The following is a 56,674-nucleotide window of genomic DNA, read 5'->3' on the forward strand; positions in this document are numbered from 1 at the left end:
TCTTGTTGGATGACTTCGCCTTTTTCGCTAAATAGAACGGCTTTCGTACTTGTGGTTCCGATATCTATACCCAACATATAGTTAGTCATTTTGTTGCACGACTCCTTTAGATAGCATTTGTTGTGACATCCATAGGTCTTCTACTTTACCTTGAACATCATCAAAGTTTTCATGTAAAGACTTGATCATGAGGTCTCTATCTTTTACTTTGATTGCTTCAATATAAAGTTCGTGATTGTTTATAATCCGTGTAAAATCTTCATACTTTTCAGTGAAACGCATACGCATCGACAAAATAATGAGACTTTCCATAACAGGCTTTAAATTATTCCAGATCATCAGAATATGTGAATGATTGACAGCACGAATAATCGTTTCATGGAACAAGACATCTTGATATGAAAACTCATCAGCATCACTATATTTGACGGCGACTTTCATCATTTCGAGAATTTTACTAAGTTCCTTCGCCAAATCATTAGTGTCCATCTTTACAAGACGTTCAAATACGAAGGATTCTATGAGCAGACGGACATCATAAATTTCTTCTATTTCTTTTTCTGATAAACCAATAACAACGGCTCCCATTCTTTCTAATCGAATGATATTTTCGGATGCCAGTATTTTTAACGCTTCACGAATGGGTGAGCGACTTACAGTGAAATCAGCAGCTAGTTTATTTTCAGATAATATGGTACCGCTTTCAATCCCGCCAGAAATAATGCGCATTCTAAGCTCGGATGTTACGCGATCACCAGCAGAGGCTTTTAAAAGCCATTTGGAGGGATATAGGAATTCTGATTCGACCATCATTTCACCTTCTCAATTAATCAAGTATACTTGTATACAGGTATTATAATCTGAAATTTTAAATTTGCAAGCGTATACATTAAATTTGTTTTGTAACGCCACTATACATAAAATGAAAATGGCATATTAAGACATAGATCTGTTCGGATTTTTTGTTCAAATGCACAATCAATTTCGTCTGTTCTTCAATATTTTTAACGTGCGGCAATCGATATAATGAAAGCGTAATCAAAAATTGCCCGGGGGGTTAGACAGATGGAAGGATTGACGATCAGTTGGATAGGAGCTCTGGCAGGGCTGGCTATTGCAATTATTCTGATATTAAGAAAGCTGAATCCGGTTTACGCTTTATTTTTGGGAGCTATTGTAGGCGCTTTATTGGGCGGAGCCAATTTGGAACAGACGATCAGCGTGTTAATAAGCGGTACGCAAAGTGTGATGGGGACGGTCATTCGTGTGCTTGCCGCAGGTGTATTGGCAGGTGTAATGATGGAATCCGGGGCAGCGGAGACGATTGCGCAGGCTATTGTAAAGAAGTTCGGCGGCAGTAAAGCGATACTCGCACTAGCCTTGGCGACGATGATTATTACGGCGGTAGGTGTATTTATTCCCGTTGCCGTGCTGATTGTGGCACCTATTGCATTGTCGGTCGGTAACAAAATGGGGATTTCCAAGCTGGCGCTCCTGTTGGCTTTGTCTGGAGGCGGAAAAGCGGGGAACATCATCTCTCCCAATCCTAATACGATTGCAGCGGCGCGCGGATTTAATCTGGATTTAAGCCACGTGATGTTGGCAGGAGTGGTTCCTGCGATATGCGGTTTAATCATGACTGTTTTGGTGGCATCTATGTTGAAAACCAAAGGTGTGAAGGTGTCCGACCAGGATATCATGGACAGTGATGTCGATACATCGAAATACCCGCCGTTGGGACGGGCGATTGTAGCCCCGCTGGTAGCTGTTATTTTGCTGATGATTAACCCGATTGGTTCCATCTCTGGTATTGAAGCACTTTCGAATTTCAAGGTGGATGCGATGTACATTTTGCCGATCGCTGGGATTGTGGGTATGCTGGCCATGGGACAAGGGCGCAATATCCTGAAGTATTCGGCCTCCGGTTTGAATAAAATGACGGCGACCGTGCTGATTTTGATCGGTGCAGGTGGGATTGCGGGTCTGATCTCTGCCTCCAACTTGTCTGCTCAGGTGGTTGGCCTGATTGAAGCTTCGGGAGTTTCCGGTACATTTTTGGCACCGCTTGCAGGTATTCTGATGGCAGCTGCTACGGCGTCCACCTCGACTGGCGTTATTTTGGCGACAGGCTCGTTTGGGGAAGCCATTCTGAACATGGGAACGGCCCCGCTTGCTGCAGCTGTGATGGTGCATACAGGAGCTACAGTCATTGATTCCTTGCCGCAGGGCAACTATTTTCACGTCACGGCAGACAGCATGAAAATGAGCATTAAACAACGGATGGGATTGATTCCTTACGAAGCTATTGTGGGTGGAACGATGGCAATTGTAGCGACAATCATGTATGGATTTTTACTTTAATATTCACGATGGGGTGAGAAGATGAGAGAGAAAACATTTGTGCTGGCACCAGATTCTTTTAAAGAAAGCATGACGGCTAAAGAAGTGTGTATCGCGATGGAGAAAGGACTGCGCAAGGTCTATCCGGCGGCGAATTATGTCCACGTACCGATGGCGGACGGCGGTGAAGGAACGGTGCAGTCACTGGTGGATGCGACAGGCGGGCAGATTCGTTATATCGAGGTGACAGGGCCGCTTGGAGAACCTGTAACTGCTGCATACGGCCTGCTGGGAGACGGCACCACAGCGGCAATCGAGATGGCATCCGCCAGTGGAATCCATCTGGTTAACAAGGATAACAAAAACCCGTTAAAGACAACAACCTACGGCACAGGGGAGTTAATCCGTGAATGTCTGAACCAGGGAATTCGAAAAATTATCATCGGCATTGGTGGAAGCGCAACGAATGATGGCGGTACAGGAATGGCGGAAGCGCTGGGCGTCAGATTTTTGGATGCAACAGGCAATACTCTTCCGCGCGGCGGCGGTAGTCTGGGCGAGCTGGCCAGCGTTGATATTTCATCACTGGATGACCGCTTGTCGCAGGTACAACTGATTGTAGCCTGTGATGTGACAAATCCGCTGTGCGGAGAGCATGGGGCATCTCAAGTATTCGGGCCACAAAAAGGGGCAACCCCGGAGATGGTGCAGCAATTGGATGCCAATCTTGCTCATTACGCCGATGTGGTGAAGCAGCAGCTGGGCAAGGATGTGCGCGATCTTCCAGGCGCAGGCGCAGCAGGTGGATTGGGTGCGGGCTTATTAATTTTCACTCAGGCAGCGCTGCAAAAAGGCATTGAAATTGTGATTGAATACACCGGTTTAAAACAAAAGCTCGCCACTGCCGATATCGTTTTGACGGGGGAAGGCGGTATTGATTTTCAGACCAAATTCGGTAAAACTCCTTATGGAGTAGCTCAGGCGGCAAAACAGTCTGGTAAAAAGGTCATTGCGGTCGCAGGTTATATCGGGGAAGGGATCGACACGTTGTACAAGGAAGGGATAGATGCGGTGTTTGGCATCGTGCCGGGAGCCTCGGAGCTCGGTAAGCTGCTGGCCGAAGGGCCGCAAAACGTAGAGCGTACGTGCGAGAATATCGCAAGAGTACTTCAGTTCAGCGAGAAATGAACAGATGGAGAAGTGGGTTATAAACATAAAACGGCATCATACAAATACGATATAATACGAGCGCTCGCCTGTAATCCCGAACTTAGCCAAAGCCGGATTGACTGAGAAATTGGGGAGTGACGGCGAGCGGAAATAGGATATTACTGGCGCATGGTCTGGCGTGAAACAGCAGTTCATTGATACAGTGCCAATAAGCCATGCGTAAGCTCAAAAAGCTGAAGGAGGTTCCGGGGATCTTTACCGGTTAAGGTATGGATGCGCTTCAGGCGGTATTGCAGCGTATTTCGGTGAATATTTAATTCATCTGCGGTAAAGGAGACACTGCCGTTATGGTTAATAAAGCTTCGCAGGGTATCCAGCAAATCCACAGTATCTTCCAACTTGCTAACCAGATAGATCGTGTTCGTCAGGTTCGTTTGACTCAATTTGACCAGAAACTCGACTTCCGCAAAAGAAATTTTTTGCACAGGCGGGCGCAAAGCCAGTAAAACATTCATAGCTGACTTGGCTTGCATATAAACATCCGCAATGTTGTGCTCCTGTCTGCTGACCGTAATCAGCACATCGGGATGGCTACGCACAAGTGGCTCTAGCAGTTTGTCTGTCGGCTCCTGATTTTGTATCAGGATGAGATAGCAGTCTTCCTCCATACGAAAGGACGGATGCTGCATGAATATATTGGACAACTCGCCTAAATGAGCTGGATCAGCAGGCAGATACTTTACATATACAGCCGAAGTTTTTAGAAGCAAATCAATGTGATATTGAGCGGCTTCTTTTTTTATTTTTTGCGTGTAGGCTCCCTGATGATTTAACAACATTTCCAGCACAGATTTTTTGCGGTTGGCTTCGTGAACCAGATGCTCCAGCGAGATGCGCTGTTCAATCAGGAGAGACACCGTAGTTTTAACAATATTGCAAAAAGGACGCACTTCATCGGGATTGCCTGAAATACCAATGACACCAACTAACTCATGATGAATGACAATCGGTTCATTGGTTCCTTTTTTCTCATAGTGGCCGTCCTGCCACACTTCAACCATTTTCCCAGTTTCGAGCGCCTGAACAGCTCCTTGGTGAATGGTTCCGATTCGTTCACTCTCGCCGCTGCCAATGATGATGCCTCGTTCATTCATAATATTGATATTGTATGGAATATCCTTCATCATTTTGTCTACGATGTCTTGAGCTTGTTTTTCGGAGAGCTGAAACAAAATCCGGATTCCTCCTTTATCTATAGTGATATAGCGTATTTTAATGGACCACCTTAATGAAAGGGTTTTCAATTCATTGTGCATCTGAACAATATGATAAGGCGGATTACCGAACATGTCAGTCAATTTTATCATAGATGTGAAATTGCAGCGTATTATGATAATCCATTAGACGATATTATATATTTTTGTATTCAGTGTAATCTAAGGAAGAGTATAGTTGTACGCAAAAAAACAGGGCTCATAGGAGCACCTGCTTTTTGTGTCTATCCTTTTTATTGCCAGCCACGCTGTCTAATGACGAACCTCGCGGAAGCTATAGGTAATGTCGTGTAGTTCTTTCTTTAAACGGGCATCTTTAGACGCTGGTGTATATCCAAGCACCTGGTAGTAATACCTTTCGGTCTCAATAATCGCTACATGGGTAACATATTTGTCCACATCTTTCTTGCCTTTAATCACGAACTCAAGGGCAGGATATCCATAAATGGTTGTGTTAGAGACAGGTCCTACACTGGACAGGTTCCACTCTTTGGTTAAGTTATTTTCAGCTTTCTTACCGTACTGTTGAAGAGTTATATTGCCCAATTGCTTTTTTGAGTGGGATAGTACCACAACGGACTTTTGGATGTACGGATTGAATATTGCAATCTCTGCCTTTCCTTCACGGTCCGGGTCTGTTGACCAGTCCAGCGGGGCCGTGATTTGAAATCGTCCATCTTTACTTACATAGCTTTGCTCTTTCTTGCTCACCGGAACTTCAGGAGGTACGTAACTGTCTGCAAGTATAAAAATAGCATTTACAAACGAGGCTCCTAAGATCACCATTGCGGTAAAAAATATAAAGAGCGAACGTTTCATTGTCTTTTTGCTAATCGGCTCTAAATCCCGTACCTTTACAACATATGTACCTGCAGCTAAATCACCAATTCGTTGTCTTGATGCAGTTACTAACACACTGATACCAGCGGGTATCCCACCCATTAGCAATGGATTGGTATCGATTAGCCTGAGCAGCGTACGAATGAGTGATTTAAGAAAACCAGGAGGCTTTCCTTCCCCGTTAACCACCTTAATACGAAAAACGAACTTACCCAGCGTATAGCCTGTGTAACCATCCAAAAGTAAATAATAGCTGAAGAAAGCAATAAGCAGAATACAACGGGTTGCAATCGCTAAAGGCAAAAACCATCTGTCCGTTATTTGAATGACAGAAATAAAAAAACAAATATACCCGATTACAAAAAATATACAATCAAAAACTGTTGCTCCCCACCGTCTAAACAGAGTAGAATTCCCGTATGTTTTTGATAACGCCGCCATCCTGTTTGGATCTACCCCATAATTTTGACCATGCTGAATGTACGTCTGTCTTGAAGTTTCCTGCGGAATGTGTGATATGTTTGGAAGAAGAAAGTAACGATAAGCGAATATTGAACTCAGGAGGCATGGGTATGCAAGAAGAACTGGCAAAAGCGAATAAGGCAACAAGAGGTGAGAATGTGAAAGGTGAGTTTCCGGTTATAACGACTGAACGTCTCATATTACGAAAAATGGTAGCGACGGACAGCAAGGACATGTTGGAATACTTTTCAGATGAGCAGGTTATGAAGTTTTATGGACTGAGCCCGTTTGAGTCTGAACAGGATGCGCTGGATGAGATTAGTTGGTATGATCAGATTTTTGAGACAGATCAGGGAATCCGCTGGGCTATTCAAACAAATGAAGGTAAAATCATCGGTTCTTGCGGATTTCATAACTGGGATCAACGTCATCACCGGGCAGAAATGGGCTATGAATTGTCCAGAGTCTATTGGGGCCAAGGGCTAATGTCGGAGGTACTTGCAGCTGTAATCGACTATGGGTTTAACACCCTCTCATTGAACCGCATTCAGGCGCTAGTAGAGCCAGAGAATGCACAATCCTTGCGGTTGCTTGAAAAAGCAGGCTTTCGGCAAGAAGGGCTCCTCTCCCAATATGAATTTACGTTAGGAAAATATGATGATCTTTATATGTGCGCATTGGTCAAATCAGTGTATATCAATCGTTCTCAGAAATGATAGATGTAGGTGAATCAAGCAGGGGAGCATGGATAGGAAGAAGGTTGATCATTGTACAACATGATCGACCTTCAGCGGCATACCCATTTCATATTGCTCAATGGGGTCTTTCAAGAGACCTATTTTTTGGATAAAGCCTTCAAGAGAATCATTGTCAGACAGACAGATGTTCACCTTCTCAATCTTTTTGGATCTCTGCTGCTCTATGAAGGAGGGCGCATCCTAATCCTTGGTTGCGATGCTTAGGATCGACCCAAAGAAAGTTGATTTTACCCTTAGCACTCATGCTCACCATGCCGAGGCACGTTTGATTTACTTCGTAGATGCCGAGAAAAGCTTCCTGTGTACTGGTGGCGTAATAAGGTGTGTCACTTTGCCAATGGATGTGGCAGTCGATAAGGGTCTTTCGAAAAGCTGCGATGTCATCAAATGTAACTTCCTTAAGAATATACGAAGATGAGAGGGCAGCGGGTGGCGCGGAGGGCAGAGTGCCGTTGTAGTATTTCAGCGTATAGCGTGGCTGATAGCCTTGCTTTTCATATAATTTGACGGCCCGATGATTATCCTTGATGACTTCGAGCCATAGCTGCTGGCAACCCGCGGAGATGGCTGTTTGTTTATGTAATTCCAGCAACTTGTTGCTAATCCCCTGACCGCGGTAAGCCGGAGCGATGCATAGCGTGCCGCAACGCATGGTCTTGTACCCGTCGAACTGCCGGACACCGCCGAGAATTAAGCCGATCGGTTGATCCTCATCCATGGCAAGGAAAGAGTGATTCCGTGTATTACCCTCTGGACCAAAAAAACGTGCTGCGAAATCGTCCTGATCCGTGGTCAGGCGAATGGAATAATCCGAGAACCCAAGCGAAAATGCTTGGAAAATGTGTTCCATGCTGACGTCGTTGCATCTCATATAGGTGATCATCGTTATTCCCCCTAGAAATTCATGCTATATTTGGATTATAGGGAATTAAGGGAGCTCCATCAATCTCCCGCTGGAAATAAAAAAACCCCTTAAAAAAGGGGATTGGTGCTGGGTGTTATAGGGTTGCAATTCGTATCGCTAAGATCAGGATTGGTAGAGAGGTCACGATAGTGATTGAGCTTATATTCAATAATTTTTTGAGTTTCCATCAGTCTGGAAATTTCTTGTTGAATCTTCTGATTATGTTTTTCAAGTAAGGAGTATCTGTCAGGAAGGGTAATGTTACCTTGCTCCGAAAGTTCTCGATAATGCTTCATTTCCTCTATAGTCATTCCAGTGGCTTTTAATCGGGTTAAAAAGATAATCCCCAGAATCTGATCTCTACTGTAGAACCTGTGGCCGTTAGCCTTTCGTTCCGCATAAGGCAGCAAGCCAATTCGCTCATAATAGCGTATGGTATCTTCTGTTAAACCTGTTAGTTCTGCGGCTTGGCTAATAGAGGTTATCGTCTCCGGAATTTCTTGCAAAGTATTCAGCTCCTTAGTAGCAGTTACCAAGGTACTTCTCCGTTGGCGTCGAAAAATCCTCCTGTCGGCCCGTCATTATTTAAAGTGGCTAAACGAACAACGACAGCAGCAGCTTGCTGTACCGAGCCCGGTCCTGTAAAGCCATTTAAGTCAGTGGCGGTAAAGCCAGGGTCAGCCGAATTAATTTTGAGAGGTGAGTCTTTGAATTCTTTGGCAAGGGTGACGGTGAACATATTAACCGCTGCTTTGCTGCTATTGTAGGCAAGCAAATTAAATTGGGCATGCTCATGCTCAGGATCGCTATTATAGGTTAACGAACCAAGACCACTCGACAAGTTAACGATTCTACCGCATGGAGATTCTTGCAATAAAGGTAGCATGGCTTGCGTTACGGCGACCAAACCGAACAAGTTTGTTTCATACGTTTCTCTTAAATCGTCCAAAGAGAACTGACTTGGAGGAGTGGCTCCTCCCCGAGATACGCCGGCATTGTTGATGAGTACATCAAGGGAACCGAATTCTTGTTTGATCTGTTGGACTGCGGAATCAATCGTACTTTGATTCGTCACGTCTAACAAAATCAATCGGGCTTCTACTCCCTCATTAGCCAACTTAGCCACCGCTTCCCGGCCGCTCTGCTCATTTCGTGAGCCAATCAGGATTGTAAGACCCATCCCCCCCAATTGTCTGGCTGTTTCATACCCGATGCCTTTGTTGGCCCCAGTAATAAGAGCTGTTTTTCCAATAGTCATAAGCGATTCCTCTTTTCATTATTCTTGAATTTGGCGGCCACCATGCTTTAAATGTACTACTTGGAGTATACTTAAAGTCAACACAAAACCAGCAAAAATATAGCTCGAAATGCCCTGGACATTCTTTATTTTGGAAGATGGGAGAATGGAATGAATAAAAGGCAAATGGAAATTTTACGCATGTTGTTAACTGAACCGGACCGGTTGTGGTTAGCGCAGGATCTGGCGGATCTGACCGACTGCTCTGAAAAGACGATCCGCAACGATCTGAAAGTAATTGAAGATTATATCATCAAGCATTCTGATGCCAATCTGGTGAGAAGGCCGGGACGCGGCATTTATCTGGAGATGGGTGAAGCGGATCAGAATGAATTGTTCCATCGACTGTATGCGGACGAGAGTACAGCCCAACATGAGTCGGATGAGGAAAGGGTGCTTCATCTCGCCTATCGGCTCTTGATGAATGCCAAGCCTGTGACCGTCCAGGATCTAGCTTCACAGTATTATGTGAACAAGACGGTGATTCGTAGAGATATGGAGAAGATCGATGGCTGGTTGCACAGCTTTGACCTAGCCTTGATTACCAAGCAGCGCGTAGGCTTGACCATTCTAGGCTCTGAGAAAAATAAGCGCATCGCTTTGGCGCGGATGAACCAGCTGATTGACAGTCCTGAGTTAACAGGACAGATGATGCGCAAACAGTTTGAATCGCACGAGATTACAACCATAAATCATGAATTAAAAGCATTTCAAAAACGCCATGAGCTCAGCTTTACTGACGAAGCTTTCGAAGCTCTAATGCTGCATATCCTCTTAATGGTCAAACGAACCAAGATGGGACAACCCATTTCCCTCTCCAAGCAGGACATTGCCTTTTTGCAGGAGAGACGCGAATTTACATGGGCTACGTCTTTTTTGCAGCAGTTGCAAAAGTTGTTTGCTGTGCCTTTTTCCAAGGAAGAGACGGCGTATTTAACTCTGCACCTGCTTAGTGGGAAGTTCCGTTACCAGCAGGAGGGAAGAACAGGAAAACAAGGTGAGCTGGCAGATAGCCACCCGCTTTTGCCTGAGTTGATTGAGCAGTTAGTTCGGCGGATGTCCGAGCTGAATATGATTGCCTTTTCTAAAGACAAGATGTTACTGAAAGGGTTGAATGTCCATTTATATACGACCCTGAACCGTCTTCAATATGGATTGACCGTGTCCAACCCTATGCTGGCCGAGATCAAGAAGATGTACCCCTACATGTTCGACCGAGTTATTATTACACTGGAAGAGGTGGGGAAATGGACCCGGCTATCCTTCCCCGAGGAGGAAGCGGCGTATTTAACGCTGCATTTTCAGGCTTCTGTGGAGCGATTGCACCAGAAAGAGAGTCATCCCCAGAGAGCCATCATCGTGTGTCACATGGGCATCGGTATGTCCCAACTGCTACGCACCAAGGTGGAACGTAAATTTCCGGCTGTACATGTGGAGACAACCCTTTCCAAAGCAGAAGTCCAGGACTATCTGGCAGCCCAGGAGGTGGATCTCGTCATTACCACTGTAGATCTCCCAGAGATGAACATTCCGCACATTCTCGTCTCTCCCTTGCTGGATGCCAAGGACGAACGTCGACTGGAGCAAGTGATCCGACGACTGGATGAGCCGGAACATAGGGCAGCAGAAGAATCGGTGTTTTTTAAATATACAACACCTTTTTTGGTCTTTCCCCAGCAGGAAGTGCAGCATCCGGAACAATTGATCTCCAAGCTGGCGCAAATACTGGAGGACAAAGGATATGTGGAGCCTGGTTATGTGGACAGCGTACTAGCGCGAGAAAAAATGTCGGCCACGACGATTGGGGGAGGCATAGCCATCCCGCATGGCGGTTCTGAGTGGATAAGGCAGTCCTCCATTGTAATCGCTACCTTGAAGCAGCCGCTTACCTGGGGAACCGAGAAAGTAGAGCTTGTGTTCTTGCTTGCGGTCAAACAGGATGGGCGGGAAGAAATGCGCCAGTTATTTAAGGAATTGTCCCTGATCAGTGAGCAGCCTGCTTTGGTTCATGCCTTATCTAAGGAGACCGATGCGATGAGATTATTAGGGAGAATGAAGGGATAAACTAAAAAGCTGTGCTCTGGAACAGGACTTATAGATAAGTCCTCAGGCTGTCGAGAAACCCCCTGTTTTTTTGCAGGGGGTTTAAAACTGTCTTAGTGGTCTAAAAACTAGGGTCCTCAGATCGTTTTAAATCGATTTTTGTTTTAAAAGATGCGTCTCCCCATATAAAAATAGAATTGTCGAAAAGTCCTCTGGACTTTCTCGACACTCTGAGGACTTATAGATAAGTCCTGTTTTTTGCCGGTATAATTCCTTTTTTCCGAAAGTTCCGGTAAAAAGTTCGTCCGATAACAGCAAGATAGGCGTTTATACTATCAATGTAAGCGGAAACAACAGAGAGAAGGGGAATGACTATGAAGATATTGGCGATTACCTCATGTCCTAACGGAATTGCACATACGTATATGGCAGCTGAGAATCTGCAAAAGGCAGCAGCAAAGCTGGGCGTCGAGATGAAGGTCGAGACACAAGGCTCCATTGGAGTCGAAAATCAACTGACCGAGCAGGAGATCCGTGAGGCAGACGGCATTATTATTGCAGCGGATAAAACGGTGGTTAAAGACCGCTTCGTCGGTAAGAAACTGCTGGTCGTTGGCGTACAGGATGGCATTCGCCGTCCAGAAGAATTGATCCAGCGGGTGATGAAGGGTAATGTACCTGTGTACCAAGCAGAGTCACGTTCTGCCGAAGGTAGCTCACAGGAGAACAAACCGAAACAAAATCCCATCTACCGCCACTTGATGAACGGTGTATCCTATATGGTACCCTTCATCGTCATTGGGGGATTGCTCATTGCCATTGCGTTGACGATTGGCGGTGAGAAGACACCAGGCGGTCTGGTTATACCGGACGGTTCATTCTGGAAGACGGTTCAGGATATCGGTTCGGCTTCGTTTACCTTTATGATACCGATCCTCGCCGGATTTATCGCGATGAGCATTGCAGATAGACCGGGGCTTGCACCGGGTATGATTGGCGGATTCATTGCTGCGAACGGCAGCTTTTATGGAAGTGAGGCGGGGGCTGGATTTATCGGCGGCATTATCGCTGGTTTCCTGGCCGGTTATGTTGCACTTGGGATTCGAAAAATCAAGGTTGGCCGAGCATTACAGCCGATCATGCCTATAATTATTATCCCTGTATTGGCATCTTTAATTGTTGGATTAATCTTTGTCTTTGTGATTGGTGCTCCAGTCGCACAATTGTTTGAAGCTTTGACAGGTTGGCTTGCAGGTATGCAAGGTACAAGTTCAATTCTACTGGCATTGATTCTAGGTGCGATGATCTCCTTTGATATGGGCGGCCCTGTGAACAAAGTTGCTTTCTTATTCGGTTCGGCCATGATCGGCGAAGGGAATTATGAAATTATGGGGCCAATCGCCGTTGCGATTTGTATTCCGCCGATTGGGATGGGACTTGCAGCGATGATCAACAAACGTAAATTTGCACCTGCGGAACGCGAGGCTGGGAAGGCAACATTCACAATGGGCTTGTTCGGTATTACCGAAGGTGCAATTCCATTCGCGGCGCAAGATCCACTACGTGTTATTCCTAGTATCATGGTAGGATCCATGGTCGGTTCAGTCATTGCGATGTTGGGGAATGTAGGTGACAAGGTAGCTCACGGTGGACCGATTGTAGCTGTACTTGGTGCAGTAGATCATGTGCTTATGTTCTTTATCGCCGTTATTGTCGGCGTAGCTGTATCGGTTGTCCTGGTGAGCTTGCTAAAAAAAGATATTGCAGCAACTGTAACTCCAGATGTTGCTGGGGAAGCTGGACAATCTGCGATTACTACAACGGCCGCTACGGAGTCATCTGCTTCAACAACTGTTACAAATAATGGGCCAGCCGTTTCTCCACAAGCCATTCACATTGAGAAACTGACGGATATTGTAACGATGGATCTGATTAATTTGGATCTGGAAGGAACGACACGAGATGCTGTGGTTGATGAAATGATCGGAGTACTTGAGAGAACTGGAGCCGTAAGTTCTGCCAGTGATTTCAAACAGGCGATATTAGCCAGAGAGGAAGAAGGCTCCACAGGCATTGGAATGAATATTGCCATTCCTCATGGCAAATCGGAAGCTGTCCTGAAGCCAAGCGTGGTCTTCGGCATCAAGCAGGGCGGTGTTGACTGGAATAGTGCAGACGGAAGTGAAGCAAAACTGATCTTCATGATTGCCGTACCGCGCAACAGCAAGGAAAATGCGCATCTGAAAGTACTGCAAATGTTATCGCGTAAGCTGATGGATGATCATTTCAGAGAAGCGCTCCTGGCGGTTAAAACGAAGGAAGAAGCATATAAATTGCTGGATCAGGTGCATTAATTCAATGCGATAAGAACTTGAATTAAAGAAGAGAGGCTCCCGAAGTTTCAGCCGGGAGCCTCTCTTTCCTAAAGCATGTATTCTTACGAGGATTGTGCCATGCGTACTAGCATATGGGCAAGCGCATGTTGTTGCTCTTTGTCTCCCGCTTTCCACAGCTCCTGGAGGAGCTTCTCCTCGCTGTTTCGAGGTTCTTCTTTGGCTGCCAGATATCCAGCTATCTTCTCAGCTGCTTTTGCGATCAATTCTTCATTCAAACCAATATTTTGAGCCATTTCAATCTTGTCGCTCAAATAACTTTTGAATGAGTCAAAGTTGTTCAGAATGTCATCCTTTTTGCTGTCGTCTATCCGATTTAATACGTCATCTACCTTGTTCAAGGCCACTTCGCCTTCCTTATTCACAACATGATTGTGCTCTGCCATTTCTAACGCCTCCTCAAGATCGTTTTCTAGGATAAGGACTGCTTACGATACGGTAGTACTTACCCCGGCTAACCAAAATGAAACCGATGAGAAGCGGAGTATTGCGGAGGTAATCGCTACATAAAGTCAAAAAAATAACGAATTACGTGGAAAAAGACGGGCGAGGTGTAGGTCAAACTATCCACCCGGCTTAAGTAGCTTTTTTTCAAAGCATCGAACTTATCATCATCGCCGATTAATAAATCCCGCTTCAGCACGGAAACCGTTAAGCTGCCGAAGAAACCGCTCAAGCTGATCAGCATGCCAAAAATAATTCCAAATTTCAGGTCAAACGGCGTCAGGTAGGGATAGATGAAATAGGAGGCCGCTATAGTTACGGGAAAAGCGAATGCAAAGCCTTCCCAAGTTATATTGGGATTGGATGTCGGGACGATTTTCCGCTTTCCGAAATAGAGTGATGCTAGATAGTGTACGACATCATTGAGCTGCGTCAGTACCACTAGAAAAAGTACAAGTTTCGCTCCGTATTGCGGCGTAGCAAACTGGAAATAGGCCAGATGACTCAACCCGAAAACCATCAGCATGAGCCCCCATTGGGTCGAGCTGACACTGCGCAAAAAACCAACCGTTCCTTTGTTGATCAATCGCGGGAGCGGTAGCAGCAAGAATACATAGATAGGGATAAAGACAATAAACATTCCGTACCACCCGATATAAATCCAATAAAATTGTACGGGAATCGCCAAGTATGCCCATAGAAACAATCTGCGATCAGCTTTTCTGGATCTAATCATGGAAAAGTATTCTTTTAGCGCAAAAAAGGTGAGTGCCATCAAGGAAAGCAGTGACACGATCGGATTGAAAAGAGTTGCCAAGCAAAAGATAAAGAACATGCCCCACCATGTCTTGATGCGAAGCCCAATAGCTGCATAGTCTTTGTCTGGCTGTGTTTTGACTACTACTATGTAAATCAGATGGATGACCAATAAGGCTGTAAAAATAAGGATTAACGTTAATAGCGAACTATCCATTACCACTCACCAACTTATCGCGAAATAGGGTTCCATTAGGGTTCCTATGTTATTATGAAGGAATAATTCAAACTTGATAAGGGGAAATTTCGTAAATGGTAGCAGATCAATCTGTCTTTATCTTGCTTACGAATACGGGAACGTTTCTTACGAGAGTCATTAAAAGCTATACGAGAGCGCCATACAATCACGCCTCCATTTCCTTCAACCGGGAACTTTCGGAGTTATACAGCTTCGGGAGAAAGACCCCGAATAACCCTCTGGATGGTGGTTTCGTGAAAGAGGATATTAAGACAGGTACATACAGCAGATTTCCGAATACGACATGCGTTATCTACGAGCTTCAAGTAACCGACCGTGAAGTTGAAAAAATGAAGCGAGTTTTACATGTATTTATCCGAAGTCGTCAAAAATATATGTATAACTTACTGGGTTTGATTGGTATTGCACTCAAAGAACCAGTCGAGTTCAGCAATTCCTATTTTTGTTCCCAATTCGTCGCGGAAATTTTACAGCGATCCGGCATAAAAATATGGAACAAACTGCCCGCTCTTGTTACGCCAGATGATTTTCGTCAAAGTGATCGATTCCATTTGATCTACGAGGGGAAATTGAGCGAGTATGATCCTCAAGCTTGAGGACCAGCACCGCATCACTTAAACGTCTTCCGGCACAATTACCTCGATATGACGCGGTAAAATACCAAGCTCGATAGGCAAAGACGGCCCTTCCTCACCATCTACATTCGTACTGACCGGTTCTGCGGAGCTGACACTTACATGCTTTGCGGTAAAGTAAACGATATCACTATGATCCTTCAGGTTGCCTAAAAATAAGGATATGCTGGCCGTCACGGTGTTCAATATATTGAGGTTTTTGAAAATAAAGCAGTGAAGTAGACCATCATCAACAGCCGCATCGGGTGCCAGTTTCTCGAATCCGCCAACTGAATTGGTTAAAGTGGCCAAAAAGAGTGGAGATTTTCCTTCCCAGGTCTTGTCACCATAGCGGACGATAAGTGAGTGGGCAGGATGGCTGATAAGCTCTTTCATGCCTTCTTTGAAGTAGGCAAACGTGCCAAACATGGATTTATCGTCTGATGATACAGCTGATAGCGATTCAGCAAGCGAACCTGTGGCAACCACATTGGCAAACATTCGGCCGTTTAAGAGGCCCATATCTACGTTTTTCACGCGGGTAGAAGTCAGTGTACGGATTGCCAGCTCAGGACTTAGCGGAATTTGTAGGGCACGGGCAAAATCATTGACTGTCCCAAGGGGGATGACACCCAGTCGTGGACGATGGTCTTGATCAATGAAGCCGTTGATGGTTTCGTGAAGTGTGCCATCCCCACCGATGGAAACGACTAGGTCACAAGCTTCCTCACACGCATTAACGCAAAAACGGGTGGCGTCCAGTTCCTTTGCCGTCTCTTTAACCGTAACAACGTATCCTTGATCACGTAGAATTTCTTCTACGCTTCTGACATGTTGGAGGGATTCCTCTTTGCCAGAAGAGGGATTTACAATGATCATAGCTTTCTTCATATACAGGTTCCTTTCTCTGGGGAAAGTTTGGGTTACCCACTCTTACCCGAAAAGCAGACCTTTAGACTCTAGATTAGACATGTGTTATATTTTTAGTTACTATATAAAAGTAAATAAAATCTGAATGGAGGATTTCATATGAAAATCGCATTAACAGGAGCAACGGGGCAACTGGGTTCCATCGTGGTAGATACGTTGCTTACATTTGTCTCCGCAAACGATCTTATTGTTAGCGTGAGAAATCCAGAAAAAGCAGAGAACTTAAGGTCTCGTGGCGTCGACGTTCGTCATGGCGACTTTGATAAACCGGAGACGCTGGATCAGGCGTTTGCTGGAGTAGACCGGTTGCTGATTATATCCGCAGACGGGGATAATGATACTAGAATCCGTCAGCATAAAGCGGCTGTTGATGCTGCTGTACGTGCTGGAGTAGGCTTCATCGCCTATACTAGCGCTGCCAATGCCGCTGACAGCACTCTATTCCTTGCACCCGTACATCGCATCACGGAGGAGTTCATTCGTGAGTCAGGCATTCCTTACTCCTTCCTGCGTAATAATTGGTATCTGGAAAATGAGGCAGGCACGATCCAATCCGTACTCGCGGGGGCTCCTTGGCTAACCTCGGCAGGGTCCGGTAAAGTAGGTTGGGCTACCCGCGCAGATTATGCGCAAGCAGCTGCAACCGTTTTGTCTGGCGAAGGGCATGAGAATACAATATACGAGCTCTCCGGTAAGCCGATTACCCAAGAAGAGTTTGTAGCGATACTGGCTGAGGTTCTGGGCAAAGACGTTCCTGTACAGCAGGTGGATGATGCTACGTATGCCGAGGTTATGCTCGGTGCGGGAGTCCCGGAAGGTGCAATCCCTATTGTGGTCGGTATTCAACAAGCGATTCGTGAAGGAGCCCTGGATGTCGTAAGCAACGATTTCGAGAAGCTGTTGAAACGCCCCCTTACGCCGCTTAGCCAAGGAATGAGTGAACTGATCAAGCAAACCCAAGCATAATAAACGTGCCATAGAGTACAATTTCAACATATGATACTGCTTATGTCTAAAACGGATGCTGCCTAGAGAGGCCAGCATCCGTTTTAGTTACATGTTCACCCTCTGGGTATTTTCAGAGGCAGGGCGCTTACGTATCGGTACAAAACTCAAATTAATTTCATCCATGAGTGGAATCGTGACTGTTTATCCAATATACTTGTAGGGAACTCCAAGGGAGACTTGGAGCAGGCTTGGTCTATCCAGGAAGCTTAGCATAGCAGTAGAATTTGAAAATGAATGGAGTACATAATACCATGTCTAATTTACCAAATTGTCCTGAATGTAATTCAGAGTACACTTATGAGGATCGCAGTCTTTTCATTTGCCCGGAATGCGCTCATGACTGGTCTACCGAGTCAGAAGCAAGCAGTGAAGACGTAAAGGTCGTCAAAGATGCGAATGGTAACATCCTGCAGGATGGTGACTCTGTAACGGTCATTAAAGACCTTAAAGTGAAGGGAAGCTCATCCGTCTTGAAAATCGGGACCAAAGTAAAAAACATCCGTCTGGTGGATGGCGATCATGATATTGACTGCAAAATTGATGGTTTTGGAGCAATGAAGCTAAAATCGGAGTTTGTAAAAAAGAATTAAAATGTAAGAAAGGAGAAGCCGGGGCTTCTCCTTTCTTATGTTTATAATGGTGCTAACCATACGGTTCCTGTTCCCCTGTACACATTTACCAGCCCTTCGCCGGAAGCAGCCGAGCCCATTTTGGTTTTCCCGGATTTTTCGACGGTGAACTGTAAGGTATTGGACCACATGAGGGCGAAGTTACCATCCACCTTCAGCACATCATTTTGCAATTCTATAACGACCGCTTCTTCGGAAGGGATCGGCGCTTGAAGTGCCAGCACTCCTTTTCCGCGGGCGCTTAAATTAAATAACCCTTCTCCGCCCAGTGCAGCAGAGGAAAGATTACTACGTGCAACGACGGATATGTCTAGCGTCGTGTCACAAGCCAAAAACAAGCCGTCTTCGATGGCAATATCATCATTGTCCACATCAATAAGCCAAATATATTGGTAGGTAGGCTCCAGCATGATGGTACCCGTGCCTTTATAGTGTGGTTTAATGGCACCTGTCCCGGTTACAGCACCGGACACCAAGTTTCGCATTAAGCCTCCAACGCCTTTTACACCGGTAGTCATTTCCATGCTACCCACAGTATATTGCATGGCTCCCGCCTTCATCATAATCTCACTATTATTGATTTCGATCATGAGTTGTTTGCGGCGCATGTTACTTTTGCTCATATAGTAATTGTTTTTTGCAGCCTCCACCGAGGTGGAACTCAAATCTGTTATGTATTCCAGTACCGTAAATCCGCCTAATTGGTCAGTGATGGCAACATTGCTGTTATCCTTTAAATTGTTAATGACAAAAGCCATAAATGTATGTGCCTCCTTGTTGTATTCATGTTGTGGGATGGGAATCTTCTTTATTCCATACAATATTCGACAAAGAGACTTCTTTTCCTGCGGCGAATCTAGACACTTCCCTTGACTGGTTTTCAGACTCAGAAAAAGAGAGCTTGAAAAAGATGCGAAAAAGGTTCAATATAAAGATATCGGTTTTTAAAATGATTGGCTTTGAAAGCAGCCGTATGAGAATAGGGCATGAAAATAGGGGGTAGAACAAGTGGAGATAGGGATAAGCACGTTTGTAGAAACAACGCCGGATCCCCAAACGGGTGAGGTCATCAGTCATGCACAACGAATACGTGAAGTTGTCGAGGAGATTGTGCTTGCAGATCAGGTAGGGCTGGATGTGTACGGCGTGGGGGAGCATCATCGTAAAGATTATGCAGCATCTGCTCCGGCTGTTATCCTCGCTGCTGCTGCTGCGCAGACCCAACGAATTCGGTTAACCAGTGCAGTTACGGTGCTTTCATCGGATGATCCTGTACGTGTGTTTCAGGATTTTGCTACACTGGACAGCATTTCGAATGGACGAGCTGAGATTATGGCAGGCCGGGGTTCTTTTATCGAATCGTTCCCGTTATTTGGGTATGATTTGGATAACTACGATGAGTTATTCGATGAAAAGCTGGAGCTGTTATTGAAAATACGGGAATCCGAGAAAGTTACCTGGAAAGGCGGACATCGGCCGGCAATCAACAATTTGGGCGTGTATCCGCGTCCAGTTCAAAATCCGTTGCCCGTATGGATTGGGAGTGGGGGTAATCAGGAATCTGTGGTTCGTGCAGGCTTGCTCGGATTGCCGTTAGTCCTGGCGATTATTGGGGGTAGTCCTGTACAGTTTGCCCCGTTGGTGGAACTGTATAAAAAAGCCGCTAGGCATGCCGGTCATGATGCATCGCTGCTTCCGGTTGCATCACACTCACATGGTTTTATCGCAGAGACGACTGAGCTGGCAGCGGATAAGTTCTTCCCTTCCACCCAGCAGAGCATGAATGTGCTTGGGCGTGAACGGGGTTGGGGTCCTTACACTCGCTCCAGCTTCGATGCCGCACGCAGCTTTGAAGGAGCGTTGTATGTAGGCGATTCCGACACGGTTGCCAAGAAAATCATCCATCTGCGTAAACAGGTAGGCATTACACGTTTTCTGCTCCACGTACCCGTCGGGACGATGCCGCATGATGATGTCATGAGAGCTATTGAGCTATTGGGAACAGAGGTAGCACCACGGGTGCGTGAAGAGATATCCAAGTGGGAATCCGAGAGTAAATAAGCGGGTTACCTCATAGATAAAAGAGAAAGGAGCAGGCCATGGGGGTGAGGTCGCTCCTTTTAATAAAAAATATGACTGCTTTAGATCTCATGCAATGTTGCGAATTAGGAATTCTACATCAATTCTTTCTCAGTCTTGTAGGTACTGCAACACGGTTGGATGACAGAGGTTTTCCCTGTTTCAATTTTTTAGCCGTTCTAGGTATTCTTACGACTAAGGATCCTTCTGTGCTTTGTTTGGAAGGCAAGGCTATGCGGATATTCCCGGATTGAGGTGCGCTTTGGCTAGCGCTGCTAACCAGGTTGATGGTGTAACTTGCGTAGATTGGACTGACAGGAATCCGCCGCATACCTAAATTCCTACAGGTCGTACATCCTACGTTCCAACACCAATGGAAGGCCTGGCTAGGGAGCTGGGTAAAATAAGAACCTGACCATGTGCGTCCAAAGCTACTTTCGGCATAGTAATAGAACGTATTGCCTCCGGCATATCCACTCCAAACTTCTCTTGTCTGCCCAGGATCTACACGATACCAGCCAATCTTGGCATAGTTGATAGGACTACAGTTGAAGTTCGGATAAGCGTAAGCAATATAGATAGCCGCATTAGTACTGTTGCGAAAATTGAGACCCATTGTCGTCACTTCTTTCCTCATATATTAATCCTACAGAATATTCTATGAGAGTTTTGAAGGAAGGGAACGGACAGGAGTCTCTTAATCACTAAAATTAAACCATTTGCTGATGTCTATTTTGTGATGTTCATTCATAGATTGCCACTCGTTTGATTCTGGTTGATAGGTATAATCTTTTTGCCAGGTCGTGATGTTTTCCACGATTGCCCGTATGGAAGAGGCGATATAGGAGACTTCCTGATTCGTCATCATGGGATGGAGCGACAGACGCACCCAGCCGGGTTTTCGAGATAAGTCTCCCGCATGGATCAGGTCTGTCATTTGTTTAGATGTTTGTGGGTCGATGCCCAGCAAATAATGTCCGTAGGGGCCTGCACAAGAGCAACCGCCCCGGACCTGAATGCCAAACCGATCATTCAATAGTTTTACAATCAGGTTATAGTGAATAGGGCCGACAACGAAAGAAACGATTCCCATTCGTTCTTGGCTGCTTCCTCCTAAAATGTGTAGCCCTGGTATGGTACTCAAGCTCTTTAGTAATAATGATGTCAGTTCCTTTTTGCGCTCCAACAAGCGCTTCTGTCCCATTTGTTCCTTCAGCCGAATGCAGAGCGCGGTTCGAACGGCCTGTAGAAAGGCAGGCGTCCCTCCATCCTCACGGGCCTCAATATTATCTTTATACTCGTATCCACCCCAAGGATTGGTCCAGCTAACTGTGCCCCCTCCGGGCTGATCTGGAGCACAATGGAGGCACAGCCTCGAATCCATAATTAAAACGCCGCTTGTACCGGGACCCCCAAGAAATTTGTGGGGTGAAAATACAATCCCGTCCAGTTTCTCAAGCGGATCTGTGGGGTGCATGTTGATCTCGGCGTAAGGTGCGCTTGCCGAAAAATCAATAAAACAAACGCCACCATGTTCGTGCATTTTGCGGGCTAGCTGGTAAATCGGCACTTCGAACCCTGTAACATTGGAGCAAGCGGTAAAGGCGCCGATTTTGATAGGGCGATGCCGGAATTGAAGCAGCAGTCGTTCGAGATGAGTTGGATCGACCATTCCGCCGGGACCCGGAGGAAGACACACAACGTCTCCAATGGTTTCCGCCCAGGAAATATGATTGGAATGATGCTCCATATGTGTAACGAAAATAATAGGGCGTTCTTTTTCGGCGATGGGGTAGAGGGGCTTTAATTTTTCATGTATTTTCAATCCTAACAGTCGCTGAAGCTTATTCACTGCACCTGTCATACCAGACCCGGCGAACAGGATGATATCATGTTCATTGGCATGAACGTGGTTTTTAATGATTTGTTTCGCTTCTTCATAGGCTTGGGTCATCAGAGTTCCTGTCAAATTAGACTCCGTATGCGTGTTCGCCACGAAAGGGCCTAATTCATTTGCTATTTTCGACTCGATGGGTCCATACAGACGGCCGCTGGCTGCCCAATCCGCATAAATCAGCTTTTTTTGCCCGTATGGAGATTCAAAGGTCTGGTGATATCCGATTGTACTTTCACGATACCTTTGGAAATAAGCCTCGTTAGAAGGCTGATACCTACAATTACTGCTTCCAATTCGAGCCATGAGCATACGGCGCCTCCAAGTCGTTCTGTCTTCTTAGGGTACGTAGGTAGGCCCGAATGGGTTAAAAAAAATAGGCGAGTGTCATCATTTAGTCACAATAAAAGCCTCATCCAAAAGCGGGATAAGGCAGTAGGTCTATCTTATATAAACAACTGCATATCGGATTCGAGCGCATCTTTTAGATACGTTTTGGCCTCGATAATTTCTAGTTCAGGTATAAATTCTTCCGGTTTAAAACCCATAATATCGACCGATAGCTTACAGGCATAAAATTTTACATTTTTCTTTCGGGCTCCTTTCAGAAAATGAATGAGCTTCGGGGCTTCGTTATCTTCGATCATTTCTGTCAGCATCAGCTTGCCAAGGCCACTAAAATTCATTTTGGACAATGGCAGCTCTTCAGGTCCTTTTGGAGTCATCCAGCCCATGATTTTTTCATAAATGGTCTTGTCCTCAAACGTCATCTTATCAGGGTCACGAACCAGAAATAGTCCCCAGAACGCAAAAAACATCGTCACATCCACATCCAGCTCCCGAGCTGTATTTGCCAGAATCAGTCCAGCCATTGCCTTATCATAATCGCCGCTGAACATAAGCAGATTCATCCTTTTATCCACAATTCCCGCCTCCATTACCAACAGATATATTCAGTATGGATTTGGGAATGAGAAGTATGCCCAGTTCACATATTGATCACAATTACAGGACATAAGTTGCAAACATGTGGTAATTACACAAGAAACATTCTAGTTGCTAACTAACTAGCGTTAATGTGTCCAACTCTCGTCAACAGGCGGATGATCTGCGGGAAGAATGAGAATAATTTAGAGGCAACATCATTTTAAAACCTAAATGACTATAAAGGCTTTATTCAATATACAGTCCAACTTTAAAAAAAACAAAAAAAATCATTTCCTTAAGTCCGAATTTCGATTAAAATATAGGTATTCTTCATACCTATGAATCGGAGCGATGGATATGGATAAATTCAAATTTAATTCCGAACACAACAAAATGATTGTTGATGCTATCGTAGATGGATATCGCGATTATATTGAGCATCGTAAAGATCGAAAAGCAAAAATGAAGATCAGTTCAGCTTTTGCCTGGACCAAGGGTAACTTTATCGAAAGTAAGATCGCAGAAGAATGCGTTGATTACGGTTTTACATATAAAAAATCGAAAGCTGGATTAACGTGGGACTATCTTCAATTTATCCATGGAGACTCTAAAATTCTTTTTCTTATTAAGAACGCGGCTTATTTCAATGAGAAATGTTTTTCACAGGCAAAGCTACCTAGTAATTACGGTGGGAAAGGTTCACGTCGTACCTATCTTCATGAGCTTTCAAAAATTAACAAAGATTTATTATTTTCTCCTAGTCAGCAATCCTCGAAAATAGGGGGAGTACCTGAACAACTTTCTTTTCTAATTTTAGAGAGTCAGGTAAAAGATGAACTCGAAAGCTTTAAATCATCCTATAGTGAGTTCCATATACTCACATATGCACTTGATGAGGCATATCAGATATCTGAAATAATGCATTATTTGCCTAATCCCGATGATAATATTGCTTACCTAATAGAAGACCTCACAAGTCTTATTTCTGGAGCTGATTTAACGGAAGAAGATCGCGAAGTAGTCGCACCAGAAATGAATGAGGATATTATGGATCCAGCAGCTTTCGATATTGGGATCTTGGAAGAGGAGCAACACAACTAGACAAAAAAGACAGGCTAGTCAAATAAGGAGGGAGCAGCATGTTCATAGGTGAAAATTTGACCAATCTACGGATCATGCATGGATATTCAAGAAAACAGCTCTCCGAAATGTTAGGTGTTACAGAACAAGCAGTTTGGCAGTACGAGAATGCTTATACATCTCCTAAAATGCAAATCGTGAATGAGTTAAAGCGGATTTTTAACGTGAAAAGTAAATACTTTTATACTAAAGACATGCTTGCACGGAATATGACACCTGCCAACGTAAACGTAATGAACATTGCTTATCGTTCAAAAGTTTTGAATGTTATCTCGAAGACGCAGGCGGAAGCGAAGCATGTTGAATATTTAGATGCTTTTATTAACTATATCACAGCTAGAGTTAGCCTTCCTACCCTCAAAATTATCAGTTTAAGGGATGAAGTTATCGAATATCTGAACCATTCAGATGACGATAGATCAACTCAAATCGATAAAGTTGCTCATTTGGCACGAAAAAGACTGGATCTAGCGCAAGATACAAACGACGATCTTATGTTTCTAGTCGAAAAAAGTGGAGTATTCGCCTTTGAGAAGGCAATGGGTGAGGAGATTGATGCTTATAGTCTCTGGACTCGAGACGATCGACCTTATATCATATTAGGGAATATGAAGCGATCAGCCGTTCGGAGAAACTTTGATATAGCACATGAACTGGGGCATCTACTGCTTCATTATCGCCTTGAATTTGCTAATTTAGATCGAAAAGAACACAAAATTATTGAGAATGAAGCGAACATGTTTGCGGGAGCATTCTTATTACCTGAAGACGAATTTACACTTGACATGAAAAATGTGGTCCATATCACAAATCCAGATAATTACTTGGATTTGAAAAAGAAATGGAAAACTTCGCTGCAAGTATTGGGATACAGGGCGGCTCATTTGGGAAATCTTAAACCAAAAGATCATCGGAACTTCTATGCAGCTTTACATCGAAAAGGTTATTTGAAAATTGAACCACTCGATGAATTAATTCCAATTCAGAAACCAACCAAAATCAAAACAATTATCGACCTTGTTTCTAAAAAGGGCCTCGTGAACATTCATCAAATGGTTGAGAATGATTGGAAAACTGAAGTATCCTTCTTTTATCATATGACCGGAATTGTTCCTGACTTTTTTAATAAATATTTGGCGAAAAGTCTCGATTTCGGTCTGCAAAATGTCACGGATATATCCAAGCGTATCTCTGATGTAGCTAAGCAAGTGTAACTATAACTTTTTAACACATATTTTTAAGGCTTTAAGACTGTCGAGAAACCTATCTACTTAGATGCAGGTTTCTTTTTGTTTTAATTCAAATTTTCGAAATTCCATTTTCTCCGTTACCAATGTCATATCTACAAACCGCTCCTATTCTGTATAATCTCAAGGGAATTCAAGACTTAAGCCTGAGATTGGGAGGATCATGAGAAAGTGAGTATAGACAACAAATATAAAGCACTTGAACTGGAAAAGCCGGGCATCTACGAGCTGGAGGGACTGGAAGTCGGGGTTACCTCCAATTGCAACTTCAAGTGTGATTACTGCTGTGCGTATCAGCGGAACGACGGGCAATGCATCAGCAGCAAAGAAGTCATTGATATTATTGATGACATTCCAACGTTAAAACGTGTGCGACTGTCCGGGGGAGAAGTGACCTTGAAATATGAGGATTGTCTGGACATCGTGAATCACTGTTCAAGCAAGGGCATCGCAACCCAACTTAATACCAATGCCAGCTTGCTCAGCCCTGAACGAATTGAGAAACTGCGTGATGCAGGACTTTCCAATATTCATATCTCCTTCAACTTCACGGATGCCGATAAGTATGCAGCCTATTATCATGTACATCCTCGCATGTATGAGAAAATTGTACAGAATATTCGGTTATGTACCGAAGCCAAGCTAGAAACGGTGCTGGAGACGTTGCTGTTTGCAGAGACGCAGAACAACATGCCAGCCATTAGTGAAAAGGTATATGAACTCGGTGTGCGCATCCATGAAATCCAAAACAGTATCGTGATGGATCATACGAACTGGAACGCTATTTCTACCAAGGAAGCGCTCGTTCGTTCCGTTCATGACCTGATTGCACATAAAAAGGACGATACTGTGTTGTATTTCACCTGTATGGACCGTTTTGCAGAAGCACTGGGCTTCAAGGAACAGCCGGGTGTCTATTTCTCCAACTGCGTTGATGGTAAAAAACAACTCCATCTTCACGGGAACGGGGACATCCTGATCTGTGAGCTATGCCACCCTGTGGTCATCGGCAATATTTATAATGGAACTTCCCTAAAGGATATTTACAAAAATAAACCGAAGCAGCTTCAGGAGTTTCTCGATAAACTGCCTTGTCCTGCATATGATGCGCTTTTTCCTGTAGGAAGCAAGTAGACATGATTTGAGATTGTGAGGCTATGAGCATCTACCATCCAAATAGGTTGGATGGTAGATGTCCTTCATGTAACTCCATGAATCCTTTATTATTTCAGGATTTTGCAAAATCCTCATTTGTTTTAATGAAAGGGTTTACATGTTAAAATATAAAAATATGATCTTCTTATGAAAGAAGGAGTAGATATGAAATATAGAAACGTGGGCAACAGTGGTCTTAAAATTAGTGAAATCGGTCTAGGGAGCTGGTTGACGTACGGTACAGCCGCCGAGCAGGAAGCCGCTCATACCTGTATTGCCAAAGCCTTTGAACTCGGGATTAATTTCTTTGATACCGCGAACGCGTATAACCGGGGAGAAGGCGAGAAGGCTATGGGAGCTGCCCTGAAGCCTTATCGAAGAGAGAGCTATGTGTTATCTACCAAGGTGTACTTCCCTATGGACTCCGGTCCCAATGACAGGGGACTGTCACGCAAGCACATTATGGAGCAATGTGAAGCGAGTCTGAAGCGTCTTGGTACGGATTATATCGACATGTACTTCTGTCATCGTTATGATTCGGATACTCCTTTGGAAGAGACGCTGCGAGCGCTCGATGACCTTCAGGCTCAGGGGAAGATTCTGTACGCTGCTGTCAGTGAATGGAGTGCTGCCCAGCTCACGGATGCCTATGGGATTGGAAAAAGGCTTAATTTGCGCCCGCTGATTGCCAATCAGCCAATCTATAATATGTTCGAACGTTATATCGAACATGAGGTACTTCCTGTATCCGGGCAGATAGGTATCGGCCAAATTGTATTTTCGCCTCTGGCCCAAGGTATCCTCACGGGTAAATACAAGCCTGGACAACCTTTACCGACGGGTAGCCGCGGGGCTGATGCCTCGGTCAATAATGTCATCAGCAGTTACATGAACGATACCGTTCTAAACTGTGTCCAAGAGCTGGAAAAGCTGGCGAAGGATCTGGATATCACCCTGTCACAGCTCGCGCTTGCCTGGATTCTGAGAGAACCGGGTATCAGCGCTGCACTCATTGGGGCTACTAAACCGTCACAAATTGAAGAGAATGTGAAAGCAGTCGAAGTGACGCTACAACCGGAGACATGCGTGGAAATTGAGCGAATTCTGAAGCAAGCAGAGGGTTTTGAACCTTTGCGTTAAGCATTTTTAACTTGCTTCAAGCATGGCATAAATACCTGAACCCACACTAAATACAATCCCGCTCACTAAAACAAGGATTTGCTTTTTACTGAGATCCAGCGGATCAAAAAAGATGGGCAACAGCCATTTTAGGCTGATGACAGCCCATAAACCCTCCAGTAATCCTAGCATCAACACCTTTTGTCCCCAGTGAAACTTCATTTGCGGTGTTAGCGGACCTTCAAGAAACAGGTCACCTGAAGTATGGAGGTTCCAAGAAACGATAACTACGAATATAAGAAGAGTTAATAGGGTTGACATAATATAGGTGATATCTTTTTTAGCCTCTTTCGTAAGTCTCGGCGATTTTTTAAACTCAGGCAAGCCAATCAGGAAAAAGACGATTCCTACGATAATAGCCACGCCTACAGAGGAACCGAGTATGATATTGGCTACGATGCCGATGCCATTGATGATTAATAATAAAATAAGCTCTCCCCCTTTGGGGTTACGATGATAGTTATTTTATTGTACATGTAGGAACGAAAATGCTCAAATATTTGAAAAAGCCCCAGCACTTTCGCCTGGGACTTTTTTGCTTTTTACCAATTACAATGCTGATTTAATGACCTTTTTATAATACAGGATGGATAGTATCCCAAAAATGGAATATAAGGCGGTGTACAGCACCATAACGATGATCATAGGCATCCAAATTTCAGTTCCAAACAAGAACCAGCCGGATTGGACGGCGAAATAGCTATGTGAAAGGCCAATCACTAATGGGATGCCGAAGTTAAAGAGTTGTTTTATTTTAATGCCTCTAAGCAGGTCACTTTGAGTGAACCCTAACTTTCTTAACACGGTGTAATTGGCTTTTTCGTCTTCGCTCTCATCCATTTGCTTAAAATAAAGGATACAGCCTGATGTAATGAGAAAGGTGAGTCCTAAAAATCCAACTACAAACATGATCACTCCCATGTTCCGCTTCTGATTGCTGCTCATTTCAAGGCGTGATGTTTGTTGATCATTAAAATCCGCAGCTGCAAAGAGACGATTGGCTTCTTCAATCTGTTCTGCATTTATCATATCAATTCCAATATATAAGGATGATTTCTTTTGAATCTCAGGATTTACATCTTTCTTTAACCGCTCAAATATGGTTTCGTCTACAATGGCAGTGGGTACCCCCCCGGCTGTAAAATAGTAGGGAATCACATACTCCTTTTTTAGACCCAAATATTGTTGATGTATGACTTCTTTTTTTCCCTTCAAATCCAATGGACCAAAGTTTTTCAAGGACATAAATTTCTGTAACAGATCATTATAGCCCATTAAAATTGCTTGACCTGGAGATACATCCGTACCCTCCACAGATTGATCGCTTATGACAGGCAACGTCATGGAATTCGCACCGATATTTAATCCTTCCAGAGGAGTCTCCATGATTTGCACTGTGTCCACACTGACTTGAATAACTTCAATTTTCTTCTCACGATACTTTATGTCATGCTCTTGAAGTAACGTTTTGAATTTCTCAGCATCCGGTTCATTCGTCATTGCAAAATGGGAAGGTACATTGTCCTCAGCTGATTGATCCGCAGAATAATAGGCGATATAGCTTAAGGAAAGTAAACCGATGGCAAGTGCCGATACTGTTGTAATAATGGTCAACAACAAAGCATTGGATTTCATGCGGAACATAATGGATGAGAGAGATAGCACCTCATTAATGTTCAAATAGCCGCCTTTACTTTTTCTGATGATATTGGAAATAAAGCGGATAGATCCTTTATAAAAAAGTAGTGTTCCGATGATGACAGTGCCCAAAATAAACACCATAGCCATAAACAATTCATTCATGGATGTAAAGTCTCCGCCAAATAATTTGGAGGAAACATAGTAACCTAAAGCGATGAGAGAGATGCCAATGATCCCGATGATCATCTCATAGATCGTTATTTTCTTGATTTTCCCTTCGGTGGTTGAGTTCACTCTGAACAAAGACAAAATACTTTGTCTCTTGATAAAGGAATAATTCATGAGCATGATCAACAGGTAGATGATACAAAAAACGATGAGTGTTTGAATCAGTGCTTGGTTAGAGAAATATAGAGTGGCAATGGCTTCGACGCCTGTCGTCTTAAATAAGATCATGATCACTAATTTGGAAAAGGAAAATCCAACTCCGATTCCAATAAATAGGGAACTGAAGTATAGAATTAAGTTTTCAGCACTCAGGATGCGAAAAATTTTGTTTTTGGTCATTCCGATCAATTGAAATAGGCCAATTTCTTTGCTGCGTCTTTTTATAAAGATATTATTAGCATATAAAAGGAAGATGCAGACAATGGCGACCAGTAAAACGGAAGCTGCCCGTATGGAAGCTGCACCTTTAACAGAACCTTTCACTTCGTCCATGGAAGGATCGTATTGTAATGTGACGAAAGCGAAATAGAGCGCAACACTAAAAATGAGAGCAAAAACATACAGGTAATAATTTTTCAGGTTTTTTTTCAAATTCTTTAGAATGAGCAGATTAATGTTCATATTGGACCCCGCCTAAGACCCCTTGGGTTTTCATGATATCCTGGAAGAAGCTTTGTCTTTCCTGCTCGCCTTTATGAAGCTGCGTATACATCTGCCCATCCTTAATAAAAATGACCCGACTGCAATGGCTGGCTGCGACAGGATCATGCGTGACCATAATAATGGTCGCCTTGCGTTTTTGGTTCAACTGGCCCAGCTTATTTAATAAATCGGAGGCCGACTTGGAATCCAGCGCACCCGTAGGTTCATCGGCAAAAATAATACTGGGCTCATGAATAAATGCTCTGGCCGCAGATGTTCGCTGTTTCTGTCCACCCGAGATTTCATTGGGGTATTTGTCCTTGAGCTCATAAATTCCCAGCTCTGTAGCTACTTCCTGAAATTTTTGGTTGGCTTCTTTTTTAGGCGTTTTGGTGATGGATAACGGTAAGAGAATGTTCTCCTTCACGGTTAGCGTATCCAGCAGATTATACTCTTGAAAAATAAAGCCTAAATGCTGTTTGCGAAATTCAGCCAGTTGCTTTTCTTTCATTTTCGTCATTTCGATATCATTGATTTTAATGGAACCTTGGCTCACTTTATCAATAGAGGAAAGAACATTCAGCAGTGTGGTTTTACCTGAGCCGGAGGCTCCCATAATACTGACAAATTCCCCTTCTTCAATGACGATATCTATTCCCTTCAAAACCTCCTGCATATTTAACTTATTACCGTAGCTTTTATGAATTTTATGGGCTTCTAAAATATTCACTTCGATGCACTCCTTATTGTTCTTGTAGCCTTATTATAAAAATAGAGCCGATGTTTTTCCTTTGATTGGGCGAACAATACATAAAAGCATGTGACATCTCTGTCACATGCTCACCATGCTCACGAAATCATTTCGTTTGGGAAAAATTAAAGTGAAGGTTGTACCCACGTTCGGTTTGGAGTGCACATCTATATGTATGAGCAAGGACTGGGCTGCCTTTTTCGTTAAATATAACCCCATGCCCGTTGAAGTATGATCAGAATGTTGGGTTGTGGAGGTAAAACCTTTCTCGAAAATACGGGGTATATCCTTCGGATCAATACCGCGCCCAAAGTCTTGGATCTCAAGCTGTATTCGATCCCTCTGTTCATAGCTGTGAATGATAATATCACTGGCATCGCTATATTTGATGGCATTGGTTAAGAGCTGTCTGATGATAAAGGCCAGCCATTTGGCATCACTCAGCACTTCCATGTGCTCCAATTGGATGTCAAAACCGATCCCTTTTTGGATGCACCATGACTGTAATGCTTTGATTTCATTAAAAACCAGAGATTTTAAATTCACTTGCTCGACATACAGATCATTTTCAATAAAGGATATGCGTTTGTGATGGAGCTGCTGATCCAGCAGTAAGTGGATTCGTAGCCATTCATAGGTTAACTGAGCTTTTAGGGGCTTATCGTCCAACCGCTCAATCATCAAATGCATGGTGGTCAAAGGTGTTTTCACCTCATGAATCCAGGATAATAGTTCATCTTTTTCATGTTCAAGTGTCAATTGATTTTGCGAGATGATCTGTTGTAACCGTTCGGTCTGGTCAGTGATTTTTTGTTCAATGATTTGCTCAAACGGACTCTCCGGTTCGCCTATACCCGTTAGTTCAAGAGGGCTCCTCCATTCTTCTAGTGTTGTATAGAATTTGGTTTCCTTGGGATAACGCATGATTAAAAAAACCAAGAAAATCATCATGGATAAGAAGATGATATAAAGGATGGGCATTAACGGAATTAGTGCATCCACATAAGCAATGAACAGGATCAGAAATTGCTGGCATACAAACAGTAGAATCCAGCTCCGCCTCTCTATAAGATATTTTTTAATCATAGGAAGGTGCCTCTTCTGTAGCCATGTAGCCTTGTCCGACTTTCGTTTCAATGAAACGGCCCAAATCCAGCTCGTCTAATTTTTTACGCAGGCGGTTCAAGTTGACGGTCAGGGTATTGTCGCTGACAAAACGTTCATCATCCCAGAGGCTTTTAATTAATTCCTCTCGTGCGACAATTTTATTTTTTTGTTCGATTAGCAACTTCAAAATAAAAATCTCGTTCTTGGTTAATTCGATGGAGCCAGCCTCATTGGCTACTACATTTTTTTCATAATCGACCGTCGCTCCACACCATGTTTTCAGAGAGACAGGCTCTGTATTGTAGTTATATACGCGGCGGAATGTCGCCTGTAATTTTGCAATGAGTACATCAAAATGAAACGGTTTTTGGATAAAATCATCCGCTCCAAGCTGCATCGACATCACCATATCCGTAGGATGATCCCGTGACGATAAGAAAAGGATGGGGACGTTAGAGTGGGATCGAATCATTCGACACCAATGAAACCCATCAAATTTCGGCAATTGAATATCTATCACGACCAGATCAGGTTTTATCGTTGTGAATTCCTGAATGACTTTATTAAAGTCATGGATGCCATACACATCATAGTTCCATTGAGTTAACCGATCCTTCATTTCATGGAACAAAGTTTCATCATCTTCAATTAGTAAGATTTTGAACAACGATTTCACCACTTTTTACTTTTTTTGGTTTTTGGAAAATTCGATTCCAGTCGCTTATTGGATTTTGCAAACTCCTCTTTTATAAAGTGTATAGCAAAAATTGTGTATGTGCTACATGGTGGACTCAACTTGATATTGCGATAATCTACTGTTAATAGTTGAGGTTTATAGTGGGTTTATATTGACTATCTCATATATTTTAAAGGATGGATGCAATGATGGGAATTCACACGTATTTTCGGTCGCTAAATGAGCTGGAAAGAATCATCCGTTGTCCAGGTAAGTTTAAATTTGAGGAACACAGCGTATCGGCTCATTCCTGGAAAGTGGTGCAATATGCCAAAACGCTGGCTGATATTGAAGAAAGAAATGGGGTCAGTATTGACTGGAAAAAGCTATACGAGATTACGAGCAGTCACGATTACGGGGAGATTTTTATTGGAGACATCAAAACGCCAGTTAAGCATTCCTCTAAGGAACTACGGCTATTAATCCAGCAGGTCGAAGAAGGTATGGTTGAGTATTTTATTGAAGAGAATATTCCCGAGGATTTTAAAGCCATTTTTCGCAAGCAGCTAAGGGAAGGTAAAGATGATTCTGTAGAAGGTTTAATCCTTGAAGTTGCAGACAAAATGGATCAGGTGTACGAAGCATTTGCTGAGCTTCAGCGGGGAAATACTGAAAAGGAATTTATAGTCATGTACCGTAATGCACTTGTGAAAATCAAGAATATTCAATTACACTGCGTTAATTATTTTTTGGAAAATATCCTGCCCGATATGGTCAAGGAAGAAACGCCCTCATCCATTGATATCAAAAAGATTACGGAAGAAGCCTTAGCTTTGTAAATGAATTCCCCTACCGTCCAGAAGCTACTGAAGTGCTTCTGTTCATACATAATAATTCCCCCCTTCAAAACCAGACAACGCTTGACTTCAAGTTAACTTTAAGTAGTAACATACGGAATGTGACGTAGTGATTAGGAAATGCGATGACTATTCTGACAATTGAGGAGTGATACAAATTGAAAAAGAAACAACTGGGTAACAGCGACCTTCAAGTATCTGCACTGGGTCTGGGCTGCATGGGAATGTCCGAATATTACGGTGAGTTGAATGATCAGGAGTCGATCAAAACGCTTCATCGTGCGCTGGAGCTAGGGATAAACTTCTGGGATACTGCCGATGTCTACGGTGTGGGGAAAAATGAAAAACTGATTAGCCAAGTTTTGCGGAGCCGCCGTGACGAAGTGGTGTTAGCTACTAAATTTTCTATTATGCGTGGGGAAGATGGCGCATTCATGGGTGTAAGTGGCCGTCCCGAATATGTAAAAGAGGCATGCGACCGCAGTCTGCAAAGACTAGGAGTAGATGTGATTGATTTGTACTACCAGCACCGTGTCGATCCGAATGTACCTATTGAGGAAACGGTGGGTGCGATGAGTGACCTGGTTCAGGCGGGAAAAGTCCGCTATTTGGGGCTGTCCGAAGCTTCTCCTGGGCTCATTCGACGCGCTCACAAGGTACATGCGATTACAGCCCTGCAAACGGAATACTCTTTATGGAGCCGGGAAGCGGAAGATGAAGTTATACCGACGTGTAAGGAACTGGGCATCGAATTTGTGGCCTACAGTCCACTTGGACGCGGATTTTTGAGCGGGCAAATTCAGAAGTTTGATGATTTTGCAGAAGATGATTTCCGTCGCTCTGTGCCACGTTTTCAACCTGAGAATTTCCAGAAAAATCTGGATCTCGTGCAGCATGTTAAGGGCCTTGCTGCCCAAAAAGGGGTCAAACCTTCTCAACTGGCGTTGGCATGGCTGCTTGCGCAAGAGGGAATTGTACCGATTCCAGGAACCAAGCGGGTTACGTATTTAGAGGAAAATGCAGGAGCCGTCGATGTGGTTTTGTCCGCAGAAGAAATGGAGACTATTAACGCAATCATCCCCAAAGGAATGGCAGCAGGCCTTCGTTACCCGGCCGAGCGGATGCCAAATTGGCAAGCCGAATAATGAAGATAATGAGATAAACCCAAAGCCGTCTTTCACGCGAATCGGCGTGAAAGGCGGCTTTGTGGGTTTCATAGATTAGCAAGAACGTACTTTTTCTTTTTACAAAACGGGAGCTTGCAATGCAGTATTGATATTTTGCAGATCCATCGAAAGCTGCTCTTTTACGTTCCAAGGGTGATACCAGCCGCGTTCAATCATGTACGTGGAAATTTGCTCATGCGTATCAATAGCTTCATCCAGTTGCTTTGTAAGAATCGCCTTAATTTCTGGAGTTCCCGCTTCTGTTACGGCCATAGCGTAATTTCTCACACCGCTTTTGGCCGCGTTCAGAAAATCGGCTGCAATGACTTGGTCCGTTAAGGTATGCAGTCCGGTCAAATGCTCCAACAGTGTATTCATGGCTTAACCTCCTGTGAAATGGCTTGATCTAAGAGGGTGCCGAGTTCTTGTATTTGGCGGGTTGATAAGTCAACATCCTGCTGTAATATAGCTTTGAGAGTCGGATCAGAGATTAATGCTTGCATTGTTTTGGACTTGGTAAGACATACTGCCTTGAACGCTGACAGTTCATGGACTTCAAGAGTTTCATGCAGGCCATACACCATATGACGTTTGCCTCCATTCAAAATATATAGTTAAGGTTTAAGTACCACTTTGATGCAATTGTCTTGTCTGGTATCGAAAATTTCATATCCACGTTTGGCGTCGCTTAACGGAATGACGTGTGTAACAACGTCTCCTGGGTCCACCTTTCCCGTATCAATCAGCTCATACATATAGGGCATATAGTGAATAACGGGAGCTTGTCCCGTACGTAAATTAACATTTCGCTGAAAAATGTCTCCCAAAGGAAAACCGTTATATCGTCCGCCGTATACCCCGGTAACTTGAATGGTCCCGCCTTTGCGGACAGCTTGTGTGGCTATGACCAACCCTCCTAAAGCTCCACCGTGAAGTTTGAGACCAGAAGCCAAGGATTCCAGCGGAGACATTTTACCGCTCATGCCGGAGCAATCAATAACTACGTCCGCGCCTCCTTTGGTCATCTCCTTCAGGTAGTTGCCAACGTTTTCTTGCGATTCCACATTAACGATCTCCACGTGATTGGTGCGCTTCGCGTGTTGCAGACGATAATCCAGATAGTCTGCCGCAATGACTCGTTTTGCCCCTTTGAACCAGGCGAACTTTTGCGCTAACAAACCTACCGGCCCACAGCCAATAACAATGACAGTATCCCCCTTCTTCACTCCGGCATTATCGACGCTCCAAAATGCAGTAGTCATGGCATCAGCAATCAGGCAAAGCTTCTCGTCAGGATGTTCACAACTCTCCGGAATTTTGAAGTGAGTGAAGTTGGCAAAAGGCACACGTAAATATTCAGCTTGTCCACCCGGATATCCACCAGTTGTTCCTGAATAGCCGAAAAAACCGCCCATATCTCCATGCTCATTAGAATGATCACATTGACTTTCCAATTGGTTTTTACAATAAAAGCATTCACCGCACGCTATGTTAAACGGAATGATCACGCGGTCTCCCTTTTTCAAGTTGGTTACGCCGCTGCCGACTTCTTCTACAACCCCCATCGGCTCATGCCCAATTACATAATCCTCTTGTAGATTCGGAATCATTCCATGAATGAGATGCAGATCTGAACCACAAATAGCGGTTGTTGTCAGTCTGATAATCGCATCATCGGCTTTTTGAATACTCGGGTCCGGAACATCTTTAACCACAACGTTTTTGATACCTTGGTAGGTCACTGCTTTCATGCCTGGTTTCCTCCCATATGTTCGTCCGGCGTGCGATCAAACATACCCTTGCGGGTGGTATCGTCTGGGAACAGTTTCATTTTGCTGATGTCCACCGTCTTGTTGGCTGATAGTTGATCCAATTGATACTGCTTTTGCAGATCATAGGGATGAAACCATTTTTTTCGTACCATAAGATCAGTGATTTCCTGATGAAACGCGATGCCTTGATGCAATTGATTGCGCAACAGAGTTCTAGCATCTGGAGAGACGGTTTCCGTCAAGGCTATGGCTGTATTTCGAACCCCTTCCTTGACGCGAATCAGAAAGTCCATCGCAAATGTCATGTCTGCCATTTCCGGCATATTTAATGAGTTTTTTGGATCCACATAATCCATTCTTGCGGACTGGGTCTGATTTAATGTCACATCATTCACCTCAATTTAATATTGGTGTGGGACGGAATTCTGGAACAGGTGCCTGAAACGGTGCTTTAACATACAATGCTTGCAAATCGGCAATAGCTTGTATAGATTGCTGAACATCTTTTTCCATTAAATCCCTTAGCTCTTGATCGAATACCAAGCCCTGCATTAATTTGGACTTGGCTAAGCATAACGTTTTAAAATTAAGCGCTTCGTGGATCTCTAGGGACTCATGCGCCGCTAATGCAGACTGTTGGCTTATCATAGGATCACCTTTCTTTTATGATTCTCAAAGGTATGTTGTCCAGCGTAACTAAGTTTATTCAGAGCTATGAAAAGGTTGGGTTACCAAACGAGGGCGACCCTTTTGGAAGAACAGCGAGCGATTCCAGTAAGGCCTGTGCTCTTGAGTCTCCTTAAGCATACAAAGGTTGGTGCTATTCCCCTTCAACCTTGCCAAGCGATTTTTTGGCCGGACCTTCAATGACTTCGCCTTGATATGAAAAGCGTGAGCCATGACAAGGGCAATCCCATGTTCTTTCCGCTTCATTCCACTCGACTTCGCAACCCATATGGGTGCATGTTGTGTCCACTAGGTGTAATGCTCCTTGTGGGTCTCGGTATGCGCCCGCTCTTTTGCCGTTCACCCGAATGACCGCCCCTTCGTCGTGCTGCAGTTCTTCGGCTTTTTTGTAGTTGATCCCCAATTTCCCAGCAATCAAATGTTTAGCCACATTCGCATTTTGAGTCACAAATGTTTTAATGTCAGGGTCCATATGAAATCTTGAAGGGGAGAAAAGATCCTGATACGGGCTTTCCTCTCTGGTAATCAGATTCGTATTTAATAAAGCCGCCGCTACACTTGTGGTCATCCCCCATTTTCTATACCCCGTAGCAACGAGGATGTTAGAAGTGTTAGATAGTTCCTGCCCAATATAAGGGAGTTTGTCTAGCGTATACAAGTCTTGGGCCGACCAGCGATAAACGATCTCCTTTAATCCAAATGTTTGCTCCGCAAACTTTTGTAAAGCTTCATAGTACTGGAAAGTACAGATTCCTTGTCCCGTTTTGTGGCCTTCCCCACCGACGATAACCATCGGTTCTCCGTTTATTAGTACAGAGCGAAGCGAACGTTTGGGGGTTTCCGCACTTAGGTACATACCACCCGGATAGGTTTTGTCCGTCTTGACCGCTAGTACATAAGACCGCTCGGCATGCAATCGCGCAAAATAAAGACTGTTTGGATCATTGAACGGAAAATGCGAGGAGGATACGACATAGTTGCAGGTGATTTTGTGCCCGTCGCTTGTATTAATAATGGAGGGGGTTCCCTTATCCACACCCACAACGGTGGTCTGCTCATAAATCTTCCCGCCTTGCCGGATGACTTGATTGGCTAGATACCTTAAGAAAGGAATCGGATTAAACTGAGCTTGGTTTTCCATCATAATAGCTGCTTTAGTTGAAAAGGGCAGAGGCGTTTGTTCGACATAACTTCCCGGGATGCCAAGTTCCTTGTAAGCTTTATATTCGTCGTTGATTTTTTCCACATGCGTATCCGCACATGTATAAACGTAGGCATCTTCTTCTGTAAATTGACAATCGATATGGTACTCTTCTACCGTTTGTCTGATAAATTCAAGAGCATCGCGGTTAGCTTCATAATAGAGCCGGGTTTTTTCCTTGCCAAAATGTGAAAGAAACTCGCTGTAGATCAAATCATGTTGTGCGGTAATTTTGGCGGTCGTATGGCCCGTTGTTCCATGAAGTATCCGCCCTGCGTCGACGACTGCGACGTTTAGTCCTTTTTTAGAAAGTAAATAAGCAGTGGTAATACCAGTAATCCCCGCACCTACAATGGCAACATCCACCTGAATATCTTCACTAAGTTTGGGAAAGTTGGGGATGTCAGTTGAAGCTAACCAATATGATTCGGGAAATTGCGGAAATGTGGTACGAGATTCGTCTTGTTTCATTTTCACAAGCACCCCTTTTATTACAATTATTGTATACATTGTTATCATTGTATGATTTTATATACCCTAAAAAGGGATACTTTCAGCCAGCTTTCATCTTGTTTTCAGCTTGACCGGGTACAATCAAGGCAATTTTCCCGGGGAGGATGCATAACTAATGAAAACAAAAATGAGAAGGAAGGTTTGGATTCCGGCTATCATCGCAGTTACGGTAGCAGCTCTACTCATAATCTACTATTACTACATGTCCTCGGTTTCCGGCGGCAAGCCTGGCATGCGACCTCCGGGAGGCGGCAATGTACCAGGACACATGGGCGGACGTCCCGGCGGAAAAGGTGGTGGGGGAAACGGGGGAATATTTAATACCTTGGGTACGATCTCCGTTTTTCTTGGGGCGGCCTCTTTCTGTTGGTTCTGGTTTAAGAAGAAACTGAGATCGCCGTCAATGCTGGTTCGAAAGGCCGGAAAGTTGTTTCACTCCTTGCATAAACTGCTGGGTTGGGCGACCTTGATTCTTATTGCCGTTCATGGTGTCTATTTCCTGATTACCAAATTTCAAGATCACAAAACCTACTCCGGTCTAGCAGCCTTTGCTATTATACTGGCTATCTCCGGGTACGGCTTCTATATTAATAAAGTACGCAACAAGTGGATGCGAACCATCCATCGTATACTTGGACTGCTGTGGGTTCCCGTGCTGCTGCTGCATGTCGGCGGAACTGCAATTATGGCGGTCATCGCCACTCTTGCCGTGGGGGGACTAGTCTGGACACTCGACAGAATGGCGGAGAAGACGTTGAAGCCTGTCCCAGGGGACACTCTATAATTTTATGGAGCGGTGTTACCTTCATCCGGGGGAGAACAAGATGCTGGCGAAGGTGTACGGTTACATTTTTTACGTTGTACTGGAAAAACTGCTACGTCCTATTAAGGACGTAGCAGTTTGTTTTATTGAATGACTATGAAATTAAATAAGCTAGTTACCTAATTCGAGTGCGAATTGTCCTAGTATATGAAAAGTAGCAGAACAGGAGTTATGCTCTTCCGTTAACCAGAATAACATTAGCTTGAGTTCCTGATTGGCGCAGCTTAATTAAGGGGGCGTAGTCATCGGAATAATAGAACTGCTTGGCAGCCTCGTAAGTCGGGAATTCGTGAACTACGACTATTGAAGGCTTCCATGTGCCTTCCAGTGTCTCGGGCTGTGGATCTAGGGTAAGGTTGCGGAATCCCGGCACTTTCTGCAGTAGCGCATCTGCTAGCTCTGCGTATTGTTTGAAAACAGCTTCTTCCTCTACTTTTATATCTACGATAACATATGCGCTCATATCCATTCTCCTCTGTATGTCGGACGGTGATCATACGTCCCAGGATTTCGCCGGCGAGCATCTTTAGCTTAATCCGACACGCGGAGATTGTAAATTAGGCACTTTTTTTATCCTCAGTTTCATTTATTACACCGGTTCGTTATTTCAGGTTTGAAAAGTCGGAGATATGATGTTCGGCCTGAAATCGTTCTCCCCAAGCCTTCATTTGGGTGAGTATTGACTCAAGCGAAGCTCCGAGCGGGGTTAGCGAGTATTCCACTTTAGGCGGAACAAGGTGATGAACTTCGCGGTGAATGAGACCGTCTGCTTCTAACTCTCTCAGTTGGAGGGTCAGCATTTTTTGAGTGGCCATGGGAAGTGCCCGCCGCAGTTCTTGAAACCGCTTAGTTCCACCCAGCAATTCGTACAGAATGATTCCTTTCCACTTTCCGCCGATAATGCTTAAGGTTACTTCCACCGGACAGCCTTTAGTCGGCGTGCAATTAACTCCATTGTTCAGCCGTTTTCTCACGATATCATCTCCTTTCACTTTGTTATTATACCAATTCCATCCTTATATCCCCAAAGCCGTCCTTAACGCGGATCGGCGCGAAAGGCGGCTTTGTGGGTTTACATATACAGCTAAGGACGTGGCTTGAAAATGCCGAAAGGACGTCCGACGGGCAGGAATGTACGGCCAAAATGAGCATTCAGAACGGCAGCTCCTGTACCATACAGTGAGAGCAGACCAATGCCCATTTCAGCATAAGCGGCGATGGTATGGAACACCTCTGGGGCAACGCCAAATGCATCGAAGCTAAGACCGAGGAACAGAAAATCAATCAACACAAAAATAAAGAATAAAACCTTATGCGTCTCCATCGCTCCAATGGTCATGAAAAGCGTAAAGATGAGATAGCCCGCAAAGGCAAAGCCGAGCTGTTTGCCATCTACAGCAGATGCCAGCTCTGAGCCGAATACGCCCATTTTAATCATCCAGCTACTGGCTACGGCTAACCAGAAGAAGGCGTAAGCACCAAATGCCGTCATGCCGAAGGTGTTGTTATGTTTTGCATCCTGAATGGAGGCAAACAGCTGTGCAAAAGCACCGAGAAATATAGCCCAAGGGATGATGAAGCTTAAGCCTTCGGTGAGGCCAAGCTTTTGGGATGAAGCCACAAGCGTTACAATAGCCAAGCCAAACAGGCCGATCGCACTCGGATCGGCCGTTATGATTTTTACGTTAGAATGAGATTCATTTTGCATAAAAAAATAGAAGCCTCCAATAATGTTCAAGTACGCGTCAATCTGCCGATGCCAGAATCACACTGACATATTGTAACGGAAACCGACGTACTCGCATAGTAGGTAAATTATAAAATTTCACCGATCTGTCTTGCGATGGGGCAAGGATTATTAAATGGTGTTACCGCAGGATTTGTGATAATATTTACACCTATATAGAATGAGGAAGTGACATAGTGATTAATATAACAATTCCAACTCCGGATATCACGATTACCAAACAGGTTAACCCTGAGCTCAGCCATATTTACGGATTTACCGACTTTCACCTGATCCCTAGAGATAAGGCTGGTATCTTTATGTTCTACAACACACAGGGGGAATTGCTGTTTGTTGGTAAAGCAAGAAAGCTGAGACAAAGAATCAAAAAACATTTTGAAGATACCGTATCGCCGATCAAGGACAAGCGGAACGAAGTAGCGATTATTGAGGTTTGTATTGTGGAAGATGCAGTAGAGCGAGAAATTTATGAAACCTACATCATCAATTCACAAAAGGCTAAATATAACGTCGAAAAAGTATTTTTTAAGTAATGGAGTAACTTCCATATGAAAAAAGAGCAATAAGTCGCAGTGACTGTACTGTCCTTATTGCTTTTTTGTATTTCTGCATTTTTGATCCTTCCAGAGAGGGGCCGTGGCATGAATAAAACAGATCGTATGCTAGCGATCTTGCTAGAGTTGCAGCGTAAGGATATTGTACGAGCCGAGGATTTGGCAGCCATATTCGAAACGAGTGTGAGGACCATCTATCGGGATGTTCAGGCTCTAAGTGAATCGGGCGTACCGATTGTAGGAGCACCGGGCATTGGATATTCCTTGATGGAGGGGTACTTCCTGCCCCCCTTGTGCTTTACCGCAGAAGAGGCTGTGGCGTTGCTAATCGGAACGGATTTTGTCGAACAAAAATTTGATACAGACTACGGTATCAAGGCGCAAGCTTCCCGCAGAAAGATTGAAGCCATTTTACCGGAGAGCGTCCGCAGGGAAGTCTCCCGGGTGCGTAAGACCATCAGACTGCTCGCAGTGGGTGAAGGAGCAAACCATAGAGAGAAAACCTATTTGGAAACGCTGCGTCTCGCTGTATTGGAAAAACGTAAAGTACAGTTTGGCTACTCCAAAAGAATGCCAGAGGCTGACGGGAATCGTCAAAGTGTGCGTGTGGTCGCTCCTTATGGTCTTGTCCTGCTCCGTGGTTCTTGGGTGTTAATTGGGCAATGTGAATTGAGGCAGCAGCTTCGTCATTTCCGTCTGTCACGTATGGACGAGCTTATCGTGCTGGAGGACAGGTTCCAGTTGCCTGTCGATTTTCATTTGCAGGATTACAAGCAAACCGATGACCGTCATGTAACTGTTCGCATACTAGCACGTTCGGATATAGCAGATAAGGTGAAGGAAGCGAACAACTTTTATATGGAGGCCATAGAGGAGCGTGCAGATGGACTGCATATACTCTTCCGCGTCAGACAGCCGGAGGAATTACTGCAATGGGTACTTGGATGGGGCGCGGATATGGTTGTGCTGGAGCCTGAGTCGCTCCGGGAGCGGATACGTACAGAAGTGGAAAAAATGTTGAAATGCTACTGACATAATGCTGTCAGTAGCATTTTTGTATAGTAAAGCTACTTTGATAGAGAGGGGCAATTATTAATATATGAATACAACTGAAACATTACAGCGTTTCGAAGAAACGGCACAACACTATCTTCTTGAATTGGACAGCTTTAGCTTGGAGCAATTGCAGTACACAACTCAGGAGGGTCAATGGTCGCTTGGACAAATGTATCTTCATTTGGTGAACTCTGCACTGTATATGCATCTTAAGAACATTGATCTTTGTCTACAGCCTAATGGGGAGACCGGAGTTAAAACGGAGGCAGGCACGGCCATTTTTAATCTGGGGAGCTTTCCACCAATGCGCATCCAAGTTCCACCATCCCCGCAGTACACTCCCCAACAACCCACTAGCAAAGAAGAGATTGTGGAGGGATTAAACGTCGTGATCCGCAAGATGAGAGAGATTGAGCCAACCGTTGGGAAATCAACAGGGCCGTCTACCGTCTCTCATCCCAGTTTCGGCGCGCTGAATGCTGGAGAATGGTTTTCGCTCATCGAGATGCATTATCGTCATCATCTTTTGCAGAAGGAGCGCTTGAAGCACGCAATAGCCGATTAATCGTCTCCCGACGCAGCCCTATAAACTGGCCGATTTCCTCCTGCGTCAGCACGTCCGTTAACGTGGCGGGTGCGATGTAGGAGTGGAACCAGCGTTGAAGCTTCCGAAGCTTCTCAGCAGGTGACACCTCGGTGAGCTGGTCAATTCGTTGCTGCATCATGCGCAATTTGTCCTGTAGCTGCAAAGCGATCTCCCGACATTGAGCTGGGTCTTGCTCCAGCTTTAGATACCATTCTTTTTGCGACAAAACCCCAATCTCAGAGGTTACCAACGCCACCGCTGTACCATAATAAGGATTGGGGCTGATCAGGGAGTGGTGCGGGATGATTTCATCGGGCACAATCACATTAACTAAAATTTGCGAGCCGTCTTCATGGACTCGGACAATTTTTAACAAGCCGCTCTTTAAGTGATATAAAGGACCGGATTCTCCTTGTCGAAATAAGGTCTCGCCTTTGTGTAATATCATGAACGTAAACAGCCTCCATTCCATGTATTCCAGCTTTTAGATGAACCCGCCATTGACGCGGATCGTCTGCCCGGTAACCCACTGTGATTTGGCGCTGACCAGGAACTCAATCACATCAGCGATATCTTCCGGTTCGCCGAGCCGACCCATAGCATTCATTTTTTTCATGCCTTCGATTTGCTGCTCGGTTTTTCCTGCTTGGAAAAGCTCGGTGTTCACAGGACCGGGGGCCACGGCGTTGATCGTAATTTGCTTGCTTCCGAACTCCTTGGCTAGCTGACGTGTAAATTGCTCCACTGCGCCCTTGGTACCTGCGTATACGCTATATGCCGGGAACATTTGTCCGATTACGGATGTGGACAGGTTCACAATTCTTCCGTAGTCCTCCATATATTTCATGGCTTGCTGACAGGCAAAGAAAGTGCCCTTTACATTCAGTGCGAATTGTTTGTCAAAATCAGCTTCGGTTACCTCAGCCAGAGGTTGGGTGATCATCAGCCCAGCGTTGTTAACCAGAATATCCACTTTACCAAATTCAGCAATCGTATTTGTAAATAATGCTTCAATATCACTCATTTTTCCCAGATCAGCGTGAAGTGCTATGGCTTTGCCGCCTTTTTGGATAATGCTCTCGACGACTTCTTGGGCTTTGTCCGGACTGCTGGCATAATTGATGACTACATTAGCGCCTAGATCAGCCAGTTGCTCGGCAATGGCACGTCCAATCCCTCTGGAGGACCCGGTGATAATTGCTGTTTTTCCGTCCAAATGCTTCATATGTGTTCAGCCCTGCTTTCCATATCTATTTTAAGTGATTCCTTTTTCTAAAAGCGTCCACACATCCGAAAACTCCTGATTAATCACAGGGCTCTTCCATTCGTAAGCATGAGCGGGATGATGAAAACGGGCTGTGGCATAGAAAAGGGTACGCGCCAGTTGGGCTGGCTGATCTGATATGATGTCCCCGCGTGCAATGATATCAGCGATATGATCCACAATGTGGGCGATATGCTGGTCGATTAAATCAGCGGCTTGCTCGGTGACCCTCGTATACATCTCGAACATTTCCTCGTCGTCGCGGGCATAATACTGTTTGAGTTCAACCAAGGTCTGTATATATCGTTTTAAATGTGGCGTTCCCAGTATAGATGAATTCTGACAGACCTCCGTTAACGGGCCAATAATCTTTTCATTCAGCCATTTCTCGGTCACGCCTTCAAGAAGCTCGGCCTTACTTTTAAAGTGTCGGTAAATGGTGCCATGACTTACTCCCAATACTTTGGCAACATCGGTTACGGAGGTTTTGGCTACACCAAAACGCCTAAGTGTGTCTTCAGTAGCAATGAGAATCTGTTCCTTGGTTAGCACATCTGAGGATTTTTCCATAGGGACACGGTCAAGTGCCGTGTGAGTCACCTCCTTGAAGTCAGGATAACACAAAGAGTATCAAATGACAAATATTCATTTTTGTCATTTGATACTCTTTTTTTAAAGAATCCAAAGAAATGAACAGAAAAACTACAATAGCGATTCGATGACAGGATCAATGGCAGAGGGCTCCGTTGTTACTTCAAATCTCCCTTTTACCTGGCCATCGCGATCGACCAAGAATTTAGAAAAATTCCACTTGATACCGTCGCCAGCGTATATTTCTGGATACTTATCCCGCAGGAAATCCTCCATCCATTGACCGTCTTTGGTTTGGGTATCGAAGCCTTGAAACGGTGCCTGATGGGTCAGATATTGAAATAAAGGATGAGGAGATGAGCCTCTTACATCTGTCTTCTCAAAGAGCGGGAAGGTTACTCCATGGTTAATTTGACAGAATCCCTGAACCTCCGAATTGCTACCTGGCTCTTTTTCATTGAATTGGTTACAAGGAAACGCGAGGATTTCAAAGCCTTGCTCCCTCCGTCTATCGTAGAGCCTCTGCAGATCCGCGAATTGACTGGAGAAGCTACACTTGCTGGCTGTGTTTACAATGAGGAGAACCTTTCCTCTGTAGTCTGAGAATTCAATCGGTTTCCCGTTAATTGAGGTTGCTTGAAAATCATAAATAGACATGTTAACGTTCCTCCTCACGTTATTATTTAATACATCATATATCCAGAATTATTATTGGTCTAATATATTATTAGGATCAACTTTATAGGTATTTACAATAACTTCGTCTTGCAGAACACATTGTCCATCTCTCTCTTGAAATCAAAGAAGACTCGCCTTAAAGAAAGTAGAAGATTTGCCTCTTTCATAGCAAACTGTGGCATTCGCCGTTACCAAGATAGAATATAGATGCATATTCATGTAATGTGTGCAAAAACCCAACAGAATCGAGGGATATTCGTGCCCATTGGAAAGATGATTCAATACAAGGAAATGCAACAACATCCCATTTTACGTTCTCACTTGCCCGAAACCCGCTGGATCAGTAATGCAAGGACTTTACGGATGCTGGATACCTATCGCACAGTCTTTATCAAGCCTAATTATGGGAGTGGAGGAACTGGCATCATACGTGCGAAAAAGCTGGGGAGGAAATATGAGGTTCGTTGTGGCTCCAGTCGCAGAGTCGTTAGATCCCACGCCGTAAGAAGAGCAGTTAGAACCTATCGGAGACCTCATCGTCGTTATTTGGTACAGCAAGGACTTAAGCTAGCCAAGTACAAAGGTTCCATTTTTGATGCCAGAGTGTACATGCAGAAGCCGGAATCGGAATGGGTCATTTCAGGAATAACCGGTCGTGTCGCTGCACCTCGAAAAGTCGTTACCAACTATCGGAAGGGAGGACATGCGGCGCCGTTGTCCAAAGTGCTTTTAAGGGTCTTTAAAAATGACAGAATAAAAATGAAAGAGATTCTGGACCAGATCATCGAGCTTTCTAGAATCATTGCCGACACGATAAATAAAAATCATCCGGTTCGCGAGCTGGGTATCGATCTTGCTATTGAAAAGAGCGGTCAAATCTGGATTATCGAGGCCAATCCGCATCCCGGACATATGTTGTTCAGGCAGCTCCCCAATCACAAGATGATTCGCAACATTTTGAGAAACAAACGTCGTATTCATCACTAGGATAAAGTTTTTGAAATCATTCATTGATAAGAAAAGGAGGAGAACGCCCAAGCAAAGATGCGGGAGCGTTCTCCGTTTTTTTTGTTAAATGACTGACGGATTTAAGACGAAGCTTTTATGTTAAAATGTGTCCGCCATCCACATGAAGGACGGTTCCGGTCACAAACTGATTTTGAATCAAATAAAGTACACCTCGTGCAACATCCCCCGCAAGTCCAACTCGCTTCACAGGAAGCTTATGCGCGACCGTATCATAGAATTGATTACGCGTATTTTCAGGCATTTTGCTGCGGGAAGGTGTATCAATAATGCCGGGTGAGACGACATTCACGCGGATGGGAGCAAGTTCTAACGCCAAGGTTTGACCAAGATTCGAAACCGCTGCATTCACAGCACCGAGCGCAGAGGAGCCAATCATCGGCTTGTATGCCACCACTCCTGAAAATAAAGTAATGGAACCTTTGTTTGAGAGTTGGGAAGCCCCGTATTTAGCTGCATAATATTGACCCCAAAATTTGTTTTCGAATAGCTTGCGGGCTTGATCCGTCTCCAACTGAAGGAATGACCCGCCTGATGTTTCTGCGGCGCTAACGATAAGATGATCATAGGGACCGACTTTTTCGAAGAAAGATTTTACCTGCTGCTCATCTGACGTGTCCAGCACATATATTGCAGCACGAGGGCCCAGCATTTCTTTGGCCTTGTGCAATTTATCCTCTGAGCGGCTGGCGATTACCACTTCCGCTCCAAGCGAAATGACTTGCTTAGCTGTTTCTAGACCGATACCTGAGCTTCCACCAATAATGACAATCTTTTTGTTTTGCAAATGGATTACCTCCTCGTATTAGAGAAAACATGACTTGCTACAGCGATATTGTATATGTAATAAGTTTATTTAGGGAAGTAGTGATATTTAATTCATATAGTTTCCTAAAAGGAACTATTGTGATACCATTGGGTTTAACAGATGATTTTTGGAGGAGTTCCCATGCACGCCCAAGAACCTATTGAATTGACCAAAGGAATACCAGGCAAGCCGTGTCCTATTGCCCAAACACTTGATTTGATCGGAACGAAATGGACTTTTCTAATCATCCGTGATCTGCTTATCGAAGGAACACTGAGATTCAGCCAACTTCAGAAATCCATGAAGGGGATTAGTCCCAAAACGCTTTCTCTACGCCTGAAGGAACTTGAAGATAACGGCTTGTTAGAAAGAAAGGTATATGCCGAGGTTCCACCGCGAGTTGAATATTCGTTAACGGAAAAAGGGAAGCGACTGGAAAGTGTTTTTATTGAGCTGAAGAGATTTGGCTTAGATTTAGAAGCAGATCATTGAGGGATATGACTGCAACATTCCGAGGTATCGTTGAGCTGAACGATGCCTATTTCTTATATATATAAAGGGAAGCGCTTACTATAAAGTTCACAGAAAGTTCACTTATGTGGAGGTTTCGACTATTTATATAATTACCAAGGTACACAGAAGGGATGATGGAATTGCCAACAACGAAGAAAGAAGATTTTTATTTTGGTTTAATGATGTGCTTGGGGATGGTCGTATTCATGACATTTTATAATCTATATACAAATGACTTGATTGGCATAATATCTCTAAAAGTAATGTTTCTTCAATTTATTTTATGTTTTATCATTGCTTTCGTATTGGAATTATTTATTGTCGGTCCACTAGCAAAGAAGATAGCCTTCTCATTACCATACGACAAATCTAAAAAGGTATTTGTGATTCTGTCCCTTTCATGCTGTATGGTCATTGGAATGGTTCTTTGTATGTCACTTTATGGATTGGGGACAGCTTACTTTTTTAATGGTCTTTCGGGAGACTCATTATTTAAAAATTACTTGTCTTTAGTTTTTAAGAATTTTATTTTTGCTTTCCCTCTGCAGCTCTTAATTGTAGGGCCGCTTGTTCGGTACTTATTTGCTAAATTCGTGAAAGGTACACGAATTGCGGTATCTTTAAGCTAAAACGTAGTCAACGACGGTATACGATAGCTCAAAAGCCGCCTTCTGTCTGAGAAGGCGGCTTGTTTTTTTACGCAGAAGTCTCAGTATCTTTAAAGTGTTTGTCCGCTGTCCACCGTAATAATCTGGCCTGTCATGGCTTCCTGTTCCAAAGCAGAGCAGATCATGCTGGCAATATCTTCGGGCGTGGAAATGCGCTGTAGGAGCAAATGAGGAAACAGTTGCTTCATTTGTTCTTCCCTGCCTGCCCACCATCTTGTCGCTACGGCTCCCGGCACGATGCAATTGACGCGAATATCCGGTGCTAGTGCTCGTGCTAAAGATTTGGTCAGCCCGTGGACGGCCGCTTTGGATACCGCATAGGGAAGAGAGGAACCTAGCCCTGTTTGCCCTGCTATACTTCCCAGATTGACGATAGCCCCTTGTTTACTACGCTTCATAAAAGGAGCTACGGCTCTGGCACAGTAAAACATGCCTTTTACATTTACATCAAATAGATCATCCCATACCTCTTCCGTGGCTGACTCCAGATCATCCATAGGAATGTGATGTGTAATGCTAGCGTTATTCACGAGTATATCAATCGTACCGAATTGCTGGACAATCTGGTCAACCATAGTTCGAACTTCCTGATCTCGGGAAACATCTGCCTGTAATGCGATAGCACGTCCGCCCTTTTCAAGGATCATACGTACGGTTTCCACAGCATCGTTTTTAGAGCGGGAATAGTTTACGACTACCGTAGCTTTTCGATCTGCCAAGGCCATACATGCGGCTCTCCCAATTCCTGTACCTCCACCTGTAACCAGTGCTACTTTTTGATGTAAATCCATAGATATTCGCTCCTTCTCCAACCAGTTCATTTTGCGTCTGAAAATAATATGATCTGATATGTATCATTGTAGAGGATGTATTGTGTTCCGTATAATTGAATTAACTGAATTTATGATTCAATAAAATTGAATTAATTGTGCATATAGGAGACTGAGAATGGACATTAAAACGCTCAAAACATTTCAAATGATTGTGAATTACGGAAGTTTTATGCGTGCAGCGGAAGAGTTGAATTATGCACAATCTACCGTGACGATGCAAATACAGAAGCTGGAGTCCGATATGGGAATTCAACTGATCGAACGGGGCAAGAAAATAAAGTTAACTGAAGCGGGTAGGATGTTTTACGAGCAAAGTCTACATATTGTAAAGGATATGGAGCAATTGTATGAAAATATGGACAATCTGCAAAGAGGGACTACAGGTAACATTCGTATAGGAGTGACCGAACCGACTGCCAGTTATCGACTACCAGAAATTTTAAAACGCTTCTTAACCCATTATCCGAATATTCGGGTTTCTGTTGAGTTTGGGAATACCCCTACCTTAAGCGAGCGTATTCTCAAGGGAGATATTGACTTAGCGCTGTGTTCCACACCGGATGTGGGAACAGAGCTATATTTTGAACCTTTATTTAAGGAGAATTTTGTAGTTTTAATGCCTGAAAATCACCCGCTTGCGGAAAAAGAAAACATTGGGCCAGAGGATTTACAGGGGCATCGGTTGCTTATTACATCGGCCAGCTGTCCATATCGTCGCAAACTTGAAATGGTCATGAAGGAATATGGAATAACCACGCTAGACACGATGGAAATTGGCAGCATGACGGCTCTGAAATTTTATGTGGAAAGCGATTTGGGTATTGCCCTTGTGCCACAAATTCTGGTCAGTCCTATCCCGGCAGGAGTAGCGGTGAGGGAATTAAGCGGCAGCCTGATCGATATGACCTTCGGCCTTCTTTGCAAAGCAACAGACTATCCGCTAAGGCTGGCAAGCTCAAGGCTATATTCTGTGTTGAAGGAGGAGCTTGGGGAATGGTCCTCGGTGCATTGAGCTAGAGTAGCGAGTATGCAGGGAATTGTGTTTTCTGTCATCTTATGATGTAAATGCAGTACGGTATAAAACCGACTGCAATCGGCAGTCGGTTCGGTTTGTTTACTTTTTCTTAATCGGAATCCAAACTTCACTTCGGTAGTCTTCAGCATGTGAATCTCCCATAGTATACACTTCTAGTTCCGGGCCGCCTGAATGCTCATAATTACTGGCAGGGAACCATTCCTGAAAAATTCTTTGCCATACCTTTTGGATCGAGTGAGGCATAGGGCCGATGGATGTAAACACTGCCCAGGTTGAAGCCGGAATGGTTCTGGATTCCAGCCCATTCGCGGTCGCTACGTCTTCGCTGCCTTCTGCGGCGATTAAGTAACTTAACGTCTCCTCCCCATGTTTCATGTCCAAGCATATACCGAGTATATCGTCGCCTGTCCCCAAGGCATGAATCCGATCCGATGTACCATCCGCATTCAGTTCGTTCCAGAATTTTGGGATTTCTCGAAGATTATCGCCGTTCTTAGTGGTGACTTGAATGGACTTGCCAATGACCGTAAAGGCCGTTTTCTCTACAATTTTGTAATCCATTTCCTGATCTCCCTTCAACGATAGATGGAAGGTGATGCGTGGAAAGGCTTTCAGGTTTACCCCAGGGCTTCTGGCCTCAGAGGGAGAAATACCGTGTACCTTCCGGAACGCTTTAGAAAAAGATTCGGGGGAATCATATCCGTATTTGAACGCTACATCCAGCACCTTGGCGGAAGAAAGACTCAATTCCTGAGCAGCCAAGGTCAATCGACGTTTGCGCACATATTCTGCAACCGTGACGCCGGTTAGCATATGAAACATGCGCTGAAAATGGAAAGGAGACGAGTAGGCTGCCTTTGCAATTTCCTCGATATCGAGTGACTGCTGCATTCTCTCTTCCATCAGATCGAGTGCGTTCTTGATCCGAAGCAACCATTCCAACCGCATCACCTTCCTTAGTTGTGATCATATCATTAGGAGTATCTGTAATCCTGTCTTTGCGTGCTCTTGTTGAACAGGTTCTGTCGCATAGTTTAATGTGGCTTGTACTTGGTTTCAAGACATAATTTCACGCTAAAATTTTGGAGAAACAATGTGCCTGCCCCCTTGTGTTCATAATTAAAATTTGGGACAATGAAAGAGGCGCTTAAATAGCGCAGATAGCTTAAACATGCTATGATGCAATGATGGTTGAGACGAATGGTGCGTGCTTAGTTTTATATAGAGGAAGACGAATTTGAATGTTTTGAAAAGAGGATCGAACATGAAAAAAGAATCCATTTATGGATTAACGCTAGATCAATTGACAGCATGGCTCATCGAGCATGGACATAAGAAATCCCGGGCATTGCAGGTATGGGACGCATTGTACCGGAAGCGGGTTACTGATTTTGCAGCGATGGCAGAGGTTCATGAGGATTGTACTCGCCTGTTGGCAGAGCACTTTTCCATTGAAACACTTGAAGAACACGTGAAGCAACAGTCAGCAGACGGGACGGTCAAGTTCTTGTTCCGGCTTCAGGATGGTAATTTGATTGAGACGGTATTGATGCGGCATAAGTTTGGCTTATCCGTATGTGTGACTACGCAGGTAGGATGTAACATTGGGTGCAGCTTCTGTGCGAGCGGATTGTTGAAGAAGAGCCGTGATCTGTCCAGCGGTGAAATTGTAGAGCAAATTATGAAGGTCCAGCTGTATCTGGATCAGGAACGTCCGGGCGACCAAGTCAGTCATGTTGTTGTGATGGGAATTGGCGAACCGTTTGATAACTTCGTAAACTTGTCCGATTTCATTCGGGTCATTAAGGATCACAAAGGGCTGGCGATTGGGCCGCGGCATATTACCGTTTCCACAAGTGGACTTGCCGATAAAATCATTGAATTTGCAGATTCCGACCTGCATGTCAATCTGGCGATCTCCCTCCATGCTCCGAATAATGAGATTCGTACTCGCATTATGAAGATCAACCGTGCGATTCCGATTGAGAAACTCATGCAGGCGATTGATTATTATTTGGACAAAACAAATCGTCGGATTACGCTGGAGTACATCTTGCTGAAGGGTGTTAATGACGGTAAGGAGCATGCACTCGAACTGGCTGAGCTGGTGGGCCATCGTCGTAATCTGGCCAATGTAAACCTGATTCCGTACAATCCGGTGGATGAGCATAGCCAATACCAGCGGAGTGAGTCGGAGTCGATTACGGGCTTCTATGATGTGCTGAAAAAACAAGGCATTAGCTGTAGTGTTCGGCTGGAGCATGGAGTCGATATTGACGCAGCCTGCGGACAGCTACGTAGCAAGCAAATTCGCAAGGATGCCAAGGGTAGCCGCAATGCGGAGCGCGAAGCCATTAGTTAAATACACAAGCGTACTCTCTAACAGGAGTACGCTTTTTTATATCACGAGTCGTAGGGCGAAACGTTGCCCTAAAATGTGAAAATAGTCACGTAATAGTTGCTGCTTTTACGTTATAGTGAGTGGTTAGTGGAGGGGTTATATGGCTAACGTAATTTCGAATGTGGCGCTCGTTCCGGGCATTTATGTGATGAAAATAGAGGGAAAGTTTAAAGGGAACATGGGGCAGTTTTACATGCTGCGCAGCGGGACAGGTTATCCACTGCTGCCCAGACCCATCAGCATTTATGATATCGGGGAAGAGAGTATTTCCTTTTTGTATCGGGTTGTTGGAGAGGGGACAAATTTGTTTTCCCAATTACAGCCTGGTCAGGAGATTCAGTTAGAAGGACCTTTCGGAAACGGTTTTCCGCAGGTAGAGGGTAGTTTGGCTTTAATCGGCGGTGGCATGGGTACAGCTCCGTTGCTGTTGGCTGCAAAGTACTACCCGCATGCGCATGTTTACCTGGGGTTTGCACAGCAAGCCTTCGGGGTTGAAGCGTTCGAAGCTGTGGCGGCATCTGTACAGGTCAAGGTAGGGGGAAGCATCGTCGAACAGGTCGATCCGACGCTTTATGCAAATATGTTCTCCTGCGGGCCAACTCCGATGTTGCAAGCACTCGCCATGAAAACGGTGGATACGTCGTCCCGTTTATATATTTCAACTGAAAGACACATGGCCTGTGGTATTGGCGCATGTTTGGGCTGTACGATGCGTACCCGTGGAGGCAATCGGAGGGTATGTAAAGAAGGGCCTGTATTCCCGGTGGAGGAGGTGGAGTTCGATGATCTCCATGGCGTGTAATATTGCGGGTGTACCGTTCAAGAACCCGATCATCATGGCTTCCGGTACGTTTGGATTCGGACGTGAGTATGCGGAATTTTATTCTCCTGAATTATTGGGCGGTATCGTCGGCAAGGGACTAACCCTGCATCCGAAGGCTGGTAATACGGGATCACGAATACATGAGACAGCATCCGGCATGCTCAATAGTGTAGGGCTGGAGAATCCGGGGGTTGCCGCCTTTTTGAAGGATGAACTGGATGACATGACTCACTGGAACACGGCTATTATTGCCAACGTAGGCGGCTCCAATCTGGAGGAATATGTTCAGGCCGTAGCGATGATTACGGAAAACGCGCAAAAACGACGCACGATGAATCGAAGAGGCGTCGATATGCTGGAATTGAACATTTCATGTCCCAACGTGAAGCAGGGTGGAATGCAATTTGGTATCCAGACGGAGGTAGCGCGGGAGGTTGTGCGTCAGGTGCGCAATGTGACGGCGCTTCCGTTGGTCGTCAAGCTGTCTCCAAACGCAGAGAACATCACGCAGATGGCGGTTATGTGCGAGGAAGAAGGCGCAGACGGAGTTTCGCTGATCAATACATTTTCTGCGATGAAAATAGATATACGCCGGCGTCGCAGTGTCTTCGCCAACACGTATGCTGGTCTTTCCGGCCCGGCAATTAAGCCAATTGCCTTGCGCATGGTTCATCAGGTGGCACAGGCGGTGTCGATTCCGGTGATCGGGATGGGCGGGATTAGCTCGGTAGAGGATATTATTGAATTCACCATGGCAGGGGCCGCTGCCATTCAGGTGGGAACGTACAACTTTGTCCATTTACATGCAGGGGCTGAACTGGTACATGGACTTGAACAATGGATGCAGCGTGAAAAGGTGCAGTCATTGGATGAGATACGGGGAATTTTGTGAATTTGAAACCTTTTAGCATACACTAATTCATATAGAACCGGCTTGTCTTTAAAAGACAAGCCGGTTTTATTTATTTACTGAAATAGCCAAGCTTCAACTAGTGGTTAATATCGCACTTGTTCAAGATGAACGAAATTTGATTTTCCAGCCGATGGATGGCATCCTCGGATGCCTGGTCGTTCGCACCTTGTTCCTGAAGCGCGGCGAGTTCCTGTTTGAGTTGATGAAGATCCTGCCCTGCATTGGCGCAGTTGTAGTTACTTTCGAGATTTTCGATCATCCTATATCCTCCATTTCGTTAGGTATACGTCCTTATTATGGAGAGTTGATACTTCCTTATTCAGCATATTGTCTTAATTCAGATAAAGTTTACGTTGTTGTCGCTGGAATGCATAGAGCTTGCGAAATAAGAAGGGAATTGTCAAACGGTGTCGAATAACAAGGGATTATAGGGGAAGAGATAGGCTCTTTTTCCTAATGGAGAGCTTGACAAAGAAGCTGGGTGATGGGATTGCGGTTAATAGGTAAGTCGAAGCCGAGACGACAATTCAAGGTTTCGCTACAATTCATGATTATTATTTTGGTTGTTTTAGCTATTATTATTTCCTTAATTATATCCTTGCTTCTCATTCGTAATTTCGTAATTAACCAACATTTTGATAATACGAAGGAAAAACTTTCGGGTATTGCCAAGGTGGTCGCTAGTGACAACGATGTTATTCGTAATGTTGAGCAGGGAGTTCCTGTGAAGCAGATCCAAGACTACTCGCTTGGAGTCATGCACAACGTTAATGTGGATTTCGTTGTCATTTTGAACCACGATTTAATTCGGCTATCCCATCCGAATGAAACCATGATTGGCAAGCCGTTCTCTGATTTGAATGATGCCAAAAGGGCGCTATCCGGTCAGGGACATTTTTCTGAGAATATAGGTATTTTGGGCAAAGGTTACCGATATTTTACGCCGATATTTAATCAACAGCATGAGGTCATTGGCATTGTATGTGTAGGGCTGACCATGAGAACCCTAAATCATGATTTGATGCAGGCGCAGTATACCATTTTTGGGGGGCTGATGCTGGGACTCTTTAGTGGAGTTTTGGGCGCTATCATTCTGGCTCAGAAAATCAAAACGATTTTATTTGGGCTTGAGCCGCAAGAGATAGCAACACGATTGCGCGAAAAAGAAATTATTGAAAATGAGGTCGCTGAAGGAATTATAGCCATTTCGGCGGACAAGAAAATTATGCTCATGAACAAAGAAGCTCAGGCCAAGTACCAACTGGCGAACCAAGAGATAAAAGCCCCGATTGGCGAGCAGCTAGATACCAACTTTTATAACGTGCTCTTCAAGAGAGTGTTTGATGATAAGAAGAAGATCAAGGATCGCTC

Annotated in this window: 63 protein-coding genes (2 of these 63 only partly in view); 27 read left to right on the forward strand and 36 right to left on the reverse strand. The window is 44.4% G+C overall.

The window, feature by feature from the left end; genetic code table 11:
- Positions 1-89 carry the beginning of a gluconokinase gene (gntK, locus tag NLX78_RS05355; RefSeq protein WP_254349813.1) on the reverse strand. Its footprint begins 1,450 nt before the window's first position, so the window shows 89 of its 1,539 coding nt (coding positions 1-89); its start codon is at positions 87-89; its stop codon lies off the left edge, out of view.
- The gene (locus NLX78_RS05360; RefSeq protein ID WP_254349814.1) at positions 82-813 is read right to left on the reverse strand and encodes a GntR family transcriptional regulator; all 732 of its coding nucleotides are present in this window, start codon (positions 811-813) and stop codon (positions 82-84) included. The genes gntK and NLX78_RS05360 overlap by 8 nt, the downstream gene beginning before the upstream one ends.
- 252 nt (positions 814-1,065) lie before the next feature.
- On the opposite strand from NLX78_RS05360, the gene NLX78_RS05365 reads away from it, so the two are divergent.
- On the forward strand, positions 1,066-2,361 hold the full coding sequence (locus NLX78_RS05365) for a GntP family permease (protein ID WP_254349815.1): 1,296 nt from the start codon (positions 1,066-1,068) through the stop codon (positions 2,359-2,361).
- A gap of 21 nt (positions 2,362-2,382) precedes the next feature.
- A complete protein-coding gene (locus tag NLX78_RS05370) occupies positions 2,383-3,528 on the forward strand; it encodes a glycerate kinase family protein (protein WP_254349816.1) in 1,146 nt (381 codons plus the stop codon).
- Positions 3,529-3,701: 173 nt separating this feature from the next.
- Here the strand turns inward: NLX78_RS05370 and NLX78_RS05375 are convergent, their stop codons facing one another.
- Positions 3,702-4,742 (reverse strand): CdaR family transcriptional regulator, encoded by a 1,041-nt coding sequence (locus NLX78_RS05375; protein WP_254349817.1) that lies wholly within the window; start codon positions 4,740-4,742, stop codon positions 3,702-3,704.
- Positions 4,743-5,036: 294 nt separating this feature from the next.
- Positions 5,037-6,065, reverse strand: coding sequence for an RDD family protein (locus NLX78_RS05380; protein WP_254349818.1), 1,029 nt, complete (start codon positions 6,063-6,065; stop codon positions 5,037-5,039).
- A 179-nt stretch (positions 6,066-6,244) separates the two neighbouring features.
- Between NLX78_RS05380 and NLX78_RS05385 the strand changes: the two genes are divergently transcribed.
- A complete protein-coding gene (locus NLX78_RS05385; RefSeq protein ID WP_254349946.1) occupies positions 6,245-6,802 on the forward strand; it encodes a GNAT family N-acetyltransferase in 558 nt (185 codons plus the stop codon).
- A 178-nt stretch (positions 6,803-6,980) separates the two neighbouring features.
- Here the strand turns inward: NLX78_RS05385 and NLX78_RS05390 are convergent, their stop codons facing one another.
- The 3 genes from NLX78_RS05390 to NLX78_RS05400 form a co-directional block, all read right to left on the reverse strand.
- Positions 6,981-7,727, reverse strand: a complete 747-nt coding sequence (locus NLX78_RS05390; protein WP_254349819.1) for a GNAT family N-acetyltransferase — start codon at positions 7,725-7,727, stop codon at positions 6,981-6,983.
- An 89-nt stretch (positions 7,728-7,816) separates the two neighbouring features.
- Entirely contained in the window at positions 7,817-8,254 is a 438-nt protein-coding gene (locus NLX78_RS05395) for a MerR family transcriptional regulator (protein WP_254349820.1), read from the reverse strand.
- 23 nt (positions 8,255-8,277) lie between these two features.
- Complete coding sequence (locus NLX78_RS05400) at positions 8,278-9,006, reverse strand: SDR family oxidoreductase (RefSeq protein ID WP_254349821.1); 729 nt, start codon at positions 9,004-9,006, stop codon at positions 8,278-8,280.
- Between the two features lie 150 nt (positions 9,007-9,156).
- On the opposite strand from NLX78_RS05400, the gene NLX78_RS05405 reads away from it, so the two are divergent.
- Together NLX78_RS05405 and NLX78_RS05410 are read left to right on the forward strand one after the other, a co-directional pair.
- The gene (locus tag NLX78_RS05405) at positions 9,157-11,109 is read left to right on the forward strand and encodes a BglG family transcription antiterminator (RefSeq protein WP_254349822.1); all 1,953 of its coding nucleotides are present in this window, start codon (positions 9,157-9,159) and stop codon (positions 11,107-11,109) included.
- Positions 11,110-11,462: 353 nt separating this feature from the next.
- Positions 11,463-13,442, forward strand: coding sequence for a PTS fructose transporter subunit IIABC (locus NLX78_RS05410; protein ID WP_254349947.1), 1,980 nt, complete (start codon positions 11,463-11,465; stop codon positions 13,440-13,442).
- A gap of 83 nt (positions 13,443-13,525) precedes the next feature.
- Here the strand turns inward: NLX78_RS05410 and NLX78_RS05415 are convergent, their stop codons facing one another.
- Positions 13,526-13,867 (reverse strand): DUF3243 domain-containing protein, encoded by a 342-nt coding sequence (locus NLX78_RS05415; protein ID WP_235306762.1) that lies wholly within the window; start codon positions 13,865-13,867, stop codon positions 13,526-13,528.
- A 116-nt stretch (positions 13,868-13,983) separates the two neighbouring features.
- The gene (locus NLX78_RS05420; protein WP_254349823.1) at positions 13,984-14,898 is read right to left on the reverse strand and encodes a phosphatidate cytidylyltransferase; all 915 of its coding nucleotides are present in this window, start codon (positions 14,896-14,898) and stop codon (positions 13,984-13,986) included.
- Between the two features lie 95 nt (positions 14,899-14,993).
- Between NLX78_RS05420 and NLX78_RS05425 the strand changes: the two genes are divergently transcribed.
- A complete protein-coding gene (locus NLX78_RS05425) occupies positions 14,994-15,536 on the forward strand; it encodes a hypothetical protein (RefSeq protein ID WP_023991046.1) in 543 nt (180 codons plus the stop codon).
- Positions 15,537-15,554: 18 nt separating this feature from the next.
- Here NLX78_RS05425 and NLX78_RS05430 read toward each other — a convergent pair whose 3' ends face one another.
- Complete coding sequence (locus NLX78_RS05430; RefSeq protein WP_254349824.1) at positions 15,555-16,445, reverse strand: diacylglycerol/lipid kinase family protein; 891 nt, start codon at positions 16,443-16,445, stop codon at positions 15,555-15,557.
- A 138-nt stretch (positions 16,446-16,583) separates the two neighbouring features.
- Here NLX78_RS05430 and NLX78_RS05435 point away from each other — a divergent pair, with 138 nt between their 5' ends.
- Positions 16,584-17,450 carry an SDR family oxidoreductase gene (locus NLX78_RS05435; protein ID WP_254349825.1) on the forward strand — a complete coding sequence of 289 codons (867 nt, stop codon included), beginning with the start codon at positions 16,584-16,586 and terminating at the stop codon, positions 17,448-17,450.
- A gap of 293 nt (positions 17,451-17,743) precedes the next feature.
- The gene (locus NLX78_RS05440) at positions 17,744-18,082 is read left to right on the forward strand and encodes a zinc ribbon domain-containing protein YjdM (protein ID WP_254349826.1); all 339 of its coding nucleotides are present in this window, start codon (positions 17,744-17,746) and stop codon (positions 18,080-18,082) included.
- 41 nt (positions 18,083-18,123) lie between these two features.
- On the opposite strand, the gene NLX78_RS05445 is transcribed toward NLX78_RS05440, so the two are convergent.
- On the reverse strand, positions 18,124-18,879 hold the full coding sequence (locus tag NLX78_RS05445; protein WP_068939217.1) for an AIM24 family protein: 756 nt from the start codon (positions 18,877-18,879) through the stop codon (positions 18,124-18,126).
- Positions 18,880-19,129: 250 nt separating this feature from the next.
- On the opposite strand from NLX78_RS05445, the gene NLX78_RS05450 reads away from it, so the two are divergent.
- Complete coding sequence (locus tag NLX78_RS05450; protein WP_254349827.1) at positions 19,130-20,182, forward strand: LLM class flavin-dependent oxidoreductase; 1,053 nt, start codon at positions 19,130-19,132, stop codon at positions 20,180-20,182.
- Positions 20,183-20,300: 118 nt separating this feature from the next.
- On the opposite strand, the gene NLX78_RS05455 is transcribed toward NLX78_RS05450, so the two are convergent.
- From NLX78_RS05455 to NLX78_RS05465, 3 genes are all read right to left on the reverse strand, one after another.
- On the reverse strand, positions 20,301-20,837 hold the full coding sequence (locus NLX78_RS05455; RefSeq protein ID WP_323873388.1) for a DUF1036 domain-containing protein: 537 nt from the start codon (positions 20,835-20,837) through the stop codon (positions 20,301-20,303).
- 60 nt (positions 20,838-20,897) lie between these two features.
- On the reverse strand, positions 20,898-22,406 hold the full coding sequence (locus tag NLX78_RS05460; RefSeq protein WP_254349828.1) for an aminotransferase class V-fold PLP-dependent enzyme: 1,509 nt from the start codon (positions 22,404-22,406) through the stop codon (positions 20,898-20,900).
- Positions 22,407-22,540: 134 nt separating this feature from the next.
- Positions 22,541-23,017, reverse strand: a complete 477-nt coding sequence (locus NLX78_RS05465) for a DsrE/DsrF/DrsH-like family protein (protein WP_023991039.1) — start codon at positions 23,015-23,017, stop codon at positions 22,541-22,543.
- A gap of 361 nt (positions 23,018-23,378) precedes the next feature.
- Between NLX78_RS05465 and NLX78_RS05470 the strand changes: the two genes are divergently transcribed.
- The 4 genes from NLX78_RS05470 (at position 23,379) to NLX78_RS05485 (ending at position 27,703) form a co-directional block, all read left to right on the forward strand.
- Positions 23,379-24,122, forward strand: coding sequence for a spr1630 family ClpXP-sensitive toxin (locus NLX78_RS05470; RefSeq protein WP_254349829.1), 744 nt, complete (start codon positions 23,379-23,381; stop codon positions 24,120-24,122).
- A gap of 38 nt (positions 24,123-24,160) precedes the next feature.
- A complete protein-coding gene (locus tag NLX78_RS05475) occupies positions 24,161-25,375 on the forward strand; it encodes a spr1629 family repressor/antitoxin (RefSeq protein ID WP_254349830.1) in 1,215 nt (404 codons plus the stop codon).
- A 204-nt stretch (positions 25,376-25,579) separates the two neighbouring features.
- On the forward strand, positions 25,580-26,542 hold the full coding sequence (locus NLX78_RS05480) for a radical SAM protein (protein WP_254349831.1): 963 nt from the start codon (positions 25,580-25,582) through the stop codon (positions 26,540-26,542).
- 186 nt (positions 26,543-26,728) lie between these two features.
- Positions 26,729-27,703, forward strand: a complete 975-nt coding sequence (locus NLX78_RS05485; protein WP_254349832.1) for an aldo/keto reductase family protein — start codon at positions 26,729-26,731, stop codon at positions 27,701-27,703.
- Positions 27,704-27,709: 6 nt separating this feature from the next.
- Here NLX78_RS05485 and NLX78_RS05490 read toward each other — a convergent pair whose 3' ends face one another.
- From NLX78_RS05490 to NLX78_RS05510, 5 genes are all read right to left on the reverse strand, one after another.
- A complete protein-coding gene (locus NLX78_RS05490; protein ID WP_254326310.1) occupies positions 27,710-28,105 on the reverse strand; it encodes a hypothetical protein in 396 nt (131 codons plus the stop codon).
- Positions 28,106-28,291: 186 nt separating this feature from the next.
- A complete protein-coding gene (locus tag NLX78_RS05495; protein ID WP_254349833.1) occupies positions 28,292-30,232 on the reverse strand; it encodes an ABC transporter permease in 1,941 nt (646 codons plus the stop codon).
- On the reverse strand, positions 30,222-30,983 hold the full coding sequence (locus NLX78_RS05500; RefSeq protein WP_061829789.1) for an ABC transporter ATP-binding protein: 762 nt from the start codon (positions 30,981-30,983) through the stop codon (positions 30,222-30,224). The genes NLX78_RS05495 and NLX78_RS05500 overlap by 11 nt, the downstream gene beginning before the upstream one ends.
- Positions 30,984-31,085: 102 nt before the next feature.
- The gene (locus NLX78_RS05505) at positions 31,086-32,090 is read right to left on the reverse strand and encodes a sensor histidine kinase (RefSeq protein WP_250266995.1); all 1,005 of its coding nucleotides are present in this window, start codon (positions 32,088-32,090) and stop codon (positions 31,086-31,088) included.
- Entirely contained in the window at positions 32,083-32,778 is a 696-nt protein-coding gene (locus NLX78_RS05510; protein ID WP_254349948.1) for a response regulator transcription factor, read from the reverse strand. Before NLX78_RS05510 ends, NLX78_RS05505 begins: the two co-directional genes overlap by 8 nt.
- A gap of 218 nt (positions 32,779-32,996) precedes the next feature.
- Between NLX78_RS05510 and NLX78_RS05515 the strand changes: the two genes are divergently transcribed.
- Together NLX78_RS05515 and NLX78_RS05520 are read left to right on the forward strand one after the other, a co-directional pair.
- A complete protein-coding gene (locus NLX78_RS05515; protein WP_069290707.1) occupies positions 32,997-33,626 on the forward strand; it encodes a YfbR-like 5'-deoxynucleotidase in 630 nt (209 codons plus the stop codon).
- Between the two features lie 176 nt (positions 33,627-33,802).
- On the forward strand, positions 33,803-34,789 hold the full coding sequence (locus NLX78_RS05520; RefSeq protein ID WP_254349834.1) for an aldo/keto reductase: 987 nt from the start codon (positions 33,803-33,805) through the stop codon (positions 34,787-34,789).
- A 99-nt stretch (positions 34,790-34,888) separates the two neighbouring features.
- Here the strand turns inward: NLX78_RS05520 and NLX78_RS05525 are convergent, their stop codons facing one another.
- The 6 genes from NLX78_RS05525 to NLX78_RS05550 all read right to left on the reverse strand — a co-directional run bounded on the left by NLX78_RS05525 (position 34,889) and on the right by NLX78_RS05550 (position 38,941).
- On the reverse strand, positions 34,889-35,188 hold the full coding sequence (locus NLX78_RS05525) for a spore coat protein (RefSeq protein WP_025719163.1): 300 nt from the start codon (positions 35,186-35,188) through the stop codon (positions 34,889-34,891).
- Positions 35,185-35,394, reverse strand: a complete 210-nt coding sequence (locus NLX78_RS05530) for a hypothetical protein (RefSeq protein ID WP_235306748.1) — start codon at positions 35,392-35,394, stop codon at positions 35,185-35,187. Before NLX78_RS05530 ends, NLX78_RS05525 begins: the two co-directional genes overlap by 4 nt.
- Positions 35,395-35,424: 30 nt before the next feature.
- Positions 35,425-36,561, reverse strand: coding sequence for a zinc-dependent alcohol dehydrogenase (locus NLX78_RS05535; protein WP_160788324.1), 1,137 nt, complete (start codon positions 36,559-36,561; stop codon positions 35,425-35,427).
- Positions 36,558-36,938: a spore coat protein gene (locus tag NLX78_RS05540; protein ID WP_235306746.1), complete on the reverse strand. Its 381-nt coding sequence runs from the start codon at positions 36,936-36,938 to the stop codon at positions 36,558-36,560. Before NLX78_RS05540 ends, NLX78_RS05535 begins: the two co-directional genes overlap by 4 nt.
- A 40-nt stretch (positions 36,939-36,978) precedes the next feature.
- A complete protein-coding gene (locus tag NLX78_RS05545; protein ID WP_254349835.1) occupies positions 36,979-37,230 on the reverse strand; it encodes a spore gernimation protein GerQ in 252 nt (83 codons plus the stop codon).
- 172 nt (positions 37,231-37,402) lie between these two features.
- Positions 37,403-38,941 (reverse strand): FAD-dependent oxidoreductase, encoded by a 1,539-nt coding sequence (locus NLX78_RS05550; RefSeq protein ID WP_254349836.1) that lies wholly within the window; start codon positions 38,939-38,941, stop codon positions 37,403-37,405.
- 157 nt (positions 38,942-39,098) lie between these two features.
- Here NLX78_RS05550 and NLX78_RS05555 point away from each other — a divergent pair, with 157 nt between their 5' ends.
- Positions 39,099-39,767 (forward strand): hypothetical protein, encoded by a 669-nt coding sequence (locus NLX78_RS05555; RefSeq protein WP_254349837.1) that lies wholly within the window; start codon positions 39,099-39,101, stop codon positions 39,765-39,767.
- A gap of 208 nt (positions 39,768-39,975) precedes the next feature.
- Here the strand turns inward: NLX78_RS05555 and NLX78_RS05560 are convergent, their stop codons facing one another.
- The 3 genes from NLX78_RS05560 to NLX78_RS05570 form a co-directional block, all read right to left on the reverse strand.
- The gene (locus NLX78_RS05560; RefSeq protein ID WP_016822569.1) at positions 39,976-40,269 is read right to left on the reverse strand and encodes a DUF1330 domain-containing protein; all 294 of its coding nucleotides are present in this window, start codon (positions 40,267-40,269) and stop codon (positions 39,976-39,978) included.
- 139 nt (positions 40,270-40,408) lie between these two features.
- Entirely contained in the window at positions 40,409-40,780 is a 372-nt protein-coding gene (locus NLX78_RS05565) for a winged helix-turn-helix transcriptional regulator (protein WP_367987748.1), read from the reverse strand.
- A 110-nt stretch (positions 40,781-40,890) separates the two neighbouring features.
- Positions 40,891-41,514 carry an acetate uptake transporter gene (locus tag NLX78_RS05570; protein WP_069290703.1) on the reverse strand — a complete coding sequence of 208 codons (624 nt, stop codon included), beginning with the start codon at positions 41,512-41,514 and terminating at the stop codon, positions 40,891-40,893.
- Positions 41,515-41,729: 215 nt separating this feature from the next.
- On the opposite strand from NLX78_RS05570, the gene NLX78_RS05575 reads away from it, so the two are divergent.
- The 3 genes from NLX78_RS05575 (at position 41,730) to NLX78_RS05585 (ending at position 43,728) form a co-directional block, all read left to right on the forward strand.
- Positions 41,730-42,086, forward strand: coding sequence for a nucleotide excision repair endonuclease (locus NLX78_RS05575; RefSeq protein WP_254349838.1), 357 nt, complete (start codon positions 41,730-41,732; stop codon positions 42,084-42,086).
- Between the two features lie 108 nt (positions 42,087-42,194).
- Positions 42,195-43,139: a helix-turn-helix transcriptional regulator gene (locus NLX78_RS05580; protein WP_254349839.1), complete on the forward strand. Its 945-nt coding sequence runs from the start codon at positions 42,195-42,197 to the stop codon at positions 43,137-43,139.
- A 67-nt stretch (positions 43,140-43,206) separates the two neighbouring features.
- Positions 43,207-43,728, forward strand: coding sequence for a DinB family protein (locus NLX78_RS05585; protein WP_254349840.1), 522 nt, complete (start codon positions 43,207-43,209; stop codon positions 43,726-43,728).
- On the opposite strand, the gene NLX78_RS05590 is transcribed toward NLX78_RS05585, so the two are convergent.
- From NLX78_RS05590 to NLX78_RS05605, 4 genes are all read right to left on the reverse strand, one after another.
- On the reverse strand, positions 43,661-44,197 hold the full coding sequence (locus tag NLX78_RS05590) for a Crp/Fnr family transcriptional regulator (protein WP_069290701.1): 537 nt from the start codon (positions 44,195-44,197) through the stop codon (positions 43,661-43,663). The two genes, NLX78_RS05585 and NLX78_RS05590, sit on opposite strands and share 68 nt — an antisense overlap.
- A gap of 36 nt (positions 44,198-44,233) precedes the next feature.
- On the reverse strand, positions 44,234-44,974 hold the full coding sequence (locus tag NLX78_RS05595; protein ID WP_165178172.1) for an SDR family oxidoreductase: 741 nt from the start codon (positions 44,972-44,974) through the stop codon (positions 44,234-44,236).
- Between the two features lie 30 nt (positions 44,975-45,004).
- Positions 45,005-45,583, reverse strand: a complete 579-nt coding sequence (locus NLX78_RS05600; RefSeq protein WP_254349841.1) for a TetR/AcrR family transcriptional regulator — start codon at positions 45,581-45,583, stop codon at positions 45,005-45,007.
- Positions 45,584-45,715: 132 nt separating this feature from the next.
- Complete coding sequence (locus NLX78_RS05605; protein WP_254349842.1) at positions 45,716-46,261, reverse strand: glutathione peroxidase; 546 nt, start codon at positions 46,259-46,261, stop codon at positions 45,716-45,718.
- Positions 46,262-46,489: 228 nt separating this feature from the next.
- On the opposite strand from NLX78_RS05605, the gene NLX78_RS05610 reads away from it, so the two are divergent.
- Complete coding sequence (locus NLX78_RS05610) at positions 46,490-47,269, forward strand: YheC/YheD family protein (protein ID WP_254349843.1); 780 nt, start codon at positions 46,490-46,492, stop codon at positions 47,267-47,269.
- A 115-nt stretch (positions 47,270-47,384) separates the two neighbouring features.
- Here the strand turns inward: NLX78_RS05610 and NLX78_RS05615 are convergent, their stop codons facing one another.
- Complete coding sequence (locus NLX78_RS05615) at positions 47,385-48,095, reverse strand: SDR family oxidoreductase (protein WP_254349844.1); 711 nt, start codon at positions 48,093-48,095, stop codon at positions 47,385-47,387.
- A 162-nt stretch (positions 48,096-48,257) separates the two neighbouring features.
- On the opposite strand from NLX78_RS05615, the gene NLX78_RS05620 reads away from it, so the two are divergent.
- Both NLX78_RS05620 and NLX78_RS05625 read left to right on the forward strand, forming a co-directional pair.
- Positions 48,258-48,608: a winged helix-turn-helix transcriptional regulator gene (locus NLX78_RS05620; RefSeq protein WP_069290696.1), complete on the forward strand. Its 351-nt coding sequence runs from the start codon at positions 48,258-48,260 to the stop codon at positions 48,606-48,608.
- 161 nt (positions 48,609-48,769) lie between these two features.
- A complete protein-coding gene (locus NLX78_RS05625) occupies positions 48,770-49,258 on the forward strand; it encodes a DUF2798 domain-containing protein (RefSeq protein ID WP_235306740.1) in 489 nt (162 codons plus the stop codon).
- A gap of 89 nt (positions 49,259-49,347) precedes the next feature.
- Here the strand turns inward: NLX78_RS05625 and NLX78_RS05630 are convergent, their stop codons facing one another.
- Entirely contained in the window at positions 49,348-50,088 is a 741-nt protein-coding gene (locus tag NLX78_RS05630) for an SDR family NAD(P)-dependent oxidoreductase (protein WP_254349845.1), read from the reverse strand.
- A 157-nt stretch (positions 50,089-50,245) separates the two neighbouring features.
- Here NLX78_RS05630 and NLX78_RS05635 point away from each other — a divergent pair, with 157 nt between their 5' ends.
- The gene (locus tag NLX78_RS05635; protein WP_254349846.1) at positions 50,246-51,142 is read left to right on the forward strand and encodes a LysR family transcriptional regulator; all 897 of its coding nucleotides are present in this window, start codon (positions 50,246-50,248) and stop codon (positions 51,140-51,142) included.
- 102 nt (positions 51,143-51,244) lie between these two features.
- Here the strand turns inward: NLX78_RS05635 and NLX78_RS05640 are convergent, their stop codons facing one another.
- Positions 51,245-52,114 carry an AraC family transcriptional regulator gene (locus tag NLX78_RS05640; protein ID WP_254349847.1) on the reverse strand — a complete coding sequence of 290 codons (870 nt, stop codon included), beginning with the start codon at positions 52,112-52,114 and terminating at the stop codon, positions 51,245-51,247.
- Positions 52,115-52,430: 316 nt separating this feature from the next.
- On the opposite strand from NLX78_RS05640, the gene rlmN reads away from it, so the two are divergent.
- The 3 genes from rlmN to NLX78_RS05655 all read left to right on the forward strand — a co-directional run bounded on the left by rlmN (position 52,431) and on the right by NLX78_RS05655 (position 55,282).
- A complete protein-coding gene (gene rlmN / locus NLX78_RS05645) occupies positions 52,431-53,528 on the forward strand; it encodes a dual-specificity RNA methyltransferase RlmN (protein ID WP_254349848.1) in 1,098 nt (365 codons plus the stop codon).
- Between the two features lie 139 nt (positions 53,529-53,667).
- Positions 53,668-54,369 carry a dihydroorotate dehydrogenase electron transfer subunit gene (locus NLX78_RS05650; RefSeq protein WP_069290692.1) on the forward strand — a complete coding sequence of 234 codons (702 nt, stop codon included), beginning with the start codon at positions 53,668-53,670 and terminating at the stop codon, positions 54,367-54,369.
- Positions 54,350-55,282 carry a dihydroorotate dehydrogenase gene (locus NLX78_RS05655; protein ID WP_061829812.1) on the forward strand — a complete coding sequence of 311 codons (933 nt, stop codon included), beginning with the start codon at positions 54,350-54,352 and terminating at the stop codon, positions 55,280-55,282. The genes NLX78_RS05650 and NLX78_RS05655 overlap by 20 nt, the downstream gene beginning before the upstream one ends.
- A 97-nt stretch (positions 55,283-55,379) precedes the next feature.
- On the opposite strand, the gene NLX78_RS05660 is transcribed toward NLX78_RS05655, so the two are convergent.
- Positions 55,380-55,562 carry a hypothetical protein gene (locus tag NLX78_RS05660; RefSeq protein WP_061829813.1) on the reverse strand — a complete coding sequence of 61 codons (183 nt, stop codon included), beginning with the start codon at positions 55,560-55,562 and terminating at the stop codon, positions 55,380-55,382.
- Positions 55,563-55,787: 225 nt separating this feature from the next.
- On the opposite strand from NLX78_RS05660, the gene NLX78_RS05665 reads away from it, so the two are divergent.
- Positions 55,788-56,674, forward strand: the 5' portion of a protein-coding gene (locus NLX78_RS05665) for an ATP-binding protein (protein WP_254349849.1). 763 nt of this gene lie beyond the right edge of the window; 887 of the gene's 1,650 nt are visible here — the first part of the coding sequence; its start codon is at positions 55,788-55,790; its stop codon lies beyond the right edge, outside the window.

This window comes from Paenibacillus sp. Lou8.1, assembly GCF_024213565.1.
In the GTDB taxonomy this organism is placed as follows: domain Bacteria; phylum Bacillota; class Bacilli; order Paenibacillales; family Paenibacillaceae; genus Paenibacillus; species Paenibacillus polymyxa_B.

Coding starts and splice junctions, on each gene's coding strand:
- NLX78_RS05360 (WP_254349814.1), bottom strand. CDS start 813: ATGATGGTCGAATCAGAATTCCTATATCCCTCCAAATGGCTTTTAAAA.
- NLX78_RS05365 (WP_254349815.1), top strand. CDS start 1,066: ATGGAAGGATTGACGATCAGTTGGATAGGAGCTCTGGCAGGGCTGGCT.
- NLX78_RS05370 (WP_254349816.1), top strand. CDS start 2,383: ATGAGAGAGAAAACATTTGTGCTGGCACCAGATTCTTTTAAAGAAAGC.
- NLX78_RS05380 (WP_254349818.1), bottom strand. CDS start 6,065: ATGGCGGCGTTATCAAAAACATACGGGAATTCTACTCTGTTTAGACGG.
- NLX78_RS05390 (WP_254349819.1), bottom strand. CDS start 7,727: ATGATCACCTATATGAGATGCAACGACGTCAGCATGGAACACATTTTC.
- NLX78_RS05400 (WP_254349821.1), bottom strand. CDS start 9,006: ATGACTATTGGAAAAACAGCTCTTATTACTGGGGCCAACAAAGGCATC.
- NLX78_RS05405 (WP_254349822.1), top strand. CDS start 9,157: ATGAATAAAAGGCAAATGGAAATTTTACGCATGTTGTTAACTGAACCG.
- NLX78_RS05410 (WP_254349947.1), top strand. CDS start 11,463: ATGAAGATATTGGCGATTACCTCATGTCCTAACGGAATTGCACATACG.
- NLX78_RS05415 (WP_235306762.1), bottom strand. CDS start 13,867: ATGGCAGAGCACAATCATGTTGTGAATAAGGAAGGCGAAGTGGCCTTG.
- NLX78_RS05420 (WP_254349823.1), bottom strand. CDS start 14,898: ATGGATAGTTCGCTATTAACGTTAATCCTTATTTTTACAGCCTTATTG.
- NLX78_RS05425 (WP_023991046.1), top strand. CDS start 14,994: ATGGTAGCAGATCAATCTGTCTTTATCTTGCTTACGAATACGGGAACG.
- NLX78_RS05430 (WP_254349824.1), bottom strand. CDS start 16,445: ATGAAGAAAGCTATGATCATTGTAAATCCCTCTTCTGGCAAAGAGGAA.
- NLX78_RS05435 (WP_254349825.1), top strand. CDS start 16,584: ATGAAAATCGCATTAACAGGAGCAACGGGGCAACTGGGTTCCATCGTG.
- NLX78_RS05440 (WP_254349826.1), top strand. CDS start 17,744: ATGTCTAATTTACCAAATTGTCCTGAATGTAATTCAGAGTACACTTAT.
- NLX78_RS05445 (WP_068939217.1), bottom strand. CDS start 18,879: ATGGCTTTTGTCATTAACAATTTAAAGGATAACAGCAATGTTGCCATC.
- NLX78_RS05455 (WP_323873388.1), bottom strand. CDS start 20,837: ATGAGGAAAGAAGTGACGACAATGGGTCTCAATTTTCGCAACAGTACT.
- NLX78_RS05460 (WP_254349828.1), bottom strand. CDS start 22,406: ATGCTCATGGCTCGAATTGGAAGCAGTAATTGTAGGTATCAGCCTTCT.
- NLX78_RS05470 (WP_254349829.1), top strand. CDS start 23,379: ATGGATAAATTCAAATTTAATTCCGAACACAACAAAATGATTGTTGAT.
- NLX78_RS05475 (WP_254349830.1), top strand. CDS start 24,161: ATGTTCATAGGTGAAAATTTGACCAATCTACGGATCATGCATGGATAT.
- NLX78_RS05485 (WP_254349832.1), top strand. CDS start 26,729: ATGAAATATAGAAACGTGGGCAACAGTGGTCTTAAAATTAGTGAAATC.
- NLX78_RS05495 (WP_254349833.1), bottom strand. CDS start 30,232: ATGAACATTAATCTGCTCATTCTAAAGAATTTGAAAAAAAACCTGAAA.
- NLX78_RS05505 (WP_250266995.1), bottom strand. CDS start 32,090: ATGATTAAAAAATATCTTATAGAGAGGCGGAGCTGGATTCTACTGTTT.
- NLX78_RS05515 (WP_069290707.1), top strand. CDS start 32,997: ATGGGAATTCACACGTATTTTCGGTCGCTAAATGAGCTGGAAAGAATC.
- NLX78_RS05525 (WP_025719163.1), bottom strand. CDS start 35,188: ATGAATACACTGTTGGAGCATTTGACCGGACTGCATACCTTAACGGAC.
- NLX78_RS05530 (WP_235306748.1), bottom strand. CDS start 35,394: ATGGTGTATGGCCTGCATGAAACTCTTGAAGTCCATGAACTGTCAGCG.
- NLX78_RS05535 (WP_160788324.1), bottom strand. CDS start 36,561: ATGAAAGCAGTGACCTACCAAGGTATCAAAAACGTTGTGGTTAAAGAT.
- NLX78_RS05540 (WP_235306746.1), bottom strand. CDS start 36,938: ATGGATTATGTGGATCCAAAAAACTCATTAAATATGCCGGAAATGGCA.
- NLX78_RS05545 (WP_254349835.1), bottom strand. CDS start 37,230: ATGATAAGCCAACAGTCTGCATTAGCGGCGCATGAGTCCCTAGAGATC.
- NLX78_RS05550 (WP_254349836.1), bottom strand. CDS start 38,941: ATGAAACAAGACGAATCTCGTACCACATTTCCGCAATTTCCCGAATCA.
- NLX78_RS05555 (WP_254349837.1), top strand. CDS start 39,099: ATGAAAACAAAAATGAGAAGGAAGGTTTGGATTCCGGCTATCATCGCA.
- NLX78_RS05560 (WP_016822569.1), bottom strand. CDS start 40,269: ATGAGCGCATATGTTATCGTAGATATAAAAGTAGAGGAAGAAGCTGTT.
- NLX78_RS05570 (WP_069290703.1), bottom strand. CDS start 41,514: ATGCAAAATGAATCTCATTCTAACGTAAAAATCATAACGGCCGATCCG.
- NLX78_RS05580 (WP_254349839.1), top strand. CDS start 42,195: ATGAATAAAACAGATCGTATGCTAGCGATCTTGCTAGAGTTGCAGCGT.
- NLX78_RS05585 (WP_254349840.1), top strand. CDS start 43,207: ATGAATACAACTGAAACATTACAGCGTTTCGAAGAAACGGCACAACAC.
- NLX78_RS05590 (WP_069290701.1), bottom strand. CDS start 44,197: ATGATATTACACAAAGGCGAGACCTTATTTCGACAAGGAGAATCCGGT.
- NLX78_RS05595 (WP_165178172.1), bottom strand. CDS start 44,974: ATGAAGCATTTGGACGGAAAAACAGCAATTATCACCGGGTCCTCCAGA.
- NLX78_RS05600 (WP_254349841.1), bottom strand. CDS start 45,583: ATGGAAAAATCCTCAGATGTGCTAACCAAGGAACAGATTCTCATTGCT.
- NLX78_RS05605 (WP_254349842.1), bottom strand. CDS start 46,261: ATGTCTATTTATGATTTTCAAGCAACCTCAATTAACGGGAAACCGATT.
- NLX78_RS05610 (WP_254349843.1), top strand. CDS start 46,490: ATGCATATTCATGTAATGTGTGCAAAAACCCAACAGAATCGAGGGATA.
- NLX78_RS05620 (WP_069290696.1), top strand. CDS start 48,258: ATGCACGCCCAAGAACCTATTGAATTGACCAAAGGAATACCAGGCAAG.
- NLX78_RS05630 (WP_254349845.1), bottom strand. CDS start 50,088: ATGGATTTACATCAAAAAGTAGCACTGGTTACAGGTGGAGGTACAGGA.
- NLX78_RS05635 (WP_254349846.1), top strand. CDS start 50,246: ATGGACATTAAAACGCTCAAAACATTTCAAATGATTGTGAATTACGGA.
- NLX78_RS05640 (WP_254349847.1), bottom strand. CDS start 52,114: ATGCGGTTGGAATGGTTGCTTCGGATCAAGAACGCACTCGATCTGATG.
- rlmN (WP_254349848.1), top strand. CDS start 52,431: ATGAAAAAAGAATCCATTTATGGATTAACGCTAGATCAATTGACAGCA.
- NLX78_RS05650 (WP_069290692.1), top strand. CDS start 53,668: ATGGCTAACGTAATTTCGAATGTGGCGCTCGTTCCGGGCATTTATGTG.
- NLX78_RS05655 (WP_061829812.1), top strand. CDS start 54,350: ATGATCTCCATGGCGTGTAATATTGCGGGTGTACCGTTCAAGAACCCG.
- NLX78_RS05660 (WP_061829813.1), bottom strand. CDS start 55,562: ATGATCGAAAATCTCGAAAGTAACTACAACTGCGCCAATGCAGGGCAG.